The organism is Stenotrophomonas sp. GD03654 (genome assembly GCF_029845105.1).
GTDB lineage: Bacteria > Pseudomonadota > Gammaproteobacteria > Xanthomonadales > Xanthomonadaceae > Stenotrophomonas > Stenotrophomonas africana.
On sequence record NZ_JAOCLC010000025.1, the window covers coordinates 1 to 56885 of the forward strand.

Sequence of the window (56885 nt, forward strand, 5' to 3'; positions counted from 1 at the left end):
CCACCGGCGGCCATGACCGATGGCCTTGGCAGCCCCGGCCGCACGGGCCTACCATCGGTTTTTTGCCGTCCTGCGGAGACCCCGATGAAACTGCGTCATGCCCTGCTGCCACTGAGCCTGCTGGCCGCCCTGCCCAGCGTTGCTGCTGCCCGTGGCCTGGAAGTCCGCGACATGGTGGCCATGGACCGCGTCTCCGCACCGGTGCTGACCGCTGACGGCGGCACCGTGGTGTTCGCCAAGCGCAGCGTGGACGCCAACCTGAAGGCCTCCACCGCGCTGTTCGCGCGCAACCTGCGTACCCGCGATGCGGCCCCGCCGAAGCAGATCACCCCGGCCGGCTGGAACGTCAATTCTGCTTCGCTGTCGGCCGATGGTCAGACCGTGTACTTCCTCAGCGCCAAGAACGGCAGCCAGCAGCTGTACGCGCAGCCGATCAGCGGCGGCACCCCGCGCCAGCTGACCGATTTCCCGGTGGACGTGGACAGCTACCACGTGTCGCCGCAGGACGACCGTGTGCTGTTCAGTGCCGGCGTGTTCCAGGCCTGTGCCTCGGACCTGGCCTGCACCGAGAAGAAGCTGAAGGACGTTGCCGGCGCCAAGGCCAGCGGCAAGGTCTTCGATTCGCTGTTCGTGCGCCACTGGGATACCTGGAACGACGGCCGTCGCAACACCCTGTTCGTCGCCCCGCTGCCGGCGGCCAAGGCCGGTGCGGTCAAGGGCGCTTCTGCACTGAGCGCGACCATCGATGGCGATGCACCGTCCAAGCCGTTCGGCGGCAATGATGATTTCGCATGGTCGCCGGATGGCGCCAGCGTGGTCGCCAGCATCCGCGTGGCCGGCAAGCAGGAGCCGTGGTCGACCAACTTCGACCTGTACCGCTTCGACGCTGCGGGCAAGCAGGCGCCGGTCAACCTGACCGCCTCCAACCCGGCCTGGGATGCCGGCCCGGTGTTCAGTGCCGACGGCAAGACCCTGTTCTACCGCGCGATGAAGCGCCCGGGCTTCGAGGCTGACCGCTTCGGCCTGATGGCGATGGACGTTGCCAGCGGCAAGACCCGTGAGATTGCCCCGCAGTGGGATCGTTCGGCCGGCGGCATCACCCTGTCCGCCGACGGCGCCAGCATCTACACCACTGCCGATGACCTCGGCGAACACCCGCTGTTCCAGATCGACGTTGCCAGCGGCAAGGCCACCAAGCTGATCGGCGACGGCAGCGTGACCTCGGTCGATGTGGCCGGCAACAGCGTGGCCATCACCCGCAACAGCCTGAAGAGCAACGACCAGGTGCTGGTCGGCCTGCTGCCGGCTGCGGGCGAAGCCATCGGCGAACTGCGCGCGCTGACCCCGGCCGCCGGTGACGTGCTGAAGGACGTCAACTTCGGCGACTTCGAACAGTTCGAGTTCAAGGGCTGGAACAACGACACCGTGCGTGGCTACGTGGTCAAGCCGCACAACTACCAGGAAGGCAAGTCGTACCCGGTCGCGTTCCTGATCCACGGCGGCCCGCAGGGCAGCTTCGGCAATGGCTGGAGCTATCGCTGGAACCCGCAGACCTATGCGGGCCAGGGCTACGCCGTGGTGATGATCGACTTCCACGGCTCCACCGGCTACGGCCAGGCGTTCACCGATGCGATCAGCCAGCACTGGGGCGACCGCCCGCTGGAAGACCTGCAGAAGGGCTGGGACGCAGCGCTGAAGAAGTACTCCTTCCTCAACGGTGACAAGGCCTGTGCGCTGGGCGCCAGCTACGGCGGCTTCATGGTCAACTGGATCGCCGGCAACTGGAACAGCCCGTTCAAGTGCCTGGTCAACCATGACGGCGTGTTCGACCAGCGCATGATGGGCTACGCCACCGAAGAACTGTGGTTCACCGAGTGGGAGCAGGGCGGTACCCCGTACCAGAAGGCTGCGAACTACGAGAAGTTCAACCCGGTCAACCACGTCGCCGACTGGAAGAAGCCGATCCTGGTCATCCATGGCCAGCAGGACTTCCGCATTCCGGTCGAACAGGGCCTGGCCGCGTTCACCGCTGCCCAGCGCCAGGGCATCGAATCGAAGTTCCTGTACTTCCCGGATGAAAACCACTGGGTGCTGAAGCCGAACAACAGCATCCTGTGGCATGACACCGTCAACGCCTGGCTGAAGCAGCACATCGGCAACTGATGACTGCAGCGCCGCCCTCCGGGGCGGCGCTTTTGTCTCCGCCGGTGGGTGCCGACCGTTGGTCGGCACACCTTCCACCAACAGCAGCCGAGCATGGCTCGGCTCTACACGAGCACCTGCATGATCCAGAACGACATCGTCGTCTTCGGTTTGATCGCCGCCACGCTTGGCGCCGTGTTCTGGACCGCCTCGCGCGAGCAGGGCCTGTGGAAGCGCTTCTATACCTTCGTCCCAGCGCTGCTGCTGTGCTACCTGATTCCCGGCATCTACAACACCGTCGGCCTCATCGACGGGCAGAACACCAAGCTCTACAACCCGATCGCGCGCGACATCCTGCTGCCGGCGGCGCTGATCCTGCTGACCCTGGCAGTGGACATCAAGGGCATCCTGCGGCTCGGCCCGAAGCTGGTGCTGATGTATCTGGGCGCTTCGGCCAGCATCATGCTCGGTGCGGTGGTGGCGTTCCTGGTGATGCGCGCGATCCATCCCGACACCGTGGCCGGTGACACCTGGGCCGGCATGGCCGCACTGGCCGGCAGCTGGATCGGCGGTGGCGCCAACATGCTGGCGATGCGCGAAGTGTTCGACGTCAATGCGACCACCTTCGGTCAGTTCGCGGTGGTCGATGTCGGCGTGGGCTATGTGTGGATGGCCGCGCTGATCTTCCTGGCAGGACGTGCGGCGAAGATCGATGCACGCAGTGGCGCTGATACCTCGGCCATTGATGAACTGAAGGAGCGCATCGCGCGATTCCAGGCCGAGCACGAGCGTATTCCCAGCCTGACCGACCTGATGCTGATTGTGGCGGTCGCCTTCGGCGGTGTTGGTCTGGCGCATGCGATCGGTGCACCGCTGGCAGCGTGGTTCAAGGCCAATGTCGGCTGGGCCTCGCAGTTCAGCCTGGATGCGCCGTTTGTGTGGGTGGTGGTGCTGTCGACCACGCTGGGCCTGAGCCTGAGCTTCACCCGTGCACGCAATCTCGAAGGCGCGGGCGCATCGCGGCTGGGCTCGCTGCTGCTGTATTTCCTGATTGCCTGCATCGGCATGCAGATGGATCTGCTGGCGTTGCTGGATCGCCCATGGCTGTTCCTGCTCGGCCTGATCTGGATCGCCGTGCACATCGCGCTGCTGTGGTGCCTGGGCAAGCTGCTGAAGGTGCCGTTCTTCTACTTCGCCATCGGTTCGCAGTCGAACATCGGTGGCCCGGCTTCGGCACCGGTGGTGGCCGCGGCGTTCCATCCGGCCCTGGCGCCGGTGGGCGTGCTGCTGGGCACGATGGGCTATGCCACCGGCACGTACCTGGCCTATATCGTCGGTATCACCCTGCGCGCGCTGGCCGGGCAGGGATGATCCTGTAGGGCCGAGCCCATGCTCGGCTGCTCTTCGTCGTCACCTGCACGAATACAAAAGCAGCCGAGCATGGGCTCGGCTCTACAGTAGATCCACGCCACGCGTGTGCGCTTTACGCCACCGGCAATCCGCGTTCGATCAGCCACGCCTTCGCGTCTTCGGCGTCCTGTTCGAACCACGCCTGGGTAGACCCCAGCCGATACGTATACCCCCAGGCATCCATGTCGGCCATCAAACGCGCACTGCCGACACCAGGCAGCTGCCCGGCCAGCACGATCTGCAGGTAGCAGGTGGCATCTTCCTCGGCAACCGAGTCGGTGGCGTCGGTGTGCACCTGCGCACGTCGCTCCGGCGGCAGCACGATCAGGTGGCAGGCTTCGTGCAGCATCGAGTGCACCGGCGTGTCATCGCGCACGTAGACGTTGCTGGCGATGATGCCGGCCTCGGGTTCGCCCCAGTAGCTGCCGGGAATCGGTTCACCGGCCGCCACGTGGTGCAGCCGCAGGCCATGCGCGGCGAGCAGGCACTGCGCATCGGCGAAGGCGATATCGCCCACGCAGGTGATGTCCACGGCGGTTGTCGTATCGGTCATGCGGGTCGGGCAGCCCCGCCCATGCAGGCACGGGCGGGGCAGGAGATCAGGGTTTGTCCGGGCCTTCAGGCAGCGCCACGGAGATGTCCAGCACATCGTGCTGGCCATCCTTCACCAGGTCGACCTTCACTGCATCGACGTCGATGTTCACGTACTTCTTGATCACTTCCAGCAGCTCGCGCTGCAGCAGCGGCAGGTAATCGGGGCCGCCGCGGTTGCTGCGTTCCTGCGCGATGATGATCTGCAGGCGGTTCTTGGCGGTTTCGGCGGTGGTCTTCTTCGCTTTGAGGAAATCAAACAGGCCCATGCTTACCCTCCGAACAGCTTGCTGAAGAAGCCCTTCTTCTCGACGTTGGTGAAGCGCATCGGGCGTTCTTCGCCGAGGATGCGCGCGACGGCGTCGTCGTAGGCCTGGCCGGCAGCGGACTCGACATCCAGGATGACCGGCTCGCCCTTGTTGGAGGCGTTGAGCACGTCACCCGACTCGGGGATCACGCCGATCGCCTTCAGGCCGAGCACTTCCTCGACGTCGGCGATGCTGAGCATCTCACCGCTTTCCACGCGCACCGGGGTGTAGCGGGTCAGCAGCAGGAAGGCCGGCACGTCCTGGCCGGACTCGGCCTTGTGGGTCTTCGAATCGAGCAGGCCGATGATGCGGTCCGAGTCGCGCACCGACGACACTTCCGGGTTCACCACCACCACGGCGCGGTCGGCGAAGTACATCGCCAGGAAGGCGCCCTTCTCGATGCCGGCCGGTGAGTCGCAGATGATGTAATCGAAGCCGTCGGCGGCCAGATCCTTCAGGACCTTGCCCACGCCTTCCTGGGTCAGTGCGTCCTTGTCGCGGGTCTGCGAGGCGGCCAGCACGTACAGGTTCTCGAAGCGCTTGTCCTTGATCAGGGCCTGCTTGAGGGTCGCTTCGCCGTGCACGACGTTGACGAAGTCGTACACCACACGGCGTTCGCAGCCCATGATCAGATCGAGGTTGCGCAGGCCGACGTCGAAGTCGATCACCGCAACCTTCTTGCCGCGCCGTGCCAGGCCGCAGGCCAGGCTCGCGCTGGAAGTGGTCTTGCCGACGCCGCCCTTGCCGGAGGTGACTACGATGATTTCAGCCAAAGGACTTCTCCTGATGATTCTGTTTGGGTGCTGCGTCAGTCCAGCGCAGCGATCTTGATCTGGTCCTGTTCCAGCCACACCTGAACGGCCTTGCCGCGCAGGGAGTCCGGGACATCGTCCAGTACCTTGTAGTGGCCAGCAATGGCGACCAGTTCCGCATGGAAATCACGACAGAAGATGCGTGCCGCGGTGTTGCCCTGGGCCCCTGCCAGCGCGCGGCCGCGCAGGGTGCCGTAGATATGGATGCTGCCATCGGCGATGACCTCGGCGCCGGCGCCGACGGTGGCCATCACGGTCAGGTCGCAGTTCTCAGCGTACAGCTGCTGGCCCGAACGCACGTTGCCCAGCTGCATGCGGCCCGGCTGCGGTGCAGCGGCGTCGGCCGCCTTGGCCACCGGCGTGGCGGGCGCCGGCTTCGGCTCGGCACGCACCGCGCGGCGCGGTTCCGGCGCGGGCGGCGGCGGGGCCGGTTCGGCCTCCGCACGCTCGTACTGCGCACGGAACTTGGCCAGCAAAGGCAGGCCGAGCTGCTGCGAGAGCAGGTCGACCGCACTGGTGCCGTAGGCCAGTGCCACCGGCAACACACCGGCGTTGCGCAGGCCATCAACCAGCGCCTGCGCGGTGGCCACGTCCGGCACCTGGCTCAGGCCGCCGAAGTCGAGGATCACCGCAGCGCGGCCGAACAGCTTCGGTGCACGGGTGACGCGCTCGCGCATTTCCTGCACGAGGCGCTCGACATCGAGGGTACGGATGCGCAGGTTGGCGATGCCCACCTGGCCGATCTTCAGTTCACCGGCCTGTTCGTAATCGAAATTCACCGCCACGCTCAGGTCCCCGTCGGCCGCTGTGCCTGCGCCGGCAGCTGCCGGGCACGTGTCCATGCCACATCCGGCAGCTTGCCGCCGTAGGTCTCCTGGACCCATGGGTAGCTGCACAGTTCCTTGGCCAGCATGCTGGCGCGCACATCGACCTGGGCCATGGTGTTCTGGCCCAGCTCGCGGAAGCCGAAGCTGCCGTGGAAGAGCAGGGCGGCATCGGCGCCATGGTCGAGGAAGACCTCGCAGGTCATCTGCGGGTAGCGCAGCTCGGCGAAGCTCTGCGCGTCGGCATAGAACGCACGGCCGACGCCACCGCCGCGACGGCGACTGGCGACCACGATGCGGTCGATGTAGAAGAACGGGGTGTCCAGCTGCTGCTTGAACCAGGCGAAATTGCTGCTGTCGTGCTGGCTGTCGCTGCCGAAGCCGATCAGGAATCCGGCCAGGTTGCCGTCGCGCTCGGCGACGCGGAAATACTCAGCGGTTTCGTAGAACAGGCGCAGACGGGCCGCATCCAGGGGAAGGATGGCCAGGCCAGCGTTGTTGTTCAAAGCCAGGACGGAATCGAGCTCGTGCTCGCGCACGTCGCGGATGACAATCGACATTGTGACTCCGTGGGGTAACGCGGTTGGTCCATCAAGGGACCCTGCGCACGATTATTGCATGCCCGGGGTGGGCTGCGGCATGAACAGGCGACCGGGCAGGCATGACTTCCGTGGGGTGCGGTACGCAGGCGCGGCCCGTAGAGTGCTGGCATGTTGGGAGTCCTCAGCCATACCCGTGTCCTCCGCCTGGCCGGCCTGTTCACCTGGGTCATGGTCGGCCTGCCGTTGGCATACTCGCAGTTCGAGAACCTGCACAGCCGCAACGACATGGGCGGCTGGGCGATCCTGCTGTTCGTCGCCTACCTGTCCTTCGGCACCGCCTATTACTGGCTGACCCGCATCCTGCGCAGCGACAGCCACACCAGCTGGCTGGACCGTGGCCTGTTGCTGCTGCTGACGATCTCTGCGCTGGGGGTCAGTTTCCTGAGCGGCTCGGGCCTGGGCAGCATCCTGATGATGGTCGCCGCCGGAGTCATCCCGTGGATGCTGTCGGTACGGCTGGGCGTACTGTGGCTGCTGGTCAGCCAGCTGGCGGTGGCGCCGGTCTACTACATGCTGCTGCGCTTCCCGCTGTTCGAAGCGGTGATGCAGTCGCTGCTGTATGGCGGCTTCTCCATGTTCATCTTCGTGACCAGCCTGGTCGCCCGCCAGCAGACCGAGGCCCGCGATGAGCAGCGCCGGCTCAATTCGGAACTGCGCGCCACCCGCGCCCTGCTGGCCGAGAGCGCCCGGGTCAACGAGCGCACCCGTATCTCGCGCGAGCTGCATGATCTGCTGGGCCATCAGCTGACCGCGCTGACCCTGAACCTGGAAGTGGCCGGGCATCTGGCCGAGGGCCAGGCGTTGGAGCATGTGAAGCGATCCCACGCGTTGGCCAAGCTGCTGCTGGGCAATGTGCGCGAGGTCGTCAGCCAGCTGCGCGAGACCGGTGCCATCGATCTGGCTGCGGCCCTGCGCCCGTTGACCGAGAACGTGCCCTCGCTGGACATCCAGCTGGAGATCGAGGATCCGCTGAACGTGGAGGATCCGCAGCGGGCCCACGTGCTGCTGCGCTGCACCCAGGAAATCATCACCAACGCAGTACGCCACGCCGGTGCGCGCCACCTGTGGATCAAGGTGTACCGTGAAGCCCCCGACCGGGTGGTGGTCGAGGCCCGCGACGACGGCGTCGGCGCGGATATGGTCAATGTGGGCAATGGCTTGCGCGGCATGCGCGAGCGCCTGCAACAATGTGGTGGCCAGCTGCAGATCGAGACCCGTCCCGGCGAAGGCTTCCGGCTGCGGGCGACGGTGCCGGCAACGGTGCTGGTGGCCGCCCTTACCAAGGTTCCTGAAGGAGTGCGTTGATGATTCGCGTCTGCCTGGTCGACGACCAAACCCTGGTGCGGCAGGGAATCCGCTCCCTGCTGGCGCTCGACGACGGTATCGAGGTGGTGGCCGAGGCCGGCGATGGCCGGCAGGCGGTCGAGCTGATACCGCAGGTGCGTCCGGACGTGGTCCTGATGGACATGCGCATGCCGGTGATGTCCGGCCTGGAGGCGCTGCAGATGCTGTCGCGCCAGGAGCAGCTGCCGCCGACCATCATCCTCACCACCTTCGATGACGACCAGCTTGTGCTGGCCGGGCTCAAGGCCGGTGCCAAGGGCTATCTGCTCAAGGACGTGACCCTGGCGCAGCTGGTCGGTGCCATCCGCACCGTGGCCGACGGCGGCTCACTGGTGCAGCCGGCCGTGACCCAGCGCCTGCTGTCCGGCCTGGAGCACATGCGCAACGAGTTCGTCAGCCTGGACCGTCCGGACCCGCTGACCGACCGTGAGACCGAGATCCTGCGGCTGATGGCCAGTGGCTTCTCCAACAAGGAGATCGCCAATTCGCTGGGTGTCGCCGAAGGGACCATCAAGAACCACGTGTCCAACATCCTCTCCAAGCTGGGCGTGCGCGACCGTACGCGCGCCGTACTGAAGGCGTTCGAACTCCAGCTGGTCTGAGAAAAATCGTTCTGGTACAAAGACTTGGGCGAGGGTCAGAGGTTGCGGCCGAGGTTGCCCCCTACTGGCCGGTAGCCGTATGCGTTACCCTTCGAATTCTTTGTCCATACAAATACGCAGCCGGCAGGGAAACCGGTGCGCCAATCCCGATAAACAATGCCCGCGAAGCCTGCTAGGATTGGCGCTTCGCTTCAATCAACCCGGCCGTGGGATCGGCCCCGGAGACTCTCTGAATGACCCGTATTATCGAGTTCCTGATCGCCTTGGGGATCGTGGCTGGCCTGTTCGTCATCATTGGCGTATGTCTGCCGGGCGAGCGTCACATCACCGAAAGCATCGAGACCAACCGCAAGATGACGATCGTGTACGACACGGTCAGCAGTCTGCGCCGCTTCAAGGACTGGAACCCGCTGGTACTGCGCGATCCCGCCGTTGAACTGAAGCTGTCCGGCCCGGCCTCCGGCGTCGGTGCCACCCTCGACTTCACTTCCAAGGACCTGGGCACCGGTTCCTGGAAGATCACCGAAGCCGAAGAGAACAAGCGTGTTGCCATCGCCATCGAAGACGCCACCAAGGGTCACGACAAGATCAGCACCTTCACCCTGGAGCCGACTGGCAAGGGTGGCCGCAACGTCAAGATCACCCAGGACTACTCGGTGAAGTACGGCTTCGACCTGTTCGGTCGTTACGCCGGCCTGTATGTCAGCCGCCAGATCGGCGACGACATCAAGATGGGTCTGTCGCGTATGGCCAACATGCTGGCCAGCGTCCCGAACGTCGACTACCGCACCCCGGAAGCCCCGCTGACCGACCTGGCCATCGTCGATGTGCCGGCTGAAGACCTGCTGGTCGTCAACGCCGGTAACGTGGACCGCGGTCAGGACACGATCACCAAGTCGATCAAGGACAACCAGGAGTGGATCAAGCGCGTGATGGAGGCCAATGGCCTTGAAGCCGCCGGTCCGTTCCGCATCATCACCACCGACTTCGGTCAGGAGAAGTACGCCTTCGACATCGCCCAGCCGGTGAAGAAGAAGGGTGCTGAAGGTGCCACCGCTGAAGAGCTGACCGTCAAGATCGACGGCGGCGCTCCGGTCAAGTACGTGCACGTGGCTCCGCACCGTTCGGCGCATGCGGCCTACACCGGCCACATGGCGGGTCTGGACGTGGCCCGCAACGGCCTGCGCGCCTGGGCCGTGACCTCGGGCAACGAAGTCATCGACCGTCCGTACGAGTCCTGGAAGGACGGCATCGACAAGTCGTTCACTCCGGAAGGTACCTACGACATCTACTGGGCCGTCAAGTAAGCCTCGGCTGACCCATGTAGTGTTGGACACGAAAACGCGCCGCTCATTGCGGCGCGTTTTTTTTGATCTGGCGCCCGGCAAGGGGCGCTGCGCAAGGAGCCCACATGTTCAATCTGGAACGTCGCGCACGTAAGCCTTCGCTGCTGGCCTGCCTGGGGGCATTGCTGGCCGCTGCCTCGATCGGCCTGTCTGCCTACGCCTCGCACGGTGTGACCGACCCGCTGGCGCAGCAGCATCTGAACATGGCGGCGCTGTACGCGTTCGCACACGGTGCGGTGCTGGTAGCGCTTGGCCCGCGCGCGCAGGGCGCGATCGCGCATCTGGCGCTGTATGTGCTGCTGCTGGGCGTGCTGTTGTTCTCTGGCAGCCTGGTGGGCGGCGCGCTGTGGCAGTGGCCGACGCGGATGGCGCCGATCGGCGGCACCAGCATGATGGCCGGATGGGTGTTGCTGGCGATCAATGCGTTGAGGCGGTAACTGAGTCGACATTGTCGCTTCAATCCATGCTGATGCGATCTGCAGCGTTCAGGGGCGTTACTTTTCTTTTCGCGCGAAAAGAAAAGTAACCAAAAGAAACGCGCCGCCGGCCGCGAGCCGATGCTGCGCATCGGTACCCTGTGCTCCTCGGTCCGCCGAGGGACGGTGCGGGAACTCGCTGCGCTCAGACACCCGCACCTCTTCGCCCTCGCCGGACCTGCGGTGCTCGGCTCGCTTGAAGGCGGACCCAACAGCTGCACGCTGATTCGTTGTAGAGGCTTCGAGCGAAGCGACCCGCTTTTGTCTTTGCTCTCTTGTTCCATTCCGTGGCGGACGCACACGGAAACTGTCAGAGGCCGGGCGGGTAGGCTGGGCAGGGGTATCCGCGCCATGGATGGCGCGGCTAAGCCTCCAGGGACGGATTCACGGCGTCCCCTGCCCAGCCTACCCGTCCGGACAGCTCCATGAATTTCGCATTGCTTTCGCAACGAGGGGCTCAGCCGTTGGCCGGTTTCCAGCACCAGTGCCAGGGTTCGTAGACGATGCCGTGCGGATTGTCGCGCGGGTAGCTCAGCTGGAAGCCATGCCCGCCCGCATGTGCCTGCAGCCACGCGAACGCGTCGGTGGCTTCGAACGTCTCTTCGGCGGGAGCATCGCCGGGGGTGCCAATGTCCAGCGCGTGGCCGCTGTGGTGTTCGCTGAAACCCGGGGCGGCATTGACCTTCAGGATCTCCGCCACGCTCAGGCCGCGCGCCAGTTTCCGTTCAAAGATGCCCAGCTGGTAGGCATGGCTGCGGAAGCCGGAGATCGCGTCCAACGCAATGCCATCGCGTGCCGCGTGCAGTCGCATCCGTCGCCAGCCCTGCGCGGCGCCACGGCGCAGCCATAGCGGCCGGGCGAAGCGGTCGCGGCCGGCAAAATGCAGCAGGCACGGTTCGGGCTCCAGCGGCAGGCCGCTGTCGTCGGCGTAGCGCTGCGGGTCCAGGCCGAGCTGCTGCAGGCGCTGCTGCAGCCCGGCCAGCGGAAGCCATTGTTCTTCCAGCGCAGCGCCAACCGGGCGCGCCGCCGTGGCGTCGAGCAGTGTCAGTGCGTCCTCGACCCCGGGCTCTCGCGGCAGGCGCGGCACCATCGAATGCACGCCGTGCGGGAGTACGGCCGCCAGATAGCGGCCATCGCGCTTGCGTCGCAGCACCCATCGCGCCCGTGCCAACAGGCGTGCGTCGAGGTTGCTGCGTGCGCGCAGCAGGTGGGCAGGCCACAGTTCGATGGCCTCGGTATTGATCAGCAGGGGCAGGCGTCGTTGCATCGCCTCAGCTTACTGCCGTGGTGCCGGTGCGGCCACCTTGCGTAGTGCATCGAGCAGCGACTGCGGCCGGTCCAGACTGAGCAGCAGCGTGCTGCCATCGCTGACCGGCAGGGCGAGAACGCGCGTGCGGTCGGTGACCAGCGCGAAACCCTTGCCGCCGCCCTGCAGGCGGAAGTGGCCGGAATAGAAACCCGGCATTGCATAACCGTTGGTCTTGAAGCGGATGCCATAGCGAGGGTCACGTTGCAGGTCGACCACCTCGGCCTGGTCCAGCCGCAGTTGCGCCACCGGCACGCGCCGTCGGTACATCGTCGAGCGCACGTCCAGCACGTCGCCGGCCAGTTCCACCCGACGGCGGAAGAAGGCTGTGCCCAGTCCGATGCCGAGCAGGGCGATCACCAGCAGGCTCCATGCCGCACTGCCGCCCATCCGGAACCAGGGCGGCGACAGCGTTACTTCGATCCAGGGTGCCGTGGCAGGCGCCTTGTACAGTTGTGCATACAGGCAAGCGACGGAGGCTGCCAGCAATGGCAGCACGACCCACAGCACGCGTAACGGCGAACTCTCGGCCACGTCGAACGGTTTCGGGTCACTGCCGCCCACGGCTCAGGCCTCCTTCTTGAACACCAGCATCACCGGGCGCATCGGCGCCGGGATGATGATGTTGACCAGCTCCCAGCCCAGTTGGCCCTGGCGGCTGAGTTCGGCCTGGACATCCTCAGGCTTCAGCACGCCCATCATGGACGTCTTGACCTCGATCGTCTGGTAGCTCCAGCGCTTGCTCATTCCTTGTCCTCCGGCGATGGCTTGGGTTTTGGCAGGCGTCCTGCCTTGCGCAATGCGTCGCGCAGTACGTATTCGATCTGTGCGTTGAGGCTGCGCAGCTCGTCGTCAGCCCAGCGCTGTGCCGCGGCCAGGACCTCGGCATTGATGCGCAGCGGATAGGCTTTCTTCTCACTCATGAAAACTCCTGGCGGGGCGGTGGGGCGCCCCGTTGCGAGGGTGGTTCAGTACAGGGAGCCGGCGTTGACGATCGGCTGGGTGCCGCGGTCCGAGCACAGCACGGTCAGCAGGTTGCTGACCATGTGCGCCTTGCGTTCCTCGTCCAGCTGCACCACGCCGTTCTTCTGCAGTTCGGCCAGGGCCATCTCGACCATGCCCACCGCACCGGCAACGATGCGCGTGCGCGCGGCGATCACCGCGTTGGCCTGCTGCCGCTGCAGCATCGCCTGGGCGATCTCGGCGGCGTAGGCGAGGTGGCTGATGCGCGCGTCGATCACCTGCACACCGGCATCGGCCAGGCGCTCGGCCAGCTCGTTCTTCAGGTGCTGGGAGATCTCGCTGGCGTGGCTGCGCAGGGCCAGCTGGCCATCCTCGTGCTGGTCGTAGGGGTAGCTGGTGGCCATCGCGCGCAACGCCGATTCGGACTGGATGTGCACGAAGCTCTCGTAATCGTCTACGTTGTAGACCGCCTCGGAGGCATCGACCACCTGCCAGACGATCACCGCGGCGATCTCGATCGGGCTGCCGTCCAGCTCGTTGACCTTCAGCTTGCCGCTCTCGAAGTTGCGCACGCGCTGGCTGACCCGGCGCTTGGCAAAGAAGGGGTTGTTCCAGCGCAGGCCGTTGTCCTTCACGGTGCCCACGTACTTGCCGAACAGGCTCAGCACCGCCGCCTGGTTGGGCTGGATGGTGTACAGGCCGGCCAGGATGAACACGCCCAGCGCCACCAGCAGGGCGCCCAGCAGCATCAGCAGGAGGTTCGGCGAGCCGGCGCTGGCCTTGGCTGCCACGCCCAGTACGAACAGGGCGGCGCCAGCGAGGGCGACGAGCAGGGCGCCGGCCAGCGTGCCGAGGCCGTTGAGGGAAGACAGCGACTTCTCTTTCATGGCGGTACGTCCTTGAGGGTTCGAAATGAAGATATCAAAGTGATATCACTTGTTGACTACCGTTCGTCGGACGCCCTGCCCGGGGTGCCCGGCCAGCTAGAATGCCCCTCCGCCTTCACACCGTTGCTGGAACCGCCATGGCCAAGCTTGGAACTCCGTTGTCCCCCTCCGCCACCCGCGTGCTGCTGCTGGGCTCGGGCGAACTCGGCAAGGAGGTGGCCATCGAGCTGCAGCGGTTGGGCGTGGAGGTGATCGCCGCCGACCGCTATGCCGATGCCCCGGCCATGCAGGTCGCGCACCGCTCGCATGTGATCGACATGCTCGATGCAATGGCGCTGCGTGCGCTGATCGCCCAGGAGCAGCCGCACCTGGTGGTGCCGGAGATCGAGGCCATCCACACCGAAACCCTGGTCCAGCTGGAACAGGAGCAGGGCCTGCGGGTGATCCCGACCGCGCGCGCTGCGCGCCTGACCATGGACCGCGAAGGCATCCGCCGCCTGGCCGCCGAGACCCTGGGCCTGCCGACCTCGCCGTACCGCTTCGTCGATACCGAGGCCGAATACCGTGCTGCCGTGGCCGCCATCGGCCTGCCGTGCGTGGTCAAGCCGGTGATGTCGTCCTCGGGCAAGGGCCAGAGCACCCTGCGCAGCGAAGCAGACATCGCACCGGCGTGGGAGTACGCGCAGACCGGTGGCCGTGCCGGTGCCGGCCGCTGCATCGTCGAAGGTTTCATCGATTTCGATTACGAGATCACCCTGCTGACCGTGCGCCATGCCGGCGGCACCTCGTTCTGCGCGCCGATCGGGCATCTGCAGAAGGATGGCGATTACCGCGAAAGCTGGCAGCCGCAGCCGATGTCGAGTGCTGCGTTGGCGCGTGCCGAAGAGATCTCGCGTGCGATCACCGACGACCTCGGCGGCTGGGGCCTGTTCGGTGTGGAGCTGTTCGTGAAGGGCGACGAAGTATGGTTCAGCGAAGTGTCGCCGCGCCCGCACGACACCGGCCTGGTGACGCTGGTATCGCAGGAGCTGAGCGAGTTCGCGCTGCATGCGCGCGCCATCCTCGGCCTGCCGATCCCGGTGATCCGCCAGAGCGGCCCGTCGGCCTCGTGTGCGTTGCTGGCGCACGGCGAAGGCGTGCCGTACTTCAACAACGTGGCCGCCGCCCTGCAGGTGCCGGATACCGCCGTGCGCCTGTTCGGCAAGCCGAGCGTGCACGGCCATCGCCGCGTGGGTGTGACCCTGTCGCGCGCGGAAACCATCGACGAAGCACGCGCCATCGCGCGTGATGCCGCCGACGCCATCGGCGTCGAGCTGCGCCCTTAAGCCTGCATCTGCTTTTTGCAGAGCCGAGTCCAGGCTCGGCTCTGCAATCGCCGTGGCAGGTACTAGCGTCTACGCCAGGGCAGCACGGTCACATGAATGATGGCCACGATGCCCAGCGTCGAACCATAGAGCCACCAGGTACCAAAGCGGTCGGCGTAGCCCTTCCAGCAGGCAACTGCGGCCGGAATCAGGCCGATCAGCACCAGGGGCAGCAGGGTGAATACCCATCTTTGGCGCATGGCCATCAGCAACGCAATCACCGCAGCAACGCCGGCAATGATCAGCAGATTCTTCTTCAAGTGGGGCTCTCCTTGCCGTTCCGTTGCTGGACTCTAACAAAGGGGCGCCGCCTTCTGTAAAGACGCCTTACGGCTTCACGTCCACCCACACAAGATGGTGGTCGCTGCCGTCGGCGATTTTCGCTTCCGGGCTTTCATTGGCCGGCCAGAAGATGCCGCTGCCCACGTATTCGAAACCGGTCGAGGGCAGTACGTAGTCCAGGCGCATGGTGCCGGACTTCGGGCCGAAATCGCCAGTGGCGTGGAACGGTGCGCCCTTGCGCTCGATGCCCTTGGCCGCATAGGCCAGGCTGGTCTGCTCGCCGCCGACGCTGCGCGGGGTGGGGTAGCGCAGCACGCGGGCGTTCTCGATCAGCTCGACGATCGCCTCATGGCGGCCATCGCCGTCGACCGGGTCGTTGTTGAGGTCGCCGAGGATCACGAAGCGCGCGTCCTGCGCCAGGCCACCGCACTGGCCCTTGTCGTCGCACAGCCACGGCTTGTCACCCTTGGACAGGTACTCCTGCCACAGGCGCAGTTCGTCGTGGTTGCGTGCGGCGTTGCGCTTTTCCGGGCCGTCGAATACCGGTGGCGTCGGGTGCGAGACCAGCGCGTGGACCACGCCGCCCGGGGTCTTCACCGGCACGTCCCAATGCGACTTCGACGACAGGCGCAGCTGCGACCACACATGGTCGTTGTAGAAGCTCTTGCCGGTGCGCGGGTCGACCGGACGGATCGCGCCGGGCATCGCGCTCCACTTCAGCAGCTGGAAGCTGCGCACCTTGGCTTCATCGATCGGGTAGCGCGACAGCACCAGCATGCCGTACTGGCCCGGGTGCAGGCCGTAGCCCCAGGCATCGTTGCCGCGGCTTGCCGCCGCCGGGCTGGGCCACTTCCAGGTAGCGCTTCTGGAACAGGTCGGCGGCGCGATGGGCGTCGTCGAAATCGAATTCGTTCAACAGCACCAGATCCGGACGCACCTGCTGCAGTACCGCGGCGATCTTGCGTGCGTGCTCGCTGTCACCTTCCAGTTCCTTGATCAGGCCACCGGCGTCGTCGGAATACAGCGAGGTGTTGTAGGTGGCCAGGCGCAGCGCAGCGGACGGCTTTTCGGTCATCGCGGGGGACGTGGCGAAGGCAGGGGCGCTGGCGCCGCAGAGCAGGGCCAGGGCGAGGATCAGGGGAGGGCGGCGGGTCATGTTCATGGGCCGTATTGTGCACCCGGCCCGGTGTCAGCGGTTTGTCAGCGCCCGTCCAGATCGTTGTCGAAATCGTGCCAGCGGCGGCCATCGTAGGCTTCCAGCGGATGGAAGCGACGCTTGTAGTCCATCTTCTGGTGGCCACGGATCCAATAGCCCAGGTACACGTGCGGCAGCCCCTCGCGGCGTGCCCATTCGATCTGCTGCAGGATCGCGAAGGTGCCCAGTCCACGTGCGGCGTGGTCCGGGTCGAAGAAGGTGTAGACCGCCGACAGGCCGTGCTCGGTGACGTCGGTCACCGCCACCCCCAGCAGTTGGCTGGGCTGACCGTCGTGGCCGGGCAGGCGCATTTCCATGAAGCGGGTGTGCGACCAGCTGCCGATCAGGAACTGCTCGAATTCGTGCGGGCCATGGTCGTCCATGCCGCCGTTGGCGTGGCGGTGGGTGAGATAACGGTGATACAGCGCGAACAGGTCGTCCCGGGCGGTGGCGGCGGTGATCCGCACCTCGAGGTCGTCATTGCGGGCGGCACAGCGGCGCTGGCTGCGGTCCGGGGCGAAGCGGGCCACCGGGATGCGCACCGCCACGCAGGCCTGGCAGTGCGCGCAGTGCGGCCGGTAGACCAGATCGCCACTGCGGCGGAAGCCCCAGCTCAGTGCCAGCGGGTACAAGCCACCAAGGCGACGATCGTGCGGATCCAGCACCAGGTCGCGTGCCACCCGGTCCGACCAGTACCCGCAGGGGTGCTCGCCGGTCTGGAAAAGCCGCAGTTCGTCGTCTCTGTCGCCATGAATCGCCATGGGCACAGCATAGCCCCAGGTTGTCGCAGTGGCGGCGACTGTCCGCCGGATGAACGGAACCGGCAGCGGCGTCAACCGATCTGGAGCCCGGGCGTTGTTGTCTCCCGAGGGTGAAGTGATCACCCCGACGCTGTTCCCATCCCCAGGAGTGACCCCATGATCCGTACCCCCCTGTTGCTGGCCCTGCTGCTGGGCACCTCTGCTTCCGGAATCGCGCTTGCCGCCGACCCCTCGACCACGCCGGCGCAGCGTCCGGCAAAGCTGGACACCAACGGCGACGGCGTGATCGACCGCAGCGAGGCCGCTGCCCACCCGCGCCTGGCCGCGAAATTCGACGAGCTGGACAAGAACAAGGATGGCAAGCTCTCGCGCGATGAACTGCCTCGCTGGCAGCATGGCCGCCGTGGCCACGGCGGTGAGCGCTGGGCCAAGCTGGACGTCAACAAGGACGGCCGCATCAGCCGCGAGGAAGCCAAGGCCGACCCGCGCCTGGCAGCTCGCTTCGACCAGCTTGATCTGAACAAGGACGGCTACCTGGACAAGGCTGACCGCGAGCTGCGTGTGAAGCAGCGTCGTGATGCCTGGTTCGCTGCCGCCGACACCAACAAGGACGGCCAGCTGAGCAAGGCCGAGTTCGACGCAGCCAAGGGCCCGATGCACGGTGGCCCGCGCCATGGCGGTCCGCGTGATGGCGCTGCGCCGAAGCCGCAGCCGCAGCGCTGAGGGTCAACGCGGTGAAATGACGACAACGCCGGCAGACTGCCGGCGTTGTCCGTTACACGTTTCCGTTGCGCATCAGCGCATATACCACCAGACCGATCACGAATACGTTCGCCCCGATGATGCCGGTGCGCCCGTACACGGATTCGTATTTCCAGTTGGTTCCGCTGCGGCCGCGCCGCGCTGAATCGCGCGCGATCATGGGTGCCATCACGCGCTGCAGCGGCACCAGGCACTGGTAGTTCACCGTACCCAGGCCGATGACGAGAATCGCAAGTTGCAGCCAGAATGGCACCTGCAGCATCAGCGAGATCAGCAGGCTGGTGCAGACGACCATCGCGGTGAACGTATTGAGGTGCACGAAGCGTCGCACTGCTGTTCGTTCCTGCTGGGTGTCTGCGAAGCGCAGCAGGAAGCGGCCACCCAGATAGCTGCCGATGATGCCGCCGACGACGCCGCCGGCAACGGTGGCCCAGTCGCTGGCGGGAATCAGGTGCAGCTGGCTGGCGGCGGCCGTCAGTGAACCCATGGCTGCCCCGCCTGCGGCACTGACGCCGCCCAGGCCCAGCTTGCTGCCGCCCACGCCGACACCGGTGCCGAGCAGGATCGCTGCGCTGGCAGTGCCGGGCGCGGCCACCAGTACCATCGAAACCACCGCCGTAGCGAACGCGGCACTGGGTGCGCTGCTGCGCGCGAACTCGCCGAAGCGCTGCAGCAGGCCGTCGCGCACCAGGGCGCGGGCACGCGACAGGCGCTTGCGCACGGCGGCGTCACTGAGCCCAAGCAGGTCGGCCACCTGCTGCGAGCGCTGGCCTTCGCGGTAGTACAGCAACAGCACTTCGCGGCTGTCGGCGGGCAAGGCGGAAATGATGTCCTCGGCGGCGATCTCTTCCTCCACCCGCTGCAGGCGGTCGGCCGCGCCCGGCGACGGGTCGGCGGCCATGCCCATCGCCACCTCGGCCGCCTCGCCGGTCAGCGGCCGGCCACGTTGTGCACGTAGCCAGTCGCGGGCCAGGTTGCGGGTGATCTGCCGCAGCCAAGGCAGGAAACTGGTCGAACTGCGCAGCTGGTGCAGCTGCTGCCAGCCCTTGACGAAGGCCTCCTGGGCGATGTCCTCGCTGGCCTGGCGGTCGCGGGTGATGGCCAGCGCGATGGCGGTGACCGTGTTCTGGCAGGCCAGCACGATACGGCCATAGGCGTGCTGGCACCCGCTGGCGGCGGCGGGCAGTTCGCGTTCCAGGGTCTGGTCGATCGATGCGGCGAACGTCGTCATGGCGGCGGCTCTCCTGCTGGGATTGTGTCCCATGACGGAGCCGCGCGCCCAATGTGACCGCAGATGCTGATGCATCTGCGGTCCGCGCATTCCACCTCATCCCCGCGCCGTTGGCGCACCCCCTTGAACAACAAGGGGGCTCCAATCCTGACGGGTTACGGTGAAGTCGCGACCCTGCTGCCAGGCCGCTGTGCTCGCCGGGCATGGCCCGGCGCTACCGCCTCTTACTTGGAGGGCTGGATGCGGACCCGGACTTCTTCCTCTTCCGGTGCGGCCTGCGGAGCCGGTTGCGTTTGCTGCGGCTGGGCCTGCGGGGCAGGGGCCGGTGCGACCGGCGCCGGTGCGCCGCGATGGCGCAGGCCGATCACCAGCGCCACGCCGGCGATCACCACCAGCAGGGCGATGCGGATGCGCCAGGCCCAGCTGCGGCCACCGCTGCCCTGTTCCGGCGCGTCGCGGAAGGCGAATTCGGCGGTCGGATGGTCGCGGCGGGTGGTGTCGAGCAGTCGCGCCTCGCGCAGGATTTCACGCGCGCGCGGCTGGTCGTCGGCGCGCACGATCCACACCGCTGGGTAGGCGTTGGCGTTGCCCAGGTCGGTGTAGCTGAACTGTCCGCGGCGGCGGGTCTTGTACGAGCGTCCATTGGTCACTTTGACGTCGATGCCATGCCCGCGCAGGAGCTCGGCCACGCCTTCGACGGTTTCCACGCGCTGGCTGCTGAAGATCTGGCGCATGGGTTACTCCTTGGCTGGCACGGCGGCGGCCGCGGCCTGGTCGGGAACGACGCGGATCAGGCCTTCCTGCGCGGTGCTGGCCACCAGTACGCCATTGCGGGTGAAGAACTGGCCGCGTGCCAGGCCGCGCGAATCCTGCGCGCTGGGGCTGTCCAGCGAGTACAACAGCCAGTCGTCGGCACGGAACGGGCGGTGGAACCAGATTGCGTGGTCGAGCGAGGCCATCTGCACGTGCGGGTGGTAGTAGCTGATGCCGTGCGGGAAGGTCGCCGTGCCCAGCAGGTGGAAGTCGGAGGCGTAGGCCAGCAGCGCCTGGTGCAGCTCCGGCGCATCGCCCACCGGTTCGCTCAGGCGCAGCCACACCTGGTGGTAGGGCGGGCGCTTGGGCGGGTTGAGTTCGTCACGCGGGTAGACGTGGCGGAACTCGAACGGGCCGCCGCGCGACAGCCAGCGCTGCACCTTGATCGGCAGCCGCTCCAGCACTTCGGCCGGCAGCGGACGGTTCGGTTCGATGTCTTCCGGCTGTGGCACTTCGGGCATCTTGTGCTGGTGCTCGGCGCCGGTCTCGGCCTGCTGGAACGAGGCCGCGCAGAAGAAGATCACCTTGCCGTGCTGGATCGCGGTGACCCGGCGCACCGAGAAGCTGCCGCCATCGCGGGTGCGGTCCACGTCGTAGACGATCGGGTGGTCGATGTTGCCCGCGCGCAGGAAATAGGCGTGCAGCGAGTGCACGTGGCGGCCATTGTCGACCGTGGCCTGCGCCGCGGCCAGCGCCTGGCCCAGTACCTGCCCGCCGAACACGTACTTGGTGCCAATGTCGCGGCTCTGCCCGCGGAACAGGTTGTCCTCCAGCCGCTCCAGCGTGAGCAGGTCGATCAGCTCGGAGACGACGGGTTCGGGCGTGTCGTTCAAGGGGGGCGGCCACAGCAGTGAAGAGGCCCCGATTATACCGGTGCAGGCCAGCCCATCATCGGTAGTGCCGGCCGCTGGCCGGCCACCGCAGGCGCCCCAACTGGCTCATGAGGCTGCCGGCCAGCGGCCGGCACTACCGTTCACTTGCCGAGGCGCGCCACCAGTGCCTGCAGCGCGTTCTGCGCATCCGGGGCGAACCATGCCTCGACAAAGCGGTCCAGCTGGATCAGGTCCGGGTGCAGCGCCTCATGCAGGTCGGCACGGGCAATCGCGCGGGTCAGCAGCATCGGCTGGCGCGGCTGCTTGAGCAGGTTCTGCAGCCAGGCAATGGCGCGTGCCACCACCAGGTCGCCCTCGGCCAGCTCATCCACCAGGCCGATCTGCAGCGCCTGTTCGGCCGGCACCAGCGAACCGGTGGTCAGCAGCACGCCGGCGCGGTGCACGCCCACCGCACGGCGCAGCAGGCGCTGGATGCCCTCCGGCGCGATCAGGCCGACCTGCACTTCGTTCAGGCCGATGGCATACGGCCGCGACGGATCGGCGCTGCGCGCCATCACCCGGTAATCGCAGCACAGGGCCAGCACACAGCCACCCGCCGGGGCGTGGCCGGTGATCGCCGCGACCACCGGAATGCGACTCTCTGCCAGTGTGCGCACGGCGCCAAAGAAGGCGTTCCAGGTGTCCAACAACTTGTGCTTGTCATCGCCATGCGACAGCAGGTGCGGCACGTCCATGCCGCCGGTGAAGACGCGCTCGCTGCCCGACAGCACGATGCCGTGCGCGTCTTCGGCCATGGCCAGCTCGATGGCATGGATCAACTGCCGGCACAGTTCGGTGTCCAGTGCGTTGACCGGCGGCCGCGCCAGTCGCAGTTCGCGGATGGGGCCATGGTTGATCACCTCGATGAGCGTCGTCATGCTGCGGTCTCGTTGCGAAGAAGGAACCCGGGCGATGATAACCAAACCATTCGTTGGCGTACTGTTGGTTCTGTGTGCGGCCGCAGCATCGGCTTCGGCGGCCGAACCGGCCTGCGTCACTATGGAGCAGGGCTGGGCGCGGCTGCCACCGAATCCGGCGATGCCGATGACCGCCGGCTATGGCGTGATCCACAACGGCTGCAGCAAGGCGGTAGTGATCACCGGCGCGGCCAGCAGCGGCTTCGGTGATGTGTCGCTGCACGAAACCACGATTGTCGATGGCGTCAGCCGGATGCGCGCGATCGAACGCCTGCCGCTGGCACCGGGTGCCCGCGCGGAACTCAAGCCCGGTGGCCTGCACCTGATGCTGATGCAGGGCAAGGGTGCGCTGAAGGAAGGCCAGGCGCTGCCGCTGCGGCTGCAGCTGGAAGGCGGTGGCGAAGCAGGCGCGACGTTGACCGTGCGCAAGTCCGCGCCGTAACCGCACATCCGTAGCGTCGAGCTTGCTCGACTGCTCTGGTAGTGCCGGCCAGCGGCTGGCACGACCACGGGGTCTTACGACCAGTCGTACGAGAACAGCACCGTGCGGCTGACCGGCTCGTACAGCATCACGATCGCGTCGGCACCGGTGGCGCACCAGTTGTAGCCGGCTACGTCGGCCACGGCGAAGAATCTGTTGCCATTGCGGGTGATGATCACCGTTTCGGCATCGTCCGCAGCGTTGGGGTCATCGGCTGCCTCGGTGAAGCCCAGTTCGAAGGCCGCGGGAATCTCCGCGGTCTCGGTCCAGTTGCCGAAACCAATCGGGCCACCCAGCGTATCCAGATAATCGCGCTCGCTGGCCTCACCCTTGCCATAGCGCGAGTAGCAGGCGAGGCGACCGTGCACGGCATGGTAATCGCGGGCCTTGGCGTAGCTCTCGCGCATCTGCGCGATGTGTTCCTGCGCGTGCTTGTCCTGCACCGCGTCGCCGATGAAATAGCCCTCGTTGCCGAGGAAACGCATCTCGTTGCCGGCGGTCAGTTCGAAGGCGATCCAGTTGCTGCCGGTGAAATCGTTGTGGTGTTCTTCGGTGTTGTCGCCGATGCAGCCGTCGTAAGGCTCGATCGGGCACAGCATCGTCGCCACCTGGCCGGCCAGTTCCGGGCGCAGCACACCCAGGTCGATCTTCAGTAGCGGCAGCAGGTGCTGGCCGAGCCAGGCCTGGTCGGCGGGAAAGACATCGGTGGGGAAGGGGACCATGCCGGGCAGCAGGTCGCGCAGTTCGGTCTGGTGGATCATGTCAGTCCTTTGAGCCGGGCGGGTAGAGTCGAGCTTGCTCGACTGATCCGGCAAGCAGCAGTCGAGCAAGCTCGACTCTACGAGTCACAGGGTCGGGCATGCCGGCCAGCGGCCGGCACTACCTTCAGGTGGAGGCGTTGCGGATGGCGTCCGGCAGCGGCGCGCTCTTGCCGGTCTGCGTGTCCATCCACACCACCACCACGTTGCCGTCCGAATACAGCCTCGACTCATCCTGCTGGTCGACGATGCGATGGCCGATGGTCACGCTGCTGTTGCCCAGGCGCTCGACGAACAGCTCGACCAGGATGTCGTTGGGCCACACGATCGGCAGCCGGTAGTTGACGTTGGTGGCAGCTACCACCGGGGCGATGCGGTCGGTCATCGACACGCCTTCCACGCCCAGCATCCAGCGCACGCGCGCCTCTTCCAGGTAGGAGATGTACTTGGCGTTGTTGACGTGGCCCATGCTGTCCATGTCACGCCAGCGCACGCTGATCGGGATGCGGGCCAGGATCTTGTGTTCGCTGCTCATCAGGCGTCCTTTTTCTTCTTGCTGGCAGTTGCGGTCTTGCTGGCCTTACCGGTGCTCTTGGCGGCGGCGACCTTCTTGGCGGGCTTCTCAGGCTTCACCTTGCGCGGCGGGCGTGCATCGGGCTTGTTGGCCACGGCGGCGGGCTGCTCCGGGCGCGCACTGGTGGACGGCAGCATGCGCGCAAGGAACTGGCCGGTATACGACTGCGGGCAGGCCGCCACGTCTTCCGGCGTGCCGGTCACCAGGATGGTGCCGCCGCGATGGCCGCCTTCCGGACCCAGATCGACGATCCAGTCGGCGGTCTTGATCACGTCCAGGTTGTGCTCGATCACCACCACCGTGTTGCCTTCGTCGCGCAGCTTGTGCAGCACGCCCAGCAGCGCTTCGATGTCGTGGAAGTGCAGGCCGGTGGTCGGCTCGTCGAGGATGTACAGGGTGCGGCCGGTATCGCGGCGCGACAGTTCCTTGGAAAGCTTCACGCGCTGCGCTTCACCACCGGACAGGGTGGTCGCGCTCTGGCCCAGCTTGATGTAGCTCAGGCCGACGTCGACCAGCGTTTCCAGCTTGCGTGCGATCGACGGCACCGGCTCGAACAGCTTCAGTGCATCCTCGACGGTCATTTCCAGCACGTCGTTGATGTTGAAGCCCTTGTACAGGATCTCCAGCGTTTCGCGGTTGTAGCGCTTGCCATGGCAGACATCGCACGGCACGTACACGTCCGGTAGGAAGTGCATCTCGACCTTGATCAGGCCATCGCCCTGGCAGGCTTCGCAACGGCCGCCGCGCACGTTGAAGCTGAAGCGGCCCGGTGAATAGCCACGCGCACGCGCTTCGGGCACCTGTGCGAACAGTTCGCGCAGGGGGGTGAACAGGCCAGTGTAGGTGGCCGGGTTCGAACGCGGGGTGCGGCCGATCGGCGACTGGTCGATGTCCACCACCTTGTCGAACAGGTCCAGGCCATCGATCTCCTTGTAGGGGGCGATCGGATGCGAGGCGCCGTTGATCTCGTTGGCGGCCAGCGAGAACAGGGTGTCGTTGATCAGGGTCGACTTGCCCGAGCCGGATACACCGGTCACGCAGGTCAGCAGGCCCGACGGAATCGCCAGGTCCACGCCCTTCAGGTTGTTGCCGGTCGCCCCACGCAGGTGCAGGGTCATCTTCGGGTTCGGCGTGTGCCGGCGCGCCGGAATCTCGATCGCGCGCTTGCCCGACAGATACTGGCCGGTCAGCGAGCGCGGCGCCTCCAGGATGTCCTGCAGGGTGCCCTGGCCGACGATCTCGCCGCCATGCACGCCCGCGCCCGGGCCGATGTCCAGCACGTAGTCGGCCAGCCGGATCGCATCCTCGTCATGTTCGACCACGATCACCGTATTGCCCAGGTCACGCAGCCGGGTGAGGGTGCCGAGCAGGCGTTCGTTGTCGCGCTGGTGCAGGCCGATCGACGGCTCGTCGAGCACGTACATCACGCCGACCAGGCCGGCACCGATCTGGCTGGCCAGACGGATGCGCTGCGCTTCGCCACCGGACAGGGTGTCGGCCTTGCGCTCCAGGGTCAGGTAATCCAGGCCGACATCGACCAGGAAGCCGAGGCGTTCGCCGATCTCCTTGACGATCTTCGCGGCGATCTCGCCGCGCCAGCCCGGCAGGCTCAGTTCACTGAAGAACTTCAGTGCCTCATCGATCGGCAGCACCACCAGGTCCGGCAGCGGACGGTCGGCCACGAACACGTTGCGCGCTGCCTTGTTCAGGCGCGCGCCGTTGCATTCCGGGCACGGCTGTTCGCTGATGTACTTGGACAGCTCCTCGCGCACCGCTGGCGACTCGGTTTCCTTGTAGCGGCGTTCGAGGTTGGGAATGATGCCCTCGAAGCGATGCTTGCGCTGGGTGCGGCCACCGGCCTCGGTGAAGTAGGTGAAGGTGATCGTTTCGTCGCCGCTGCCGTACAGCACGGCCTGCTGCACCTTGGCCGACAGCGAGTTCCACGCGGCGTCCACGTCGAACTTGTAGTGCTTGGCCAGCGAGGCGATCAGCTGGAAGTAGTAGGCGTTGCGACGGTCCCAGCCGCGCACCGCACCAGCGGCCAGCGACAGCTCCGGATGCACCACCACGCGCGAAGGGTCGAAGAACTCGGCGATGCCCAGGCCATCGCAGCCCGGGCAGGCGCCCATCGGGGCGTTGAACGAGAACAGGCGCGGTTCCAGCTCCGGCAGCGAGTAGTCGCACACCGGGCAGGAGTACTTGGAGGAGAACAGTGCCGGCGTGGCGTCGGCGCTGTCCAGGCTCTGCACCGAGGCCATGCCATCGCCCAGTTTCAGCGCGGTCTCGAAGCTCTCGGCCAGGCGCTGCTTGATGTCCTCGCGCGGGCGGAAGCGGTCGATCACCGCCTCGATGGTGTGCTTCTGGCGCAGCGCCAGCGGCGGCACCGCATCGATTTCATACAGCTCGCCGTCCACGCGTACACGCACGAAGCCCTGCGCGCGCAGCTGGTCGAAGACCTGTGCGTGTTCGCCCTTGCGATCGCGGATGACCGGCGCCAGCAGCATGTAGCGCTGCTCCGGGTCCAGCGTCAGCACCTGGTCGACCATCTGGCTGACCGTCTGCGCTTCCAGCGGATAGCCGTGGTCCGGGCAGCGCGGGGTGCCGACGCGGGCGTACAGCAGGCGCAGGTAGTCGTAGATCTCGGTGATGGTGCCGACCGTCGAACGCGGGTTGTGCGAGGTTGACTTCTGTTCGATCGAGATGGCCGGGGACAGGCCTTCGATGTGGTCCAGGTCCGGCTTTTCCATCACGCTCAGGAACTGGCGTGCGTAGGCCGACAGCGACTCGACGTAGCGGCGCTGGCCTTCTGCATAGATGGTGTCGAACGCCAGCGAGGACTTGCCCGAACCGGACAGGCCGGTGATCACGATCAGCTTGTCGCGGGGCAGGTCGAGGTCGAGGTTCTTCAGATTGTGCGTCCGCGCGCCGCGGATGCGGATGAAATCCATCGCCATGGGGGATCCGGTTGTGGGGGCGTTGGCTGGGTGCCGGGCCAGCAGGGAACGGCAATCGGTCAGCCTACCGAGGTGACCAGATGGGGGCAATGGGCCACAATGCCAGCCCGATGTCTCACCTGATGAGACAGGCCGACAGCTTTGTGTAGAGCCGAGCCATGCTCGGCTGCCTGGACCCCGAACCGTTCAGCCGGGCATGGTTCGGCCGTGCAGGGGCCGGCCGTCCAGGCCGTTCAGGGGTTGACTTGACCCGCGGCCGTTGATCTGCGTACAATCCCGCTCCTGTCCGCCCTCGATGGCGGCAGCTCAGACCACAATAACTACAGAGGAAGGCCTGGTCATGTACGCAGTACTGGTCACCGGCGGTAAGCAATACCGCGTGGCGCAGGGCGAAAAGCTCCGCATTGAAAAGCTCGAAGTCGAAGTCGGCAGCGAGATCAAGTTTGACAACATCCTGATGCTGGGTGACAGCGACGGCGTGAAGCTGGGCGATGCGCTGAAGGGCGCTGCCGTCACCGCCAAGGTCCTGTCCCAGGGTCGTGCTGACAAGGTCCGGATCATCAAGTTCCGTCGCCGCAAGCACCACATGAAGCGTCAGGGTCACCGTCAGTACTACACCGAAATCGAGATCACCGGCATCGCCGGCTAAGCATCAGGAGAAGCAGTCATGGCACATAAAAAGGGCGTAGGCTCCTCGCGCAACGGTCGCGACTCCAACCCGAAGTACCTGGGCGTCAAGATCTTCGGCGGCCAGGCCATCGAAGCCGGCAACATCATCGTGCGTCAGCGCGGCACCCAGTTCCACCCGGGTTCGGGCGTTGGCCTGGGCCGTGACCACACCCTGTTCGCCCTCGTGGACGGCAAGGTGGAGTTCTCGGTCAAGGGCGCCAAGAAGCGTCGCACCGTCAGCATCGTCTCGGCCGACGCCTGATCCAGGCATCGCCGGCACCCATGCCTCGGCATGGCTGTGCTGGATGAAGAGTACGCTGCATGGAAAGCCCCGCTTCGGCGGGGCTTTTCGTTAGAGTGAAAGCAACACCGGCCAGGCCGGCTGCCGGCCATCGGCAGGCATAACATTCAAGGCGACGGCAGGCAGGCCGCGCCCATCGCAGGCATCGAAACAATGAAACTGGTAGACGAAGCAGAAATCGAAGTGTTCGCCGGCAACGGCGGCAACGGCTGCATTGGCTTCCGTCGCGAGAAGTTCATTCCGCTCGGCGGCCCGGACGGCGGCGACGGCGGTGCGGGCGGCAGCGTGTACATCCGCGCCGACGAAAACCTGAACACCCTGGTCGACTTCCGCCATGACCGCATCTTCAAGGCGCAGCGCGGCGAGAACGGCATGGGCCGCCAGGCCTATGGCAAGGGCGGCGAAGACCTGACCATCACCGTGCCGGTCGGCACCGTGGTCATCAACGTTGCCACCGATGAAGTCATCGGCGACCTGACACAGCATGGTGACCGTCTGCTGGTGGCCAAAGGCGGCCGCGGTGGCCTGGGCAACATGCACTTCAAGAGCTCGACCAACCGCTCGCCACGCCAGGCGCTGCCGGGCGAGCCGGGCGAAGAGCGCACGCTGAAGCTGGAGCTGAAGCTGCTGGCCGACGTCGGCCTGCTGGGCTTCCCCAACGCCGGCAAGAGCACCCTGATCCGCGCCGTTTCGGCGGCGACGCCGAAGGTGGCCGATTACCCGTTCACCACGCTGTACCCGAACCTGGGTGTGGTGAAGGTGGAGAATTACCGCAGCTTCGTGATTGCCGACATTCCGGGCCTGATCGAGGGCGCTGCGGATGGCGCCGGCCTCGGTGCGCAGTTCCTGCGCCACCTGCAGCGCACCCGCCTGCTGCTGCACCTGGTGGACATCTCGCCGATGGAGGGTGGGGTGGAAGGCATTTCCCCGGTTGAGCAGGTGCGTGCGATCGAGCGCGAGCTGGAAAAGCACGACCCGGAGCTGCTGCAGAAGCCGCGCTGGCTGGTGCTGAACAAGGCTGACCTGATGTTCGAAGACGAAGCGAAGGCTGCGGCCGAGCAGATCGTCGCCGAACTGGGCTGGAAGGAGCCGTGGTTCCTGGTTTCCGCGCTGGGCCGCGAAGGTACCTTCCCGATCATGAGCCGGATCATGGCCTTCTTCGATCGCCAGAAGGAAGACGAGCTGGAAGCCCGTAACGCGCAGTAGAGTCGACTGTCAGTCGACTGGCGTTGGCAAAAACCCGGCTTCGGCCGGGTTTTTCATTTTCGCAGGCAACAAAAAACCCGGCCAGGGCCGGGTTCTTGTCTGCTGCCCAACCCCGAAGGGAAGGGCGGCAACGCCGGATCAGGCGGCCTTGAGGGCCTTGATGCGGTCGTTCAGGCGGCTCTTATGACGAGCGGCCTTGTTCTTGTGGATCAGGCCACGCGCGCTGAAGCGATCCAGGATCGGCTGGGCAACGGCGAAGGCGGCTTCGGCGCCGGCGGCATCGTTGGCGTCCAGCGCCTTGATCACTTTCTTGACAGCGGTGCGCAGCATCGAGCGCTGAGCCACGTTGCGCGCGTTGCGCACGACGGTCTGCTTGGCGCGCTTCTTGGCGGACTTGATATTGGCCACGGTGGTGGTTTCCTGAAAAAATCGGTGTTATGGGAACAGCAAGCTAGCTAGTATGATGGCGTAAGAAATGCACGTCAAGTCGATTGTCAAGAGGGACGCTGAGTGAGTTCACCCAAGTTGTTGCGGGGCCTGCTGTCGTTCAGCAGCATGACCATGGTCTCGCGCGTTCTCGGACTTGTCCGGGACTTCGTGGTGACCACCACGTTCGGCACCAACGCCATCACTGATGCTTTCTGGGTCGCCTTCAGGGTACCCAATTTCCTGCGGCGTTTGTTCGCCGAGGGCTCTTTCGCCACCGCTTTCGTGCCCGTGTTCACGGAGGTGAAGGAGACCCGCAGCCATGCCGAGCTGCGCGAACTGATGGCCCGCACCGCCGGCACCCTGGGCGGGGTGCTGATGCTGGTCACCGCCGTGGCACTGATCTTCGCGCCGCAGCTGGCCTCGGTCTTCTCCAGCGGCGTTGATACCGATCCGGTCAAGCAGGGGCTGCTGGTCGACCTGTTCCGTCTGACCTTCCCGTTCCTGCTGTTCGTCTCTCTCACCGCCCTGGCCGGCGGCGCGCTGAACAGCTTCCAGCGCTTCGCGATGCCGGCGCTGACCCCGGTCATCCTCAACCTGTGCATGATCGCCGGTGCGCTGTGGCTGGCGCCGCGGCTGGGCGGCACCCCGGAAAAGCAGATCCTGGCACTGGGCTGGGCGGTACTGGCCGCCGGCATCCTGCAGCTGCTGTTCCAGCTGCCGTCGCTGAAGGGCATCAACCTGCTGACCCTGCCGCGCTGGGGCTGGAGCCATCCGGGCGTGCGCAAGGTGATGACGCTGATGGTGCCGACCCTGTTCGGCTCCTCGGTGGCGCAGATCAACCTGCTGCTGGACACCGTCATCGCGGCCAAGCTGACCGACGGCTCGCAGTCCTGGCTGTCGCTGGCTGACCGCTTCCTGGAGCTGCCGCTGGGCGTGTTCGGCGTGGCGCTGGGCACGGTGATCCTGCCGGCGCTGGCCCGCCACCACGTGAGCACCGATCGCGAGGGTTTCTCGCGCTCGCTGGACTGGGGGCTGCGCATGACCCTGCTGATTTCCGTGCCGGCCATGCTGGGCCTGCTGCTGCTGGCCGAGCCGTTGATCGCGACCATCTTCCAGCACGGCCAGTTCAGCGCCTTCGATACCCGCATGACCGCGCTGTCGGTGTACGGCCTGAGTTTCGGCCTGCCGGCGTTCGCCCTGCTGAAGGTGGTGCTGCCGGCCTTCTACGCCCGTCAGGACACCAGGACCCCGGTGCGTGCCGGTGTGGCCGCGCTGGTGGCCAACATGGTGTTCAACTTCGCGCTGCTGGCCGTGCTGTACCAGGTGATGGTGCCGGACGAGCTGAAGGCGCAGGGCGTGATGGCCGCCATCGGCAAGCAACCCGGCCTGCACCTGGCGCTGGGCATTGCCAGCGCGCTGTCCAGTTACCTGAACCTGGGCCTGCTCTGGTACTGGCTGGGCAAGACCGATGTCTACCAGCGCCGGCCGGGCTGGGGCGGCTATCTGCTGCGCCTGCTGCTGGCCTGCGCGGCCATGGTCGCTGCGCTGCTGGCCCTGCTGCACTGGCTGCCCGCGTTCTCGGCGATGGGCGTATGGGAGCGGATCGGTGCCCTGGCACTGCTGGTCGGTGGTGGTGGCGCTACCTATGCGGTGGCCATGGTGGCGATGGGCTTCCGCCCGCGCGACCTGCGCGGGCATTGATCGCCGCGTGTGGCGGCTATACTTCAGGGTTACACCATTGAAGCGGCGGCCCCGGTCGGGCCGGAACGAGAGTTGATGAGCAGGCTGTTCAGAAGCGTCGAGGGCGGGGAGCTGTTCCCCAACGGAAGCGTGGTCTGTATCGGTGCATTCGACGGCCTCCACCTGGGTCATCGTGCGCTGGTCCGCCACGCGGTTGCCCGTGCGCGCGCCTTGGGCGTGGCCGCGGTGGCCGTGGCGTTCGAGCCGCTGCCGCGTGAATTCTTCGCCCAGGGCACGCCGCCGCCGCGGCTGACCCTGGCACGCAGCAAGGTCGAGATCCTGCGCGAGCTCGGTGTCGATGCGATCGGCCTGCTGCGTTTCGACGCGGCGATGGCGGCGATGCCGGCCGAGACCTTCGTGCGCCAGCTGCTGGTCAATCGCCTGAGTGCGCGTGAGGTCTGGATCGGGCCGGAGTTCTGCTTCGGCAACCGCCGTCGCGGCGACCTGGCCTTGTTGCAGCAGCTCGGTGCCGAGCTCGGTTTCAGCGCCGGCGAGATCGAAGCGGTCGACCTGCATGGCGAGCGCATTTCCAGTACCCGCATCCGCCAGCTGCTGCAGGAGGGCGACTTCGCCCGTGCCGGCGACCTGCTCGGGCGTCCGTATGCGATCAGCGGCCGGGTGGTGCGCGGGCGCCAGCTCGGCCGTACGCTGGGCTTCCCCACCGCCAACCTGCGCTTCCCGAAGACCCCGGCGCTGTCGGGCATCTACGCGACCTGGGTGCACGGCGTGTTCGACCAGCCGTGGCCATCAGTGTCCAGCTTCGGCACGCGGCCGACGGTGGAGGGCGTGGAGCCGCTGCTGGAAGCCCACCTGTTCGATTTCCAGGGCGACCTGTACGGTCGACACATCGAAGTCGAATTCGTCGCCAAGCTGCGCGACGAAGAGAAATTCAATGATCTGGCGGCCCTGACCGACCAGATGCACCGCGACGCCGAACAGGCGCGCGCCATCCTTTCCGAACATAGATTGCGAGCCACTGCGTGAGCCAGGACTACAAGACCACCCTGAACCTGCCAGCCACCGAATTCCCGATGCGCGGCGATCTGCCCAAGCGCGAGCCGGGCATTCTGGCGCGGTGGGAAGAGCAGGGGCTCTACCAGCAGCTGCGCGACAACGCCGCCGGCCGCCCGCTGTTCGTGCTGCACGATGGCCCGCCGTACGCCAACGGCCGCATCCATCTGGGCCACGCGGTCAACAAGATCCTGAAGGACATCATCGTCAAGTCGCGTTACCTGGCCGGCTTCGATGCGCCCTACGTTCCGGGCTGGGACTGCCATGGCCTGCCGATCGAGATCGCGGTCGAAAAGAAGTGGGGCAAGGTCGGCACCAAGCTCGACGCCGTTGAATTCCGCCAGAAGTGCCGCGAGTTCGCCGAAGAGCAGATCAACATCCAGCGCGTGGACTTCAAGCGCCTGGGCGTGACCGGTGACTGGGACAACCCGTACAAGACCCTGAGCTTCGATTTCGAAGCCAACGAGATCCGTGCGCTGGCCAAGGTCGTGGCCAACGGCCACCTGGTGCGCGGCGCCAAGCCGGTGTACTGGTGCTTCGACTGTGGCTCGGCGCTGGCCGAGGCCGAAATTGAATACCAGGAAAAGGAATCGCCGGCGATCGACGTGGCCTACGCCGCGCGCGACGCGCAGGCCATCGGCCAGGCGTTCGGCGTGAGTGTGCCGACCGACGTCGAAGTGGCCGTGCCGATCTGGACCACCACCCCGTGGACGCTGCCGGCCTCGCTGGCGGTGTCGCTGGGCGCGGAGATCCGCTACGTGCTGGCCGAGGGCCCGGCCCACAACGGCAAGCGCCGTTGGCTGGTGCTGGCCGCCGCCCTGGCCGAGCGCGCGCTACAGCGCTACGGCGTGGAAGCAGTTGTGCTGCACGGTGAAACCACCGGCGCTGCGCTGGAAAACCAGCTGCTGGCGCACCCGTTCTACCCGGAACGCGAGATCCTGGTGCTCAACGGCGACCACGTCTCCGACGAAGACGGTACCGGTGCGGTGCACACCGCCCCCGGCCATGGCCAGGAAGACTTCGTGGTCAGCCAGAAGTACGGCCTGCTGGACAAGTACAACGCCGGCCAGGTGACCCCGATCGACGGCCGTGGCGTGTACCTGGAATCGACCCCGCCGGCCGGTGACGTGGTGCTGGCCGGCCAGCACCTGTGGAAGGCGCAGGAGGCCATCGTCGGCGTGCTGCGCGACAACGGCGCGCTGCTGGCGTTCCACCCGATCCGCCACAGCTACCCGCACTGCTGGCGCCACAAGACGCCGGTGGTGTTCCGCGCCACTCCGCAGTGGTTCATCTCGATGGACAAGGCCAACCTGCGCAACGATGCGCTGGCCGCCATCGACACCGTCGGCTGGTTCCCGACCTGGGGCAAGGCGCGCATCCAGAGCATGGTCGACGGTCGTCCGGACTGGACCATCTCGCGCCAGCGCACCTGGGGCGTGCCGATCGCACTGTTCACCCATCGCCAGACCGGCGAGATCCACCCGCGTTCGGTGGAGCTGATGCAGCAGGTCGCCGACCGCGTCGAAGCCGAGGGCATCGACGTGTGGTATTCGCTGGATGCCGCCGAACTGCTGGGCGCCGAAGTGGCCGATTACGAGAAGGTCACCGACATCCTCGACGTCTGGTTCGATTCGGGCGTGACCCATGAAGGCGTGCTCGCCGCGCGTGGCTTCGGCAAGCCGGCCGACCTGTACCTGGAAGGTTCCGACCAGCACCGCGGCTGGTTCCAGTCCTCGCTGCTGACCGGCGTGGCGATCGACAAGCGCGCCCCGTACAAGCAGTGCCTGACCCACGGCTTCACCGTGGACGAGCACGGCCGCAAGATGTCCAAGTCGCTGGGCAACGGCATCGAGCCGCAGGACATCATGAACAAGCTGGGCGCGGACATCCTGCGCCTGTGGATCGCCTCGGCCGACTACAGCAACGAGATGTCGCTGTCGCAGGAGATCCTCAAGCGCAACGCCGACGCCTACCGTCGCCTGCGCAACACCGCACGCTTCCTGCTCGGCAACCTGGACGGTTTCGATCCGGCCCGGCACCTGCAGCCGCTCGACCAGATGGTCGCGCTGGACCGCTGGATCGTGCATCGCGCGTGGGAGCTGCAGGAGAAGATCAAGGCAGCCTACGACGGCTACAACATGGCCGAGATCGTGCAGCTGCTGCTGAACTTCTGCAGCGTGGACCTGGGCTCGCTGTACCTGGACGTGACCAAGGACCGCCTGTACACGATGCCGACCGATTCGCACGGTCGCCGTTCGGCACAGAGCGCGATGTACCACATCGCCGAAGCGTTCACCCGCTGGGTCGCGCCGATCCTGACCTTCACCGCCGACGAGCTGTGGGGCTACCTGCCGGGCGAACGCGCCGGGCACGTGCTGTTCACCACCTGGTACGACGGCCTGGCGCCGCTGCCGGCCGATGCCCAGCTCAACGCCGCCGATTTCGACCAGCTGCTGGCCGTGCGCGAGCAGGTGGCCAAGGTGCTCGAACCGATGCGTGCCAACGGCGCCATCGGTGCTGCACTGGAGGCGGAGATCACCATCGCCGCCAGTGAAGAGCAGGCGACGCGCTGGCAGCCGCTGGCCGATGAACTGCGCTTCCTGTTCATCAGCGGCGACGTGCAGGTGCGCCCGGCGACCACCGACGAGGTGTTCGTCAGCGCCCAGCCGACCACCAAGGCCAAGTGCGTGCGCTGCTGGCACCACCGCGCCGACGTCGGCAGCAACGCCGATCATCCGGAACTGTGTGGCCGCTGCGTGAGCAACATCACCGGTGCCGGTGAAGTGCGGAGCTGGTTCTGATGGCCGCGCCCCGTCCGCATCCGAACGCCCTGGTCTGGCTGCTGCTGTCGGCGGCCATCATCGGCCTGGACCAGTGGTCCAAGGCCTGGGTTCTGTCGAGCCTGCCGGAGTTCCAGCCGGTGGTGGTCATCGACGGCTTCTGGAACTGGTACCGCACCTACAACACCGGTGCGGCGTTCAGTTTCCTGAGCGACGCCGGTGGCTGGCAGAAGCACTTCTTCACCGTGCTGGCGATCGTCATCAGCGGCCTGATGGCCTGGTGGCTGCGCGGTACCGCCCGTGGCAACTGGAAGGCGGCCGTGCCGTATGCGCTGATCATCGGCGGCGCGATCGGCAACGTGATCGACCGCCAGGTGCATGGCCATGTGGTCGATTTCATCCAGTGGTACGTGGGCAGCTACACCTGGCCCTCGTTCAACATCGCCGACTCGGCCATCGTGGTGGGTGCCATCGGCATCGCCCTGTTTGGCCTGTTTGACGGCAAGTCCGCCAAAAAGGCGGATAATGCCAATCCGAAACCGTAAGCCGGCCGCTGCCGGGAGATTGAACTGATGGATGTGCTGCTCGCCAACCCGCGTGGTTTCTGTGCCGGTGTCGATCGTGCGATCGAGATCGTCAAGCGCGCGATCGAAACGCTGGGCGCGCCCATCTACGTCCGCCATGAGGTGGTGCACAACCGCTTCGTGGTCGACGACCTGAAGCAGCGCGGCGCGATCTTCGTCGAAGAGCTCGACGAAGTGCCGGACAACAACACGGTGATCTTCAGCGCCCATGGCGTGTCCCAGGCGGTGCGCCAGGAAGCCGAACGCCGTGGCCTGAAGGTGTTCGACGCCACCTGCCCGCTGGTGACCAAGGTCCACTTCGAAGTCGCCCGCCACTGCCGTGCCGGCCGTGACGTGGTGCTGATTGGCCACGCCGGTCACCCGGAAGTGGAAGGCACCATGGGCCAGTGGAACCGCGAAGCCGGCACCGGCCAGATCTATCTGGTCGAGGACGTCGAGCAGGTTGCCACGCTGCACATCAACCAGCCGGAAAACTTCGCCTACACCACCCAGACCACGCTGTCGGTGGATGACACGCGCGGCATCATCGATGCGCTGCGCGAGCGTTTCCCGGCGATGCAGGGCCCGAAGAACGACGACATCTGCTACGCCACGCAGAACCGCCAGGACGCCGTACGCGATCTGGCCAAGCGCTGCGACCTGGTGCTGGTGGTCGGTTCGCCCAACAGCTCCAACTCCAACCGTCTGAGCGAGCTGGCCCGCCGTGAGGGCGTGGAATCGTACCTGATCGACGGCGCGCACGAGATAGACCCGGCGTGGGTGGCAGGCAAGCAGCATATCGGCGTGACTGCCGGTGCCTCGGCGCCGCAGGTACTGGTCGATGGCGTGCTCGCACGCCTGACCGAGCTGGGCGCCAGCGGCGTGGGTGAGCTGGATGGCGAGCCGGAATCGATGGTGTTCGCGCTGCCGAAGGAACTGCGCCTGCGTCTGGTCGACTGACAGGGAAAGGCCGCATCCACGCATGGCGTGGATCTACTGAAACCGCTCTGGTGGGTCCGAACCAGCACAAGGTGGGTGCGAACCTTGGTTCGCACGCTTTTGGGCATGCACCGATGGGCGCACCGCCCATGACCTTTGGCCATGGGGCAGGGCTCTCTACAGGCCTAGCATCGGAGGATTCTCCGTTGTTGGATGCTGCCCGATGAAGACCCGTGCTCTGGTGATGTCCCTGCTGTTCGCGCTGGCGGCCACGCCTGCGCTGGCGCAGACCTCGTCGCCGGCCAGCGCCGCCGCTTCCGGCCTGCTGCGCATCGATGTCGACGCGCGCGACCTGGCCCGTCGCATCTTCAAGGTGACCGCTACGGTGCCGGCCCGGCCCGGCCCGATGACCCTGCTGTACCCGCAGTGGATTCCCGGCAACCATTCGCCCACCGGCCCGATCGAAAAATTGGCAGGCCTGCGCGTGACCGCCAACGGCAAGCCGCTGGCCTGGCAGCGTGACCAGTTCAACGTCTATGCGTTCAAGGTGAACGTGCCCGAGGGCGTGAGCGAGATCGTCGCCCACTTCGACTTCCTGTCCTCGCAGGGCGGCAGCCAGGGCCGGGTGGTGATGACCCCGGAAATGCTCAACCTGCAGTGGAACGCCAACTCGCTGTATCCGGCCGGCATCGACGCGCGCCAACTGCAGGCGCAGGCCAGCGTGACCCTGCCCAAGGGCTGGTCGTTCGCCACTGCGCTGGAGACCGCGCGCCGCGACGGCGACACCGTGGTGTTCAAGCCGATCTCGTATGACCATCTGGTCGATTCGCCGTTGTTCGCCGGTGAGCACTACCAGCGCATCGATCTCGACCCGGGCGCGAAGGTGCCGGTGCATCTCAACGTGTTTGCCGACGAAGCCAAGTCGCTGAAGCCGACCGACGCGCAGATCACGATGCACCGCGCATTGGTGCAGCAGGCCGACAAGCTCTATGGCGCACGCCACTACAACCACTATGAATTCCTGCTGGCATTGACCGACCGGCTGGGGGGCATCGGCCTGGAGCATCACCGCTCCAGCGAGAACAGTGCCGATCCAGGCTACTTCACAGAGTGGGACAGCAACGCGTGGATGCGTGATCTGCTGCCGCACGAGTACACCCATTCCTGGAACGGCAAGTACCGTCGTGGCGCCGACCTGGCCACCGCCAACTTCAACGTGCCGATGGGCGACAGCCTGCTGTGGGTGTACGAGGGCCAGACCCAGTTCTGGGGCCAGGTGCTGGCGGCGCGCTCGGGGCTGTGGTCGACGGCGCAGGCGCGCGACATGCTGGCCAATGTGGCTGCGACCTATGACCGTGGCCGCCCGGGGCTGGCCTGGCGCCCACTGCAGGACACCACCAACGACCCGACCATCGCCCAGCGCCGCACGCTGCCCTACCGCAACTACCAGATGAGCGAGGACTACTACTCCGGCGGCCAGATGCTGTGGCTGGAAGTGGAGGGCAAGCTGCGCGAACTGAGTGGCAACCGTCGCAGCCTGGACGATTTCGCACGTGCATTCTTTGGCGTCGGCAATGGCGACTGGGACGTCAACCCCTATACCTTCGACGACGTGGTTGCGACCTTGAACGGCATCGCGCCGTACGACTGGGCGACGTTCCTGCGCGGGCGACTGGACGGCCATGGTTCGTTGACCGGTGGCCTGGAACTGGCGGGCTGGAAGCTGGTCTACCGCGATACGCCGAACGACGCCTACAAGGCACAGGAAAAGCGCGCCAAAGCGGCGTTGCTGGCCTATTCGCTGGGTGCGACCGTGCTCGACAACGGCACGGTCGGTGACGTGATCTGGGACAGCCCGGCCTTCAACGCCGGTCTTGCACCCGGCATGAAGGTGATCGCGGTTGGTGGGCGCGAGTACAGCAGCCAGCGCCTGAAGGACGCGGTGGCTGCGGCAGCGAAGGACAAGGCGCCGATCGTGCTGCTGGTGAAGCAGTTCGATCGCATCGAAACGATGAGCATCGCCTACCACGGTGGCCTGCAGTATCCGGTGCTGGAGCGCATCGCCGGCAAGCCTGACCGTCTTGCGGATCTGTGGAAGGCACGATGAAGCCGCGCGCCCGCGATGGCGTGATCCTGTTGATGGCGATCCTCGCAATCGTGGGCGCATTCCTGCACGGCGATGGGCGTTGGCTGCACTGGCTGGCCAAGCCGGCCACCACGCTGCTGATCGCCGCCATCGTCTGGCGCGTGCATGATCCGGCGCCGCCGTTCTACCGCCGCGCAGTGCTGGCCGGCATGCTGCTGTCGTGCGTGGGTGACATTGCTTTGATGCTGCCGATGGATGCGTTCGTGCCAGGGCTGGTCGCATTCCTGTTGGCGCACGTCTGCTACATCGTCGCCTTCCGCGATGGCCTGCGTGCCGGGCGTGGGCTGTTGGCCGCCAGCGTCCTGCTGGCGGCCTTTGCCGTACTCAATGTGCTTGGCCTGTGGCCGCACCTGCCGGTGCCGATGCGTGTGCCGGTGCTGGCATACGTGGTGGTGCTGGCATCGATGGCAGTGCTGGCCCTGGCACGGCAGTGGCGCAGCCCGCAGCCCGATGCCGTGGAAGCCCGAAGCGCCCGCTGGGCCGCGGCAGGCGCATTGCTGTTCGTCGCCAGCGATTCCCTGCTGGCCTGGGACCGCTTCGCCGGTGGCCTGCCCTTGGCCAGCCTGCTGGTGTTGTCCACCTACTACGGCGCGCAGTACGCCATCGCGCGCTCGGTGAAATAGCAAAAAAGGGGACGGAGGGAATTAAGTCGTATACGCCTTGATGCTGCATACGACTTAATTCCCTCCGTCCCCTTTTTGAGGCCTACTGACGGCTTACGCCGCGGGCGTTGCCCTGTGCGTCAAACTGCAGGCGCACCGATTCGCGATCACCGGCCACTTCGTCCGGCAGCCATACCAGTCTTCCGGCTTTGCGCACGATCACGTAGACATGGCCGACTTCGGATGCGGGGTTCTGCAGCGCATTGCGCTGTTCCTGCAGCGCTTTGGCCACGCGTGGCACGGCATCGAAATCAACGTTGGCCAGAGGCGTGCTGCTGCGCTGCAGGCTGATGGTGGGGGCGAACTGTTGTGGGTTCACTGGATTGCCCTTGCGCCATTGGCCACGCTCGAAGTGGTAGCTGTCGACGTGGGTCGGCTGCTGCGGATCGACCAGATCCAGGTTGATGCGGCCATCGTCGTAGAAGTGGATGCTGTGGAAGACCGTGAGCCTCTGGCCGGCCAGTGCCGGCAGCTGCTCCAGTGCCTGGCGCGCAGCCTGCAGGTAGTCCGCATCGAACAGGCGATTGTTGCGCTCGGGCGCCGCAGCGGTACTCGCCGCGGGGAAGGGGGCCGGGGACGGCACAAGCGATGCGGGTTGCTCGCGCGGCGACTGAGACCAGACGGAGGGTGGCAACCGGTCCGGCTGTACCGAATACCCCAGCGTTTCGCTGATGGTCTGCACTGCACCGCCGGCAGCGGCCACGCCCGCCAGAACCAGCAGCAGTACCAGGAACACGGTGCGGGTTGAGGGCGGCTGTTTCATACTCCCTCCAGACGCACGTTGCTGCGGTCATCCGGGTCGTACAGCAGCGTCACGTGCTCGCGCGGGATGTTGGCCAGTTCAATCAGCGGGACGAAGCGGCGCACGCGGGCCTGCTGCACGTTGCCTTCGCGGTCGGTGTATTCCAGCTGGAACTCCACCTGCGGCTGTTCGTTGAGGTAGGTGCCGGTCTGGCGCACCTTCAGCACTTTGGCCTCCACGCCGATGCCGCGATACTTCAGCGCATCGCCGCGGGCATCGGCGTGCAGCAGGCGGCCGAGCAGGCGCAGGCCCACCGCATAGCCACACAGCACCAGCGGGCACACCAGCAGCGGGTGACCGAACGACAGGAAGGTCCAGCCCAGCCCCTCGCTCTGCAGCTGGTAGGCCCCCACATAGGCAGCGGCAACGGTGGCGATGCCGAGTGCCGCACCGATGCCCCGCCGCCACAGGCTGGCAACATTCAGTTCGGGCTGGGCACCGTCCAGCACGATGTTGGGAAATGCCCCGGGCGTCCGGCCCAGGCGCGCATCGATGTGCCTGCCCACCTCGAAGCGATGCAGCTGGGGTTTGCTGTCGACCACCAGCATCTGTTCGTGGATCGGCGTACCGGACAGGTTCTTGAAGGACACCTGCAGTTTCCATTGCGCGAAGCCGCGTACCTGCACACCGGTCTGTTCGGCCTGCTCGATCAGCGCACTTCGCGATTCACCGTCGGCCAGGATCGACTGCACCCGGTGCAGTGCGCGCGGTGGCCCAAGCAACAGGTAGTGCAGGAAAGCGAACAGCAGGGTCAGCCACAGCGCCAGCGACAACGCGAGCAGCAGCAGTGCCAGCCACGGCGTGCTGCGATCGGCCAGCGCCACCGGCCACGAGGTGCCGAGATAGAGGATGCAGGGGAAGGGCAACGCGAAGAAAAGCAGGAACGCGCCCCAGAACCAGAGATAGGCTTTCATGGGGGAAGGGGACCGCGGTGGAACAGGGCGCGTAGATTACTACGCTTCAGCGGAACTGCAGGGTAAGCAGGTAATAGCGACCGAGCGGATCGTCCAGCCCGGGCATCTGCCCGCCGTTGCCGACCAGATAGTTCATCGGTTGCGCATCGAGCACATTGTGCACGTCCAGTGCCGCGACGACACGTGGGCCGAGGCGGCGGGCCAGGTGCAGGTTCCAGCGCAGCTGGCGTGGGTTCATGCAGTGATTCTGTTCGACCTGATCCTGCGGGCACTCCGCCCCCGGCAGCCAGGCACGGGTGCGACCGACCTGGTTGCCGCGTAGGGCGATGTCCCAGTTGCTGTTCTGCCATTGCACGTTCAACACCGCCGCCAGCTCGGGTGTCACATGGCCGCGCAGGTCCACGGCGGCCTCGTGGTCACGGCGGCGACGCAGTTCCTGCTGTTTCAGCGCATCGAGCGAAAACAACCATTGGCCGTCGCTGCCGCTGTCGATGCGGTACTCGCCACGCAGCACCCAGTTGCGGGACGTGGTGCGGCCGATGTTGTCAAACGACAGTCGCAGGCTGCTCAGGTGGCCGTCTTCATCCAGTTCCCAGGTGCTGCGGTTCCACACTGCATCGCTCGGCTGCAGGGCGAGGATCTCGTTGCGCAGTTCCACGATGTTGTGGGTCAGCGACAGCGAGAACGTGTCGCTGGGCGTCCACGTGGCTGCCAGTGAATGGCTGCGCGATCGCTCGGCCTTGAGTGCATCGTTCTCAACCACGTTGGCCGTGACGCTGCAGCCGCCACCGCGTGTGGCGATTGCACATTCCGGAAGCGCACTGGAAACCGGAAGCGTGATGGAGCCGAAGTAGCCGGGGGGCCGCCGTTGCTCGAACAGGCTCGGTGCACGGTAGCCGCGCCCGCTGGCCAGCAGGAATGACCAGTGGGGTGTGGGGCTCCAGCGCAGCCCGGCACGCGGCGAAAACGCCATGAAGCCGCCGTCGCGGTCCCAGCGTGCAGCCAGGTCCGCGCGCAGCGTGGGTGCCAGCGGCAGGCCCAGCTCGGTGTAGACGCCGCTGCTTTGTCGCGACAGGCTGCGTTGCTGCTGTGGCAGGCCCAGCGCAAGGTCGCCCTGGCTCAGCAGCGCGTCCGGACGCGAGACCCAGCGTTCATGGCGCAGGTCGATGCCGGTGGCCAGCTGCGCATTGCCCCCGGGCATTGCCATCAGCTCACGCTGCAGGCCCCACCAGCCCTGCCATTGTGCGGTGCTGCCGCGGTTGCGGATGGATGGAAACAGCGCGTCCACATCTGCTGCCGGCGGCGCGTCGAAACCCGGAGTGAACCTGCGTGCCTGTGTTGCTTCAAGCAGGCGCGTCGTGCGCACGGTACCCGCAGTGGACAAGGTGACTTCGCTGCGCTGCGCGCTGATGCCCGCCTCCCAGCTGCGCCGGCCCTGGTCGCGGCCGATGCCGAAGGTGACGTCCGCATCGGTGGCGCGGACGCTGGGGCGCACGTTGCCGGCCTCGCGCAGCACGGTGTTGAAGATGATTCCCCGCGAGACCACCGCAACGGCTGTCGGGCCCAGGTCGAAGCGCTGGCGGTTGTGACTGGCCCGTGCCTCGACATAGGCATAGCGTCCCTCACCACGTTCATGCCGGTAGCGCAGGTAGGCCGATGCAGTATCCGAGGCGGGCTGCAGCGAACGCGGCCGCGCGCTGTCAAACCAGCAGCCATCCTCGCGCCGCTTCAGGGGCGGCTCGCAGCGCCGGGCGGGCACGTACCAGTTGCCGAATATCGCGCCGATCGGATACAGCGAGGTTTCCGCATGCCAGTCACGCTGGTCACCGGCGACGTGCTCGACACGGTGCAGATCGAGGCCGGCGAACCAGCGGTCCCCGTTGCCGCGCGCGCCGCCGGTGGCGGCCTGCAGGCGGTACTGGCCGGCATCACCGCGGCTGCTCAGGCCGGTCTGCAGCATGGCTTCGGGCCCATCGGCCTGGTCGCGCAGGATGATGTTGACCACGCCGGACATGGCATCGGCCCCATAGATGGCCGAGGCGCCGCCGCGTACCAGTTCGATGCGGTCGACGAAGCTCAGCGGAATGCCGCCGAGGTCGGTGAGCCCGCCTTGCTCCAGCGACACCATCGGATAGCGTGGCAGGCGCCGGCCATTGACCAGGAACAGGGTGGCACGCGGTCCCATGCCGTCGAAGCTGGTGGTGGCCGCAGCACCCACCGGCAGGTACTGCGAATCACCGCTGCGTGCGCTGCTCATTGCGGGCAGGCCATTCATGCCGGGCAGGTGCCGCAGCAGGTCGAACAGACTGCCGTAGCCACTGCGCAGGATGTCGGCGCGGTCGATCGTGGTGACCGGCAGCGTGGTCTGTACCGAGGTGCGTGGCAGGCGGCTGCCGGTGACGTGGATCGGTGCCAGTTCCACCTGGCGCGGCGATTCGGGGAGGCTGTGCAGAGGTGTCGGCGCCGCCACAGGGGCGGGTGCTGCAGCGATGGGCGCGGTGCGGACACGGCGAACCACGAAACCACCGGAAGGCGTGCGCAGGATGGTCACCGGCATGCCGGCAACCAGCTGTTTCAGGGCGCTGGCCGGATCAGTCTGGCCATGCGCGCCGTCGGTGTGAAGTCCTGCCAGCTCACGGCCATCAAACATCAGGGCGATACCGCTCTGCCGTGCCCATTGCTGCAATGCCGATGGCAAGGGGCCGGCGCCGATACGGTAATCGTGGGCGGCAGCGGGCTCACCGGCCATGGCCGCAGGCACTGCCGCCAGCAACAGCGCCACGCACAGCAGTGGCCGGAGCAGCCTCCACTGCAGCGCGCCCGGTCCTGCCATCACCACAGACCTCCTCAGTACGTGCGGCGCAGTTCCAGCGCGCCATCCGGGCGCGTCTGGCCAGCGACGGACCAGCCCAGTTCCAGCGCGGACAGCAACTCCTGTGCATCGCCTGCGCGGAACGTGCCACTGACCGCCAGATCGGTGATCTCCGGATCTGCGATCACCAGCGGTGTACGGCCATAGCGGTTCATGCGTTCGACCACGATCGACAGCGGCGTGGCATCGAATACCAGTTGCCCATGCAGCCAGCCCTCGGCCGCCGCCGTGGACGACAGCGCTGGGCCGGGCTGGATGCGCCCGGACGGCAGCACCTGCAGTTGCTGGCCGGGTGCCAGCGTGTGCTGGGCCACACCGCTGCTGACCTCCACCGCACCTTCCAGCAGTGCGACTTCGACCAGACCATCCTGCAGGCGCTCGACCTGGAAGGTTGTGCCGATATCGCGGATCGTGCTGCTGCCGGCACGCAGCTGCAGCGCCTTGCGCGACGGCGCGACCTGCAGCTGCAGGCGGCCGCGTTCGAGGTCCAGCTCGCGATGGCGCCAGCCGAAGCGGGCACGCAGCGCGGTGCCGGCATCGAGCGTGACCACGCTGCCATCGGTCAGCGTCAGCTGTTGCGGTAGATGGCCGTCATTGGCATAGCGCTGGGGTGGGGGATTGCCATCCACGGCCACCATCCAGCCCATGCCGATGGCGAGGCAGACGCCGGCGGCGGTGGCGAGCGCAGGCAGCCAGCGGCGTCGGGGCGGTCGCGCCGCGCGTGCCGCCGCGGTACGCAACCAGGGATCAGCGGCCAGGCCCTTGCCCTGCTGGAACAGGTTCTCGGCCCGCACCCAGGCTTTGACATGGGCAGGATCTTCAGCCAACCAGTCTTCGAACGACTCGCGCTCGGCCGGCGTGCAGTCCGGGGCTTCCAGCCGCGCCACCCAGGTGCTGGCACGCTCGAACAGCGAGGCGTCTTCCCTGTGCCGGTGGCTTTTCATTCCGCATCCCTGTCGTTGTGCAGTGGGTCTGGTCCCAACTCCTGGCGCAGGCCCTGCAGGGCGCGGGCGATGTGTTTTTCCACGGTCTTGGCTGTAATTCCACAGTGCCGCGCGATCTGTGTGTAGCTCATGCCGGTGATCCGGTTGAGCAGGTACACCTCGCGCGCGCGCTCGGGCAGTTTGAAAAGGGCCTGCCGCAGCAGGGAGAGCATCTGCCCGGACTCGGCCTGGCGCAATGGATCCGGTGACGAGCTGGTGGGCTCGTCGCTGCCATCGTGCTCGGCCAGTGACAGGTGCGGTCGCGATTGCGGCGAGCGGCCGCGATCCGCCAGGCGGTTGCGGGCGATACGATACAGCAGCAGGCGCAGTTCGTCGGGGGCATGCGCACGATAGCGGATCAGCCGCTCCATGCAGTCCTGCGCGATGTCCTCTGCATCCTCCGGCCCGACGCCCCGCGTGCGCAGGAACGCGCACAACGGCGCACGTTCTTCACGTACGAACGCGATGAAGGCGTCCGCAGGCACGGGCGGCTCTGGCGCGCGATGGATCAGGGGGGACGGGGCGGACAGGGCTGGCCTCGACGGACATTTGGCGGATGCGTCATCGAGTTTTACGCGACGATGACCGGATGGGGAAGAGTGTGTAGTACTGTGCGCCACATTGTGAATGCGTTCATGTTCATCGACGGGGCATGCTGGGGGAGTTCGCTGTACTCCGACGTTTGACTCTGTACCCGCGTGTTGCGGGTGGAGAGAGAACGTATGAAGCATTCGAAGTTGAGCCTGGCCCTGGCCGGGCTGATCGGCGTTGGTGCCATCGCGGCGGTTGATGACGTCATGGCAATGAATTATCACGTGCAGGGTGACCGCATCTTCCTCAGTGGCGGCGTCACCTATGCCGACGTTGTGTCGCTGCCGGCGTTGCTGGCCAAGGCGCAGGCCGAGGGCCGGCCGATCCGTGAGGTGGTGCTGCGCACGTCCAATGGTGGTGCGTTGATCGCCGGCGAGTGGCTGCAGGGCATCATCCGCACCTCCGGACTGAACACCATCGTGTCCGGCAATTGCATTTCATCCTGCTCGATCATGCAGTCTGGTGGCGTCGAGCGCTATCTGGCCGGCGACCTGCCGATCATCGACTCGGTGCAGATACACGCGGCCAGCAACGGCGGCAAGGTGATCTACACGCCGTCGCCGCGCATGACCCAGATCTATACCGGCAACTATGGTGGTGGCATGGATGCCGGCCTGCTGCACAAGGCCATGTACGAGGTGGTGCAGCCGAACGGCCTGCTGGTGTTCCGCGATCCGGCTCGCGGCACGGGCCCCTCGGTCACCTTCGATCCCGATGGCAGCGGCAGCAAGCTGGAGTCGTTCCCCGGCCAGGACATCTACAGCAACAGGATCATCACCGCGAGCGGGTACCGCGATCCGGGCGATACGTTGAATGTGAGCGCGAACGTGAGCGGCGACATCAATCCCGGCTATCTGCGCACCGGTCGCCAGCTGCAGACCTTCGTCGACGATGATTTCGCGCGCTGGAACACCAATTGGCAGTCCAGCTACATCAACCTGGCGCAGAGCATCTACAACGCCTCCAGCAATGGTCCGCAGGGAATCGGCGCGAACTCGGTACAGGACTACCAGAACGATCCCACCTACAAGGCCCTGCTGCTGTCCAAGCTGCGCCTGGGCGACCTGGATGTGTCCACGCTGGACAACGCCATGGGCGTGATCCGCGTGACCAATGGCGCCACCTGGCGGACCTCCGCGACCACCGGTGCCGACTTCATGCTGGTCGACAACGGCACCATCGCCCTGGAGGGCGGCGCCCTGCGTGCTTCAGAAGTGCGCGTGATGAGCGCCGGCATGCTGGTTGGCCACGGTGACGTGGCAGGGACCGCGATGGATCTCAGTGCACTGGCCAGCGGCACGCGACCGTCCTGGCGCGAGGATGGCTTCAACCGCCTGCGTGTCTACGGCACGCTGATGCCGCGCGGTGGCGATCTGGTCACCCACGGCTACGTCAACATCATGCCGGGCGGCAAGGTGTTGTTCGACGTCACCGAAAACGGTGGCACCGGTAGTGGCCGCATCCGCGTGGGCAGCTTCTTCGACAGCAAGCAGACCGATGGGGCGCTGGTGATCTCCAAGGGCGCCTTCCTCGAACTGAACGTGGCGCAGGGCTACTACGGCCAGGATTTCCGCCGCGATCTTGTGCAGGGCCCGATCTACCAGGGCGGGTTCGAAGAGGCCGTGCGCCTGGGCGATACCGGCTACCGCGCCAGCATCACCGGCGGTGAGGTGTTCCGGCCGCGCCACAACTCGCTGCTGAGCTTCAACGTGAAGCAGACCGCCGATGGCCTGTGGCTGACCGCCAACCCCGGTTTCGATCAGCTGGGCCTGTTCGCCAACGGCACCTCGGGTGATGGCCTGGGCCGCGCGCTGGCCACGGCTTCCGACCGCCAGGACAGCAGCCTGAAGTCGCTGCTGGGCGCGCTGCAGTTCGCCGACCGTGATGTGATCGCGCAGCAGGCCGGTACCCTGCGCGGTGACGCGCACGCGAGCCTGCGCCTGGCCGACAACGCGCTGGTGGGCAGCATCGGCAACGTGGTGCAGCAGCACCAGACGGCGATGCGCAGCGGCGGTGATGCCGACGGCCTGGCCTCGCAGGTGGCGCAGTCGGTCTCCTCCCAGCCGGGCATGCGCCATGGCAGCCTGTTCAACCAGCTGGCGATGCACCTGGTCGAGCCGGCATCGGGCAGCGCTGCGGCCAGCGGTGATGCGGGACGCAGCCACGGCATCTGGGCGCGCGGTTTCGCCAGCCATGGCCGCATCGATGCCGATGGCGGCGTCGCTGGCCTGAGCCACAACATCGGTGGCATCGTGATCGGTGCAGACACCCGCGTGGCCGATGACCGCGTCACCCTGGGCGTCAGCGTGGCGGCGGCCGATATGTCGACCAAGGGCAGCGACGGCTCCGACTTCAGCGGTGACGTGCGCGCGCTGGACGTGGGTGGCTATCTGGACGCGACCTATTCGCGGGGCTACCTGTCGGCAGCCGTGCGCTACACCGACCTGCGGCATGACACCCGCCGCAGTGTCAGCGGCATCGACGGCCTGCAGCAGCCGCTTCGCGCCAAGTACAGCAACGATGCGATCTCCGCACGAGTGGAGCATGCGTTCTCCTTCACGACCGGGAAGGGCCTGGTGATCCAGCCGTTGCTGCCGGTGGTGGACTACGCGCGTACCTCGGCCACCCGCTTCAACGAAGGGCAGGGCGCTGGCGCGCTGGTGGGACGCAGTGGCAGCCTGGAGAGCATCCGCGTAGGTGCCGGCCTGCAGCTGTTCAAGACGTTCGAAGGCAACAACGGTGAGCGCATCACCCCGCGCGCCCGGGTGGTCTGGCAGAAGGAACTGGGCGATTCGCAGGCCCGCTACAGCACCGGCTTCGCCGCGGCACCGGATCTGGTGTTCGGCGCCAGCAGCCAGCGCGTGGGCGAGCAGGTGCTGGCCTGGAACCTGGGCGTGACCAGTCGCGCCAGCGAGCGCCTGTCGATCATGGCCGACTACGTGGGTGAGCGCCGCGATGGGCAGATCCAGAACGGCGTGATGCTCGGCCTGGGCTACAGGTTCTGAGTGGCACCCGGCACCGGCGATGACGGCATCGCCGGTGCCATCCCAACGCGGGCGCTGCTGCGGTATGGTCGGCAGGGCATTCCACCCAGGCCCAACCATGCAGATCGCCGTCTTCAGTGCCCGCCCCTACGACCGCCGTTTCCTTGATGAGGCAAACCAGCGCGATGCGGCTGGGGACGGCTTTGCGTTCGTGTACTTCGATGTGGCGCTGGACGTGCACACGGCTGCGCTGGCACAGGACTGCGCCGCGGTCTGCGTGTTCGTCAACGACCGTCTGGATGCACCGGTGCTGCACGTCCTGTATGCGATGGACGTGCGGGCCGTGCTGCTGCGCTGCGCGGGTTTCAACAACGTGGATCTGGCGGTTGCGAAAGCGCTGGGCTTGTTCGTCGCACGCGTACCGGCCTATTCGCCGGAGGCGGTGGCTGAGCATGCGCTGGCGCTGGTGATGACCCTCAACCGCCAGACCCATCGCGCCTACAACCGCGTGCGCGAAGGTAACTTCATGCTTGATGGCCTGCTTGGGCGCACCCTGCATGGCCGCACGGTCGGCATTGTGGGTACCGGCAAGATCGGCCTGGCCACCGCACGCATCTTCAAGGGCATGGGCTGCATCGTGCTGGGGCATGATCCGTATCCGTCACCGGACTTCGCAGGTGTGGGCGAGAGGGTGGGCTTGGATGAACTGCTGGCGCGCGCCGACATCGTCTCGCTGCATTGCCCGCTGACGCCTGAGACCCACCACTTGATCAATGATGCGTCACTGGCCCGGATGAAACCGGGCGCGATGCTGGTCAACACCTCGCGCGGCGGGCTGGTCGATACCCATGCGGTGATCCGCGCGCTGAAGTCGCGGCGGCTCGGTCATCTGGCCATCGACGTGTACGAGCAGGAAAGCGCGCTGTTCTTCCAGGACCTGTCCGGCGAGATCATCGACGACGAGGCCTTCCAGCGCCTGATGACCTTCCCCAACGTGCTGGTGACCGGCCACCAGGGCTTCTTCACCGTGGAGGCGCTGCAGGAGATCTCGGCGATCACGCTGGGGAACCTGCAGGATTTCGCGGCTGGGCGGGTGTGCGCCAACCGGGTAGAAGCGAGCTGAGCCGGATGGATTGACCGCCGGGGCGCCCAGCCCGTAAAATCGCGGGCTCCGCCGGAATAGCTCAGTTGGTAGAGCGGCGCATTCGTAATGCGTAGGTCGCAGGTTCGACTCCTGTTTCCGGCACCAGTTGTAGAAAAGCCCCGGCCTTTGGTCGGGGCTTTTTGTTTGGGCGTTCGACCCGGGTGGGGGCTGGCCCCGGCTCCGCAGGGTTATCAGATTAATCTGATTCACATTCGGGCCGGAGCCTGCTATCAAGAGGGCGGGTGCGAAGGGGAATTCGTACCGGCTCCAACGTCTGCACTGTCGTCCCTGGTCAAACATCAGGGAAGGGGCGCAGCTGTGCCTGGAATCGAGGTTCCAGATCGCCAACGGACGGAGGATTCTTCAATCATTGCGCGGCTCCCGCTCTCGGGGGCATACGTAGGGAGGGGGAAGCATGCAGGGAAGACGAGTGTCTGGGGCTGCCAGCACGTACAAGTCCCGCAAAGGAGGGGCCTTGAAGGCGCGTGTTCGCAACTGGATCCTCCTGGTCTCAGGTACCTGTGGCCTGACCGCTTTTCATGCACAAGGGCAGGAGGTTCCCAGTTATGCCGAGTCGATCAAGGTTGGAAGTACGGTCGCCCCTCTTGACCAGAATGCCTTCGGCGAGCGCCTGGACAAATACAAAGGGGACCTGTCCTTTCACCAGACCGATCTGGTTCTGAAAGGCACGGGGCCGGATATCGTCATCGGCAGAACGTATGAGCTGGGACGCTATCGAAAGGGCGATGGCCCCCTGGGTTTTGCAGACTGGTCGCCGTCCATACCCCACATGCTCACAAGGGGAAGCGCGGAAAAGCCCTGGCGTGTGGTCCAGCAGGACGCTTTGAAGCGCTGCACCTTCTTCTCCGCAAGTGGGCCGGTCATTCCCATCCCTGTGAGGGAGTGGTGGGAGGGCTACGAGCTCGTTGACGAGCTGGGGCGAACGCAGATGCCGATGCGCCGGGATCCCAACAATCCGGTGGCGCCCTCAAACAATCCGGCAGGCTATCCCGTTGTGACCCAGGCGGGCTGGCAGGCGAGCTGCCTGCCGCAGACATCCAATGGGCAGGAGGGCGAGGGCTTCAGCTTCCTGTCTCCAGCAGGCAACCGCTACCGGTTGGATCGTCTGCTGGTCTCCCGCCGATCGCAGGTCCACATCCTCGAGAGAGACCCGGCACCGCCTGTACGCGCACGCGTAAGCACGCTCGCCATGGTTGCCAGTCGAATCGAAGATCGCTTCGGGAATTTTGTCGACTACAACTATGACGGCGACAGACTGATCTCGATAAGCGGCAGCGATGGTCGTCTGGTCACGTTCGAATGGAACGACGATGTCATCACTGCGATGAATGCCAATGGTCGTGTGTGGACCTACAGCTACGCCATCGAGGGGACATCTGCCATCTCCCAGTTCAAGAGCCTGAAATCGGTGACTCAGCCGGATGGAAGCCGTTACACCTTCGATCTGGGCACGCTCTATTCACTGGTTGCGCCGCCGCCGCCCACGGAATGCGCGCCTCCTGATACTTCAGCCATCAATCGGCCCGTACAGGCTTCGATGGCCGGACCCTCGGGCTTGTCCGCAACGTATCTGCTGAATGTTGCCAGACGTGGGCGATCCAACGTGCCCTACGAATGTGTTCCCGCAAATGCGATGAGCGAAGAACACGTGGTGACCCCTTCCGCCTATGACGTGTATGCGCTGAGTTCAAGAACGTACACCGGTCCAGGTGTAAACCAGACGTGGCAATACGCCTATGGAGCACCCAATCCCAGCTGGACTCATCAGTGCGCTGGGGGTGTATCCGAACTGTGCAGACGACCGAAACGCTGCCCGGCGGCCGCTGGGTGCGCAGTACCTTCAGCAACGAATGGGGCGCATACGAGGGCAAGCTGGTGGTGGTCGAGGACGGAGGCACAGGAGCTACGCTTCCAACCAGAACGACTCGGTACCATTACGCTCCATCCAGCGGGAATGCCTATCCTGCGGTGCTGGGCGCTGTGCCCGCCAGTTCACCATGGGCGTCAAATTTCGCTCCGCTGAGCAGCCTTACGCCAGTTCACCAGGTGGACATCGAGCTGGATGGTGATTGGTATCGTTCCATCTTCGGGGGCTACAACGCGTTTGCGCAACCCTTGTCCCGGTCCGATCTGGATTCCACAGGCGGAGGTCGCACTCTGGATTTCGCGCCCGTGAACAACGTGCAGCATTGGGTGCTGGATCTGCCCGGAACAACATCACTGGCCGGGAATGCGGTTGCTTCCGAGCAGGTGACCTACGACGACAAGGCCCGACCCATATTGGTGAGCATCTTTGGGCGCATTGACCGCACCGCCGAGTACTGGCCCGACGGAAATCTGCGCAGTGTCGTGGACGGCAGGGGCAATGCGACACTCCTTTCAGAGTGGTACCGGGGGACGCCACGCCAAACCGTCTTCGCCGACGGTACCTCCCAGCGTGTCGACGTCGATGCTAATGGCTGGATCACCTCCGTGGTCGATGAGGCCAACAACAAGACCTGCTACGCATTTGATCGTATGGGCCGGATAAGTGGCATCACTTTTCCGGCTGCCACGGCTGGGGTTTGCGACGGCAGCATCAGCAATCCGGTGGCAGTTGCATTCGGACCCGTTGGCAGCGCGGAGCATGGACTTGCTGCAGGGCATTGGCGAAGGACGGAGACGCGAGGCAATGCAGTCAACGAACAGTTCTTCGATGCCCTGTGGCAGCCGGTGCTTTCTACCAGGCGTGACAACGGACGTGCCGATGCTGTTGCCTGGATTCGGCGCAGCTATGACGAAGCGGGGAGAACTACTTTCGAGTCCTATCCCACACGGACACCGGAAGGCGCGACGTCAGGTGTATGGACCGAATATGACGCTGTGGGACGAGTGAGTTCGACATCCCAAGACAGTGAAGTTGGATTGCTGACCACAGTCACGACCTACCAGGCCGGCAACTCGGCGCTGACCCGACTCCCTGAAGGGCAGGTCACGGCCTATCGATTCGATGGCTATGGTGCTCCGGTGAAAGAGCTTCCTGCGGTCATTGATCGTCCCGAATCGGCTCGGACGTCCATCCAGCGCGACGCGTGGGGCAAGCCCTTGAGCATTGAAAGGAGCAAGCGATGAGCCGTCCTGGACCGATTCGGCAATCGTGCTTCGTCTGGCGCCCGGGGCTGCATGCCGCGGTACTCGTGGTATCGCTTTTGTTGTGCGCATCAGCATTCGCCGCCCCGCCACGATGTGAGGATGGGAGCCGGCCGCATCCAACGAAAGGTTGTCCGGACGACTACGAACCCCTGCCAGGTTCGCTTCAAAGGCAGTCGACCTACATCTCGATGTCGGTGCCCACGCAGATGGTGGTCGGGCAGCTCTATGCAGTCAGTGTCACCTACAAGAACATTGGCAAGGCCACATGGACGAATGAGCAGAATTTCAGGCTGGGCTCCTGGTATCCCCCTGACAATCTGACCTGGGGAACTTCCCGGGCCAACCTGCCGGGGCCCGTCGCACCCAACGAGACGGTGACTATCCCCTTTACCGTGCGAGCCCCTACACAGCCCGGTCAGCACGGATTCCAGTGGCGGATGGTGCAGGACGGAGTGGAGTGGTTCGGCGGTGAAACGCCCGCGCCGATGGTCAATGTCGTTGCTTCCAACGTTACGGGCTACATCGACGGAATCTCTGGAGCCCACTTGGTGGGATGGGCCTGCTCGACGGGGATCGAAACTCCGATTGACGTCCATCTCTATGTGGGGGGCGCTGCTGGGCAGGGGGTTGGTGTCTCCTCGACCCGAGCAGATCTGCCTGCCGGTGCCGGCGTAGCGTCCGCTTGCGGGACGCAGGGTGACGCACACGGTTTCCGCATACCCATTGATGGCGGGCTGATCGCAGCGCATCAGGGGAAAACCATCCATGTGCACGGCATTTCGCCCGTTGGAGCAGCCAACTACGAGATAGGGCGGTCAGGCGTGTTCGTGGTGCCGGCCAACCAGCAGCCAGTCGTAACGCTGGTATCTCCGGCGCATGGCGCCGTGTACTCAGAAGGCACGGTCATTCGTCTCTCTGCAACGGCCAGCGATGCGGACGATGGCGTTGCATCGGTGAGCTTCGTCGTGGACGGCGCCACGATCGGCGTGACGTCCCCGCCCAATCACTTTGTTGACTGGGTGGCATCACCGGGCAGCCATACGGTACAGGCATCTGTACGCGATACGCGTGGAGCGGTGGCGTTGAGTGACTCCAGGACCGTGCACGCATCAAAGGTCTCAGGTGCGATCACGGGTCTGCGGGACGGCAATATCGTCGGCTGGGCCTGCTCGACGCATGTGCCTGGGCCGATCAAAGTGCGTGTGTTCATTGGAGGGCCTGAGGGCGCAGGACTATCTGCTGGAGAGTATCTGGCTGACCGGGCAGGTCCCACTGAAAGGGCGGCCCAGTGCGCAACGGGGAGCGCGCATAACTTCCTGATCACTCCTTCGGCTGAGGTGCTTCAGGCTGGCTTGGGAAAGACCATTCACGCCTATGGTGTTTCCGCGCTGACCGGACAGCCGGTTGCGCTCGAAGGCTCAGGGCATCACGCGCTCTCAGCGAACCAGGCGCCAGTCGTCCGCATCACCGCCCCGCAAGCGACGACTGCGCTGACCACGCCTGCGACCACGCTCTTCAGCGCCTCGGCGAGCGACGCCGACGGCGTTGTCAGTGATGTCAGGCTTTACCGGGACGGAGCGCTTGTCGCGGAATTGTCCTCGGCTCCCTATCAGGTGCAGCTGACGGGGCTGGGCGAAGGACCGCACACGCTGCGCGCCGTTGCCCGCGACTCCAGGGGGGCATCGGGTAGCGACGAGATCACGATCAGCGTGAGCGCGCCGCAGTCACCCGCCAGTGCTGCTCGGCGATACGTGTATGACGCCCAGCAGCGGCTATGCAAGGTGATCGAGCCGGAAACCGGTGCGACCGTGATGGAGTATGACGGGGCTGGCAATGTGATCTGGTCTGCTGCGGGCCTGGCACTGCCGGATGCCGGGCGCTGTGATCGCGAATCGGCCTGGTCTTCTGGACGTCGGGTCGATCGCGTCTACGACGTGCGAAACCGCCTTGTGGAACTGCGCTTTCCTGATGGCAGGGGCAATCAGCGCTGGGAGTACACGCCTGACGGGCTTCCCTCGAAGGTGATCACCAGCAACGATGGGCCGAACGCCGCGGTCGTCAACAGCTATCGATACTCACCAAGCCGGCAGCTCATATGGGAAGAGTCGACCCTCGATGGCGGCAGTCCGCTTTCAATAGGCTATGGCCGCGATCGAAACGGAAATCTGTCCAGCGAGACACGACCAGGAGGGCTGACACTGAGCTATGAGCCCGACGCTCTTGGCCAGGCCAGACGAATCTCTGACAGTGCTGGAGCGCTCTATGCCGAGAACATCGCCTGGCATCCCAACGGTGCGCTCGCTGGCATGCGCTATGGCAACGGCATCGAGCATCAGGGCGTGCTCAATGCGCGGATGCTTCCGTCGCAATTAAAGGATGGTACTGCCAGCGAGCTTCTGTATCAGTACGGCGCCAATGGTGATGTTTCGGCAATCATCGATCGGCAGCAGGGAACTGCGCATGACATCCGTATAGGGTACGACGGCCAGGGCAGGCTGACGCTTGCGCAGTCGGCTTCCTTCGGGGGCGATGGCGCATTCCGCTACACCTATGACGTGCAGGACAATCTACTGAGCGCGCAGCTGGGCGGCGTGCGCAGCCAGCAGTTCTGGTATGACGCGCGCAATCAGCTGACCAATGTCCGCGATGACGCTGGCGCGACGGTGGCCGGATTGGCCTGGGATGTTCAAGGCAATCTCTCGCTGCGCAACGGGCGCAAGTACGACTTCGACTTTGGCAACAGGCTGCGCGAGGTGAAGGAGGCCGAGCGCTATGCCTACGATGCCTATGGGCGGCGTGCCGTGGCGTACGATGCCCAGGGGCAACGCCTGCGCGCGATGTATTCGTTGGCCGGGCAGCTGGTGCATGAGGAGCGACGAGGCAAGGGCGCCTCGGAGTACATCCATGTAGGTGGTCGACTGCTGGCCACCCGCAGCCCGACGGGTGTTACCTGGACGCATGTGGATGCACTGGGCAGCCCGGTTGCGGTCACGGACGGCACAGGAAGTGTTGTCGAGCGACGCCGGTTTGAGCCGTATGGTGCCGAGTTGGGCGGACAGGTCAAGGACGGGCCGGGGTACACCGGGCATGTGAGCGATTCGGCCACAGGGCTGACTTACATGCAGCAGCGGTACATGGATGCGCTGTTGGGGGTGTTCCTGTCGGTGGATCCGGTGACGGCATATGAGCAGCCAGTTGGGCAGTTCAATCGCTATCGGTATGCGAGCGGGAATCCGTATAAGTTCACGGATCCCGATGGGCGGATGAGTCGTAAGGATATTGAGGCGGCAAACCAATCTTTCCTCCTTGAGAAAAGCAAGAGGCCTGTCGATCGCCTTGTGGATATGGTCGCTTCGACGATTCAGGATGCTAGGGGCGATATTAAGGAAATTTCTTCGGCGGCCCATTCTGGGTCCGGGGAGGTTCCGATTGCGGCAGTGATCAGCATTGCGTCAATGGCAACTCCGGTTGGCCCGGAGATCAGGCCGGCTGTTGCCGAGGTGAGAAGCCTCATCGCGACTCACGGGAGGACCATGAGCAATAAAGCCCTGGATCGCCTTGTGAAAAGTATAAGAAGCGATGGAGCTGTGAGAGAGTCTCTGGTTGTCACGCGACATGAAGGGGCGCTTTACATTCTAGATGGTCACCATCGCGCATTGGCCGCGCCGCGAGCGGGAGTGTCTGAGGTCCCTGTAAGAGAGGTTCAGTTGCCGTGGGGGGCATATAAGAGCCCGGCGGATTTGGTGTATTCTGCGGGGCCTGGATACTGATATGGGTGTGAGGATTTGTCATATAGAGATCTTCATAGGGAAGGTCTCAAAATTTATATTTGACGGGGTTTCATGTGAATTCATTTGATCGTGTTGCCGCGGCCTTGGTTTCTGCAAGAAATTTTCTCCTTGTCGGGGGGCGGGCTGGTGATGCGCTAGCTGCTCTGAGTGGGGTTTCGGGAGACGTCGAAGCCATTGAGGTGATTCCCGCAAGGGCGTTGATTGAGTTTGCAATTGACGCTGCTGTTGCTAGTGTTTCTAATGGGAATATTCGCGGAGCTGTAATTATTTTAAATGTAGTTCACAATATTCCTTTGAGTGTCGAGAGGCTTGGAAATTGGGACTTCGATTATTTTGTGTCCGTTGAGGTTTCAGAGCTTTTGGATAATTATTCGTTTCTTGATGATGCGGAAGTGATGGTCCTTGCGCTATTTCGTGCTTCTGTAGATATCCGTGGATTTGGCGCATTTGGCGCACTTGGCTCTGAGAGTCTCGGGCCCGTTCCTTGCGAGTAGTGCCTGTCTGGCCCGTTGTTAGCCGCTTTGTTTGCTCGTGTGGCCTGTTTGCTGGATTCGTAATAAGTAGGTCACAGGCTCGACTCCTGTTCCCGGTGTCAGTTGCATGAAATGCTCCTGCCTAGGTCGGGGCT

The 56885-nt window shown here is 65.6% G+C and carries 50 protein-coding genes, 1 tRNA gene and 1 pseudogene; 26 read left to right on the forward strand and 26 right to left on the reverse strand.

Translation table 11 applies throughout. The annotated features are described in order from the left end of the window. Nucleotides 1-84 precede the first annotated feature (84 nt). Nucleotides 85-2163: a S9 family peptidase gene (locus N5J73_RS11050; RefSeq protein ID WP_049445950.1), complete on the forward strand. Its 2079-nt coding sequence runs from the start codon at nucleotides 85-87 to the stop codon at nucleotides 2161-2163. 120 nt (nucleotides 2164-2283) lie between these two features. Further along, nucleotides 2284-3513: a DUF819 family protein gene (locus N5J73_RS11055; RefSeq protein ID WP_049445949.1), complete on the forward strand. Its 1230-nt coding sequence runs from the start codon at nucleotides 2284-2286 to the stop codon at nucleotides 3511-3513. A gap of 112 nt (nucleotides 3514-3625) precedes the next feature. On the opposite strand, the gene N5J73_RS11060 is transcribed toward N5J73_RS11055, so the two are convergent. From N5J73_RS11060 to N5J73_RS11080, 5 genes are read right to left on the reverse strand one after another with little or no spacing between them, the layout of a single operon-like run. Then, the gene (locus tag N5J73_RS11060; protein WP_005412610.1) at nucleotides 3626-4105 is read right to left on the reverse strand and encodes a hypothetical protein; all 480 of its coding nucleotides are present in this window, start codon (nucleotides 4103-4105) and stop codon (nucleotides 3626-3628) included. A 46-nt stretch (nucleotides 4106-4151) separates the two neighbouring features. Beyond that, nucleotides 4152-4412, reverse strand: coding sequence for a cell division topological specificity factor MinE (minE, locus tag N5J73_RS11065; RefSeq protein ID WP_004148073.1), 261 nt, complete (start codon nucleotides 4410-4412; stop codon nucleotides 4152-4154). Between the two features lie 2 nt (nucleotides 4413-4414). Beyond that, nucleotides 4415-5224 carry a septum site-determining protein MinD gene (gene minD, locus N5J73_RS11070; RefSeq protein WP_049445948.1) on the reverse strand — a complete coding sequence of 270 codons (810 nt, stop codon included), beginning with the start codon at nucleotides 5222-5224 and terminating at the stop codon, nucleotides 4415-4417. 35 nt (nucleotides 5225-5259) lie between these two features. Further along, entirely contained in the window at nucleotides 5260-6105 is an 846-nt protein-coding gene (gene minC, locus N5J73_RS11075; RefSeq protein WP_049445946.1) for a septum site-determining protein MinC, read from the reverse strand. Further along, nucleotides 6051-6647, reverse strand: coding sequence for a GNAT family N-acetyltransferase (locus tag N5J73_RS11080; protein WP_005408535.1), 597 nt, complete (start codon nucleotides 6645-6647; stop codon nucleotides 6051-6053). The genes minC and N5J73_RS11080 overlap by 55 nt, the downstream gene beginning before the upstream one ends. A 150-nt stretch (nucleotides 6648-6797) precedes the next feature. Here N5J73_RS11080 and N5J73_RS11085 point away from each other — a divergent pair, with 150 nt between their 5' ends. From N5J73_RS11085 to N5J73_RS11100, 4 genes are all read left to right on the forward strand, one after another. Beyond that, on the forward strand, nucleotides 6798-7994 hold the full coding sequence (locus N5J73_RS11085) for a sensor histidine kinase (protein ID WP_049445944.1): 1197 nt from the start codon (nucleotides 6798-6800) through the stop codon (nucleotides 7992-7994). Next, nucleotides 7994-8635: a response regulator transcription factor gene (locus tag N5J73_RS11090; protein WP_049445942.1), complete on the forward strand. Its 642-nt coding sequence runs from the start codon at nucleotides 7994-7996 to the stop codon at nucleotides 8633-8635. Before N5J73_RS11085 ends, N5J73_RS11090 begins: the two co-directional genes overlap by 1 nt. Nucleotides 8636-8868: 233 nt before the next feature. Next, on the forward strand, nucleotides 8869-9942 hold the full coding sequence (locus N5J73_RS11095; RefSeq protein WP_049445941.1) for an SRPBCC family protein: 1074 nt from the start codon (nucleotides 8869-8871) through the stop codon (nucleotides 9940-9942). A gap of 104 nt (nucleotides 9943-10046) precedes the next feature. Further along, entirely contained in the window at nucleotides 10047-10418 is a 372-nt protein-coding gene (locus N5J73_RS11100; RefSeq protein ID WP_049445939.1) for a DUF423 domain-containing protein, read from the forward strand. Nucleotides 10419-10914: 496 nt separating this feature from the next. Here N5J73_RS11100 and N5J73_RS11105 read toward each other — a convergent pair whose 3' ends face one another. The 5 genes from N5J73_RS11105 to N5J73_RS11125 are packed head-to-tail and all read right to left on the reverse strand — an operon-like array spanning nucleotide 10915 to nucleotide 13613. Next, nucleotides 10915-11724: a M15 family metallopeptidase gene (locus N5J73_RS11105; RefSeq protein ID WP_049447062.1), complete on the reverse strand. Its 810-nt coding sequence runs from the start codon at nucleotides 11722-11724 to the stop codon at nucleotides 10915-10917. A 9-nt stretch (nucleotides 11725-11733) separates the two neighbouring features. Next, the gene (locus tag N5J73_RS11110; RefSeq protein WP_049447059.1) at nucleotides 11734-12327 is read right to left on the reverse strand and encodes a PH domain-containing protein; all 594 of its coding nucleotides are present in this window, start codon (nucleotides 12325-12327) and stop codon (nucleotides 11734-11736) included. 3 nt (nucleotides 12328-12330) lie between these two features. Beyond that, nucleotides 12331-12510 (reverse strand): DUF4177 domain-containing protein, encoded by a 180-nt coding sequence (locus N5J73_RS11115; protein ID WP_049447058.1) that lies wholly within the window; start codon nucleotides 12508-12510, stop codon nucleotides 12331-12333. Then, nucleotides 12507-12686: a hypothetical protein gene (locus N5J73_RS11120; RefSeq protein WP_005412615.1), complete on the reverse strand. Its 180-nt coding sequence runs from the start codon at nucleotides 12684-12686 to the stop codon at nucleotides 12507-12509. Before N5J73_RS11120 ends, N5J73_RS11115 begins: the two co-directional genes overlap by 4 nt. 45 nt (nucleotides 12687-12731) lie before the next feature. Further along, complete coding sequence (locus N5J73_RS11125) at nucleotides 12732-13613, reverse strand: SPFH domain-containing protein (RefSeq protein WP_024956284.1); 882 nt, start codon at nucleotides 13611-13613, stop codon at nucleotides 12732-12734. A 137-nt stretch (nucleotides 13614-13750) separates the two neighbouring features. Here N5J73_RS11125 and purT point away from each other — a divergent pair, with 137 nt between their 5' ends. After that, nucleotides 13751-14938 (forward strand): formate-dependent phosphoribosylglycinamide formyltransferase, encoded by a 1188-nt coding sequence (gene purT / locus N5J73_RS11130; protein WP_049447055.1) that lies wholly within the window; start codon nucleotides 13751-13753, stop codon nucleotides 14936-14938. A gap of 62 nt (nucleotides 14939-15000) precedes the next feature. On the opposite strand, the gene N5J73_RS11135 is transcribed toward purT, so the two are convergent. The 3 genes and pseudogenes from N5J73_RS11135 to N5J73_RS11145 form a co-directional block, all read right to left on the reverse strand. After that, entirely contained in the window at nucleotides 15001-15237 is a 237-nt protein-coding gene (locus tag N5J73_RS11135) for a hypothetical protein (RefSeq protein WP_049447054.1), read from the reverse strand. 67 nt (nucleotides 15238-15304) lie between these two features. Beyond that, a pseudogene (locus tag N5J73_RS11140) lies at nucleotides 15305-16421 on the reverse strand (endonuclease/exonuclease/phosphatase family protein). A 38-nt stretch (nucleotides 16422-16459) separates the two neighbouring features. Next, nucleotides 16460-17215 (reverse strand): arginyltransferase, encoded by a 756-nt coding sequence (locus tag N5J73_RS11145; RefSeq protein WP_049447050.1) that lies wholly within the window; start codon nucleotides 17213-17215, stop codon nucleotides 16460-16462. A gap of 156 nt (nucleotides 17216-17371) precedes the next feature. On the opposite strand from N5J73_RS11145, the gene N5J73_RS11150 reads away from it, so the two are divergent. Further along, nucleotides 17372-17938 (forward strand): EF-hand domain-containing protein, encoded by a 567-nt coding sequence (locus tag N5J73_RS11150; protein ID WP_049447049.1) that lies wholly within the window; start codon nucleotides 17372-17374, stop codon nucleotides 17936-17938. A gap of 52 nt (nucleotides 17939-17990) precedes the next feature. On the opposite strand, the gene N5J73_RS11155 is transcribed toward N5J73_RS11150, so the two are convergent. From N5J73_RS11155 to N5J73_RS11170, 4 genes are all read right to left on the reverse strand, one after another. Beyond that, a complete protein-coding gene (locus tag N5J73_RS11155; RefSeq protein ID WP_049447047.1) occupies nucleotides 17991-19208 on the reverse strand; it encodes a sigma-70 family RNA polymerase sigma factor in 1218 nt (405 codons plus the stop codon). A 224-nt stretch (nucleotides 19209-19432) separates the two neighbouring features. Next, nucleotides 19433-19942, reverse strand: coding sequence for a pathogenicity-like protein (locus tag N5J73_RS11160; protein WP_049447046.1), 510 nt, complete (start codon nucleotides 19940-19942; stop codon nucleotides 19433-19435). A 3-nt stretch (nucleotides 19943-19945) separates the two neighbouring features. After that, nucleotides 19946-20854, reverse strand: a complete 909-nt coding sequence (tesB, locus tag N5J73_RS11165; RefSeq protein WP_005412623.1) for an acyl-CoA thioesterase II — start codon at nucleotides 20852-20854, stop codon at nucleotides 19946-19948. A 140-nt stretch (nucleotides 20855-20994) separates the two neighbouring features. Then, nucleotides 20995-21771, reverse strand: a complete 777-nt coding sequence (locus N5J73_RS11170) for an enoyl-CoA hydratase/isomerase family protein (protein ID WP_012479449.1) — start codon at nucleotides 21769-21771, stop codon at nucleotides 20995-20997. A 34-nt stretch (nucleotides 21772-21805) separates the two neighbouring features. On the opposite strand from N5J73_RS11170, the gene N5J73_RS11175 reads away from it, so the two are divergent. Next, nucleotides 21806-22252 carry a copper chaperone PCu(A)C gene (locus N5J73_RS11175; protein ID WP_049447045.1) on the forward strand — a complete coding sequence of 149 codons (447 nt, stop codon included), beginning with the start codon at nucleotides 21806-21808 and terminating at the stop codon, nucleotides 22250-22252. Between the two features lie 74 nt (nucleotides 22253-22326). Here N5J73_RS11175 and N5J73_RS11180 read toward each other — a convergent pair whose 3' ends face one another. The 3 genes from N5J73_RS11180 to uvrA form a co-directional block, all read right to left on the reverse strand. Beyond that, a complete protein-coding gene (locus N5J73_RS11180) occupies nucleotides 22327-23052 on the reverse strand; it encodes an enolase (RefSeq protein ID WP_164078496.1) in 726 nt (241 codons plus the stop codon). 124 nt (nucleotides 23053-23176) lie between these two features. Further along, nucleotides 23177-23584, reverse strand: coding sequence for a thioesterase family protein (locus N5J73_RS11185; RefSeq protein WP_049447042.1), 408 nt, complete (start codon nucleotides 23582-23584; stop codon nucleotides 23177-23179). Then, nucleotides 23584-26577 carry an excinuclease ABC subunit UvrA gene (gene uvrA / locus N5J73_RS11190; protein ID WP_049447041.1) on the reverse strand — a complete coding sequence of 998 codons (2994 nt, stop codon included), beginning with the start codon at nucleotides 26575-26577 and terminating at the stop codon, nucleotides 23584-23586. The genes N5J73_RS11185 and uvrA overlap by 1 nt, the downstream gene beginning before the upstream one ends. A 340-nt stretch (nucleotides 26578-26917) precedes the next feature. On the opposite strand from uvrA, the gene rplU reads away from it, so the two are divergent. The 3 genes from rplU to cgtA all read left to right on the forward strand — a co-directional run bounded on the left by rplU (nucleotide 26918) and on the right by cgtA (nucleotide 28753). Beyond that, on the forward strand, nucleotides 26918-27226 hold the full coding sequence (gene rplU, locus N5J73_RS11195; RefSeq protein WP_005408557.1) for a 50S ribosomal protein L21: 309 nt from the start codon (nucleotides 26918-26920) through the stop codon (nucleotides 27224-27226). An 18-nt stretch (nucleotides 27227-27244) separates the two neighbouring features. Then, nucleotides 27245-27508 (forward strand): 50S ribosomal protein L27, encoded by a 264-nt coding sequence (gene rpmA, locus N5J73_RS11200; protein WP_005415704.1) that lies wholly within the window; start codon nucleotides 27245-27247, stop codon nucleotides 27506-27508. A 192-nt stretch (nucleotides 27509-27700) separates the two neighbouring features. Then, the gene (gene cgtA / locus N5J73_RS11205) at nucleotides 27701-28753 is read left to right on the forward strand and encodes an Obg family GTPase CgtA (protein WP_010483324.1); all 1053 of its coding nucleotides are present in this window, start codon (nucleotides 27701-27703) and stop codon (nucleotides 28751-28753) included. A 138-nt stretch (nucleotides 28754-28891) separates the two neighbouring features. On the opposite strand, the gene rpsT is transcribed toward cgtA, so the two are convergent. Next, the gene (rpsT, locus tag N5J73_RS11210; RefSeq protein ID WP_005408560.1) at nucleotides 28892-29161 is read right to left on the reverse strand and encodes a 30S ribosomal protein S20; all 270 of its coding nucleotides are present in this window, start codon (nucleotides 29159-29161) and stop codon (nucleotides 28892-28894) included. Nucleotides 29162-29278: 117 nt separating this feature from the next. Between rpsT and murJ the strand changes: the two genes are divergently transcribed. The 7 genes from murJ (at nucleotide 29279) to N5J73_RS11245 (ending at nucleotide 38984) form a co-directional block, all read left to right on the forward strand. Beyond that, nucleotides 29279-30883, forward strand: coding sequence for a murein biosynthesis integral membrane protein MurJ (murJ, locus tag N5J73_RS11215; protein ID WP_152906695.1), 1605 nt, complete (start codon nucleotides 29279-29281; stop codon nucleotides 30881-30883). Between the two features lie 75 nt (nucleotides 30884-30958). Further along, the gene (locus N5J73_RS11220) at nucleotides 30959-31906 is read left to right on the forward strand and encodes a bifunctional riboflavin kinase/FAD synthetase (protein ID WP_049447038.1); all 948 of its coding nucleotides are present in this window, start codon (nucleotides 30959-30961) and stop codon (nucleotides 31904-31906) included. Further along, a complete protein-coding gene (gene ileS / locus N5J73_RS11225; RefSeq protein WP_049447036.1) occupies nucleotides 31903-34734 on the forward strand; it encodes an isoleucine--tRNA ligase in 2832 nt (943 codons plus the stop codon). Before N5J73_RS11220 ends, ileS begins: the two co-directional genes overlap by 4 nt. Next, nucleotides 34734-35258: a signal peptidase II gene (lspA, locus tag N5J73_RS11230; RefSeq protein ID WP_010483311.1), complete on the forward strand. Its 525-nt coding sequence runs from the start codon at nucleotides 34734-34736 to the stop codon at nucleotides 35256-35258. The genes ileS and lspA overlap by 1 nt, the downstream gene beginning before the upstream one ends. A 27-nt stretch (nucleotides 35259-35285) precedes the next feature. After that, a complete protein-coding gene (ispH, locus tag N5J73_RS11235; RefSeq protein ID WP_049447034.1) occupies nucleotides 35286-36236 on the forward strand; it encodes a 4-hydroxy-3-methylbut-2-enyl diphosphate reductase in 951 nt (316 codons plus the stop codon). 202 nt (nucleotides 36237-36438) lie between these two features. Further along, nucleotides 36439-38322 carry a M61 family metallopeptidase gene (locus N5J73_RS11240; protein WP_049447033.1) on the forward strand — a complete coding sequence of 628 codons (1884 nt, stop codon included), beginning with the start codon at nucleotides 36439-36441 and terminating at the stop codon, nucleotides 38320-38322. Continuing rightward, nucleotides 38319-38984 (forward strand): lysoplasmalogenase, encoded by a 666-nt coding sequence (locus N5J73_RS11245; RefSeq protein ID WP_049447031.1) that lies wholly within the window; start codon nucleotides 38319-38321, stop codon nucleotides 38982-38984. Before N5J73_RS11240 ends, N5J73_RS11245 begins: the two co-directional genes overlap by 4 nt. 82 nt (nucleotides 38985-39066) lie before the next feature. On the opposite strand, the gene N5J73_RS11250 is transcribed toward N5J73_RS11245, so the two are convergent. From N5J73_RS11250 to N5J73_RS11270, 5 genes are read right to left on the reverse strand one after another with little or no spacing between them, the layout of a single operon-like run. After that, a complete protein-coding gene (locus N5J73_RS11250; RefSeq protein WP_049447029.1) occupies nucleotides 39067-39786 on the reverse strand; it encodes a hypothetical protein in 720 nt (239 codons plus the stop codon). After that, nucleotides 39783-40739, reverse strand: a complete 957-nt coding sequence (locus N5J73_RS11255) for a hypothetical protein (RefSeq protein WP_049447027.1) — start codon at nucleotides 40737-40739, stop codon at nucleotides 39783-39785. The genes N5J73_RS11250 and N5J73_RS11255 overlap by 4 nt, the downstream gene beginning before the upstream one ends. A 46-nt stretch (nucleotides 40740-40785) precedes the next feature. Continuing rightward, entirely contained in the window at nucleotides 40786-43572 is a 2787-nt protein-coding gene (locus N5J73_RS11260) for a TonB-dependent receptor (RefSeq protein ID WP_049447025.1), read from the reverse strand. 14 nt (nucleotides 43573-43586) lie between these two features. Continuing rightward, nucleotides 43587-44555 carry a FecR domain-containing protein gene (locus N5J73_RS11265; protein WP_049447024.1) on the reverse strand — a complete coding sequence of 323 codons (969 nt, stop codon included), beginning with the start codon at nucleotides 44553-44555 and terminating at the stop codon, nucleotides 43587-43589. Continuing rightward, the gene (locus tag N5J73_RS11270) at nucleotides 44552-45079 is read right to left on the reverse strand and encodes a sigma-70 family RNA polymerase sigma factor (RefSeq protein WP_080354881.1); all 528 of its coding nucleotides are present in this window, start codon (nucleotides 45077-45079) and stop codon (nucleotides 44552-44554) included. The genes N5J73_RS11265 and N5J73_RS11270 overlap by 4 nt, the downstream gene beginning before the upstream one ends. Before the next feature lie 237 nt (nucleotides 45080-45316). Here N5J73_RS11270 and N5J73_RS11275 point away from each other — a divergent pair, with 237 nt between their 5' ends. The 7 genes from N5J73_RS11275 (at nucleotide 45317) to N5J73_RS11305 (ending at nucleotide 56751) form a co-directional block, all read left to right on the forward strand. Then, a complete protein-coding gene (locus N5J73_RS11275) occupies nucleotides 45317-48190 on the forward strand; it encodes an autotransporter outer membrane beta-barrel domain-containing protein (protein WP_049447022.1) in 2874 nt (957 codons plus the stop codon). 97 nt (nucleotides 48191-48287) lie between these two features. After that, nucleotides 48288-49292: a 2-hydroxyacid dehydrogenase gene (locus tag N5J73_RS11280; RefSeq protein ID WP_049447021.1), complete on the forward strand. Its 1005-nt coding sequence runs from the start codon at nucleotides 48288-48290 to the stop codon at nucleotides 49290-49292. 50 nt (nucleotides 49293-49342) lie between these two features. Next, nucleotides 49343-49418: transfer RNA gene (locus N5J73_RS11285), tRNA-Thr, on the forward strand. Between the two features lie 370 nt (nucleotides 49419-49788). Beyond that, nucleotides 49789-51357, forward strand: a complete 1569-nt coding sequence (locus N5J73_RS11290) for a hypothetical protein (RefSeq protein ID WP_152906694.1) — start codon at nucleotides 49789-49791, stop codon at nucleotides 51355-51357. A gap of 23 nt (nucleotides 51358-51380) precedes the next feature. Beyond that, nucleotides 51381-52445 (forward strand): hypothetical protein, encoded by a 1065-nt coding sequence (locus tag N5J73_RS11295; protein ID WP_049447018.1) that lies wholly within the window; start codon nucleotides 51381-51383, stop codon nucleotides 52443-52445. Then, nucleotides 52442-56236, forward strand: coding sequence for an Ig-like domain-containing protein (locus tag N5J73_RS11300; RefSeq protein WP_164078497.1), 3795 nt, complete (start codon nucleotides 52442-52444; stop codon nucleotides 56234-56236). The genes N5J73_RS11295 and N5J73_RS11300 overlap by 4 nt, the downstream gene beginning before the upstream one ends. Before the next feature lie 74 nt (nucleotides 56237-56310). Next, complete coding sequence (locus N5J73_RS11305) at nucleotides 56311-56751, forward strand: hypothetical protein (protein ID WP_141097680.1); 441 nt, start codon at nucleotides 56311-56313, stop codon at nucleotides 56749-56751. Nucleotides 56752-56885: the final 134 nt, after the last annotated feature.

What these genes read in the sequence shown, in the direction of transcription:
- N5J73_RS11265 (WP_049447024.1), bottom strand. Translation starts at nt 44,555, where the DNA reads ATGAAAAGCCACCGGCACAGGGAAGACGCCTCGCTGTTCGAGCGTGCC.
- N5J73_RS11055 (WP_049445949.1), top strand. Translation starts at nt 2,284, where the DNA reads ATGATCCAGAACGACATCGTCGTCTTCGGTTTGATCGCCGCCACGCTT.
- N5J73_RS11120 (WP_005412615.1), bottom strand. Translation starts at nt 12,686, where the DNA reads ATGAGTGAGAAGAAAGCCTATCCGCTGCGCATCAATGCCGAGGTCCTG.
- N5J73_RS11085 (WP_049445944.1), top strand. Translation starts at nt 6,798, where the DNA reads ATGTTGGGAGTCCTCAGCCATACCCGTGTCCTCCGCCTGGCCGGCCTG.
- N5J73_RS11245 (WP_049447031.1), top strand. Translation starts at nt 38,319, where the DNA reads ATGAAGCCGCGCGCCCGCGATGGCGTGATCCTGTTGATGGCGATCCTC.
- N5J73_RS11060 (WP_005412610.1), bottom strand. Translation starts at nt 4,105, where the DNA reads ATGACCGATACGACAACCGCCGTGGACATCACCTGCGTGGGCGATATC.
- N5J73_RS11255 (WP_049447027.1), bottom strand. Translation starts at nt 40,739, where the DNA reads ATGAAAGCCTATCTCTGGTTCTGGGGCGCGTTCCTGCTTTTCTTCGCG.
- N5J73_RS11260 (WP_049447025.1), bottom strand. Translation starts at nt 43,572, where the DNA reads ATGGCAGGACCGGGCGCGCTGCAGTGGAGGCTGCTCCGGCCACTGCTG.
- N5J73_RS11180 (WP_164078496.1), bottom strand. Translation starts at nt 23,052, where the DNA reads ATGATCCACCAGACCGAACTGCGCGACCTGCTGCCCGGCATGGTCCCC.
- N5J73_RS11145 (WP_049447050.1), bottom strand. Translation starts at nt 17,215, where the DNA reads ATGGCGATTCATGGCGACAGAGACGACGAACTGCGGCTTTTCCAGACC.
- N5J73_RS11160 (WP_049447046.1), bottom strand. Translation starts at nt 19,942, where the DNA reads ATGCGCCAGATCTTCAGCAGCCAGCGCGTGGAAACCGTCGAAGGCGTG.
- N5J73_RS11155 (WP_049447047.1), bottom strand. Translation starts at nt 19,208, where the DNA reads ATGACGACGTTCGCCGCATCGATCGACCAGACCCTGGAACGCGAACTG.
- N5J73_RS11105 (WP_049447062.1), bottom strand. Translation starts at nt 11,724, where the DNA reads ATGCAACGACGCCTGCCCCTGCTGATCAATACCGAGGCCATCGAACTG.
- lspA (WP_010483311.1), top strand. Translation starts at nt 34,734, where the DNA reads ATGGCCGCGCCCCGTCCGCATCCGAACGCCCTGGTCTGGCTGCTGCTG.
- N5J73_RS11240 (WP_049447033.1), top strand. Translation starts at nt 36,439, where the DNA reads ATGAAGACCCGTGCTCTGGTGATGTCCCTGCTGTTCGCGCTGGCGGCC.
- N5J73_RS11280 (WP_049447021.1), top strand. Translation starts at nt 48,288, where the DNA reads ATGCAGATCGCCGTCTTCAGTGCCCGCCCCTACGACCGCCGTTTCCTT.
- N5J73_RS11090 (WP_049445942.1), top strand. Translation starts at nt 7,994, where the DNA reads ATGATTCGCGTCTGCCTGGTCGACGACCAAACCCTGGTGCGGCAGGGA.
- minC (WP_049445946.1), bottom strand. Translation starts at nt 6,105, where the DNA reads ATGGACACGTGCCCGGCAGCTGCCGGCGCAGGCACAGCGGCCGACGGG.
- rpmA (WP_005415704.1), top strand. Translation starts at nt 27,245, where the DNA reads ATGGCACATAAAAAGGGCGTAGGCTCCTCGCGCAACGGTCGCGACTCC.
- purT (WP_049447055.1), top strand. Translation starts at nt 13,751, where the DNA reads ATGGCCAAGCTTGGAACTCCGTTGTCCCCCTCCGCCACCCGCGTGCTG.
- N5J73_RS11125 (WP_024956284.1), bottom strand. Translation starts at nt 13,613, where the DNA reads ATGAAAGAGAAGTCGCTGTCTTCCCTCAACGGCCTCGGCACGCTGGCC.
- N5J73_RS11250 (WP_049447029.1), bottom strand. Translation starts at nt 39,786, where the DNA reads ATGAAACAGCCGCCCTCAACCCGCACCGTGTTCCTGGTACTGCTGCTG.
- minE (WP_004148073.1), bottom strand. Translation starts at nt 4,412, where the DNA reads ATGGGCCTGTTTGATTTCCTCAAAGCGAAGAAGACCACCGCCGAAACC.
- N5J73_RS11175 (WP_049447045.1), top strand. Translation starts at nt 21,806, where the DNA reads ATGATAACCAAACCATTCGTTGGCGTACTGTTGGTTCTGTGTGCGGCC.
- N5J73_RS11150 (WP_049447049.1), top strand. Translation starts at nt 17,372, where the DNA reads ATGATCCGTACCCCCCTGTTGCTGGCCCTGCTGCTGGGCACCTCTGCT.
- N5J73_RS11095 (WP_049445941.1), top strand. Translation starts at nt 8,869, where the DNA reads ATGACCCGTATTATCGAGTTCCTGATCGCCTTGGGGATCGTGGCTGGC.
- N5J73_RS11050 (WP_049445950.1), top strand. Translation starts at nt 85, where the DNA reads ATGAAACTGCGTCATGCCCTGCTGCCACTGAGCCTGCTGGCCGCCCTG.
- N5J73_RS11170 (WP_012479449.1), bottom strand. Translation starts at nt 21,771, where the DNA reads ATGACGACGCTCATCGAGGTGATCAACCATGGCCCCATCCGCGAACTG.
- N5J73_RS11300 (WP_164078497.1), top strand. Translation starts at nt 52,442, where the DNA reads ATGAGCCGTCCTGGACCGATTCGGCAATCGTGCTTCGTCTGGCGCCCG.
- N5J73_RS11275 (WP_049447022.1), top strand. Translation starts at nt 45,317, where the DNA reads ATGAAGCATTCGAAGTTGAGCCTGGCCCTGGCCGGGCTGATCGGCGTT.
- cgtA (WP_010483324.1), top strand. Translation starts at nt 27,701, where the DNA reads ATGAAACTGGTAGACGAAGCAGAAATCGAAGTGTTCGCCGGCAACGGC.
- N5J73_RS11080 (WP_005408535.1), bottom strand. Translation starts at nt 6,647, where the DNA reads ATGTCGATTGTCATCCGCGACGTGCGCGAGCACGAGCTCGATTCCGTC.
- rplU (WP_005408557.1), top strand. Translation starts at nt 26,918, where the DNA reads ATGTACGCAGTACTGGTCACCGGCGGTAAGCAATACCGCGTGGCGCAG.
- uvrA (WP_049447041.1), bottom strand. Translation starts at nt 26,577, where the DNA reads ATGGCGATGGATTTCATCCGCATCCGCGGCGCGCGGACGCACAATCTG.
- N5J73_RS11115 (WP_049447058.1), bottom strand. Translation starts at nt 12,510, where the DNA reads ATGAGCAAGCGCTGGAGCTACCAGACGATCGAGGTCAAGACGTCCATG.
- N5J73_RS11220 (WP_049447038.1), top strand. Translation starts at nt 30,959, where the DNA reads ATGAGCAGGCTGTTCAGAAGCGTCGAGGGCGGGGAGCTGTTCCCCAAC.
- ispH (WP_049447034.1), top strand. Translation starts at nt 35,286, where the DNA reads ATGGATGTGCTGCTCGCCAACCCGCGTGGTTTCTGTGCCGGTGTCGAT.
- N5J73_RS11185 (WP_049447042.1), bottom strand. Translation starts at nt 23,584, where the DNA reads ATGAGCAGCGAACACAAGATCCTGGCCCGCATCCCGATCAGCGTGCGC.
- N5J73_RS11100 (WP_049445939.1), top strand. Translation starts at nt 10,047, where the DNA reads ATGTTCAATCTGGAACGTCGCGCACGTAAGCCTTCGCTGCTGGCCTGC.